The organism is Streptomyces sp. NBC_00829 (assembly GCF_045161795.1).
In the GTDB taxonomy this organism is placed as follows: domain Bacteria; phylum Actinomycetota; class Actinomycetes; order Streptomycetales; family Streptomycetaceae; genus Streptomyces.
On the sequence record NZ_CP108867.1, the window covers coordinates 3,604,705 to 3,662,375 of the forward strand.

The following is a 57,671-nucleotide window of genomic DNA, read 5'->3' on the forward strand; positions in this document are numbered from 1 at the left end:
TGCGCCTGCGCGAACTGGGCGTCGGTGACGCCACGTGCGGCGAGGTTGACGCTCAGGGCTTCACGCTGGTCTGGGGTGAGGAAGGTGAACACCGGTCGGAACCTCCAAAGTTGAGGGCGTTTTCCAATTGATCTGATATCATTTTATCACTCACGACTACTCGCCGTCAAGTGTTGTTTACTCCGGGTGGGGCGGGACTCCCACGCTCACGACCAGCCCGAAGCGCATCCCGGACGGCCCAGCGGGGGCCTTTCAGGGCTCCCTGGGCTTCCTGGCGCGCCACCCGGTCGCGGCGCGCACGCTGCTGCTCGAACCACTGGCGGTCGCTGTCGCGGGATCGGTCGGCCTTCGCCTGCTTCTCCTGGGCCGCCACGGCGGCCTGCCGACCGCGCGGATTGGTGCCGCAGCCTCGGCAGTTGGCACCGGGGGTGTCCGGGTGGGCGGTGCAGACCCCGCTCCTCGCGCCGGTGTCGTTCTCGGCGCACACTCCCCCGGTGTCGCCGGTCCCGCTGCGGCCGTCATCGTCCGCCGGGGGTAGGGGGTTGTTTCTCTGGTGGTTATCTGACGGTTCCCCGGCCAGATTGGCCGGTTCCTCCGTCGCATCTGGCCGGTGGTCAATCTGACCGGTGGCCGTGTTGGCCGCCTGCTCTGTCCGTTTTTCGACTGGTTCCGAATCGTCAGGTTCCGAGGCATCGGAGGGAGCATCGTCTTCGTCCGTCGGCACTTCGGGCACCGGCGGAGTCGGCGGGACGGCGGCAGGCGGAGGCACCGCGGGGCGGGGGCTGTGGATCGTGTAGCGGTTGCTGGTGCGGCGCCCTTCTGCGAAGCGGGCACGGCTGATGATGAAGCCGTGCTGCTCCAACCAGTCCAGGTGTCGTCGTACGGTGCGCTCGCCCTGGCTGGTCTTGTCCGCGAGGGTCTCCTGCCCGGGGAAGCAGGACCAGGCTTCGTCCGCGTAGTCACAGAGTGCCAACAGGACGAGCTTCGCACCCGGATTGGGGATCTTCTGCTTGAACGCCCAGGCCACGGCCTCGATGCTCAACTCTGCTCCTCCTCCTTCTTCCATGACGCCCGCCAGCGGGTGACCGTGCGCGACTCCACGCCGACGCGCGCGGCGATCTGGTGGGCCGAGTAGCCCTCGCGCGTCATCAGGCGGGCTGCCATCTCCTGCTCGCCTTCGCTGAGTTCGGGCAGCGGGAGTTCCCCGTTGACCACACGCTCGACCGCCATGAAGTCCACGCCGCCCTCGCTGGTGGCCGTGGTGCTGACGTAGACGTGGCGGGGTTGGCGGCTGGGATCGGTGCCGACGAGCGTGAACGCGGCGGCAACGCTGTGCGGGCGGGGTGCGTAGGTGGCGCTCATCGCCGCTCAGTCCTCGTCGTCGAGGTCGCGGCCGTGGTCAGGGTCGTACTCGGCTTCCGCCGCCTCACGCTCCGCGTCGGCGAGGTGCGGGTCGAGGTCAAGCGCCGCGACCTCGATCAGTCCGGCGAAGTCGCCCCATGGCCTGCACGCCAACGTCACGGGACCGTCGGCCGTGTTGGTCATCTGGGTCGGGTCGCCCGGAGTGAGCTCGAGCACGAGATCACGCGCCCGGGAGTTGGCATCTTCGACATCGGAAAAGATGCCGTTCAGGTCCAGCTCCCGGTACCTGGCCTGTCCAGTACCGCGCTCGGCGACGACGACGTACAGCTGATCCGGCAGCGCCGGGCAGGCGTGCGGCGGTTCGGTGTAGTCCGGGTCATCGCTGTGCGCCCCGCCGTGGCCGGCCGGGCGGGCGCACGAGATGTCGTCGACGAACAGCGGGATACCGCAGGGTCCGAGCGGCTGCCCGTCGCTCTGCAGTACGGCGAGGGCGCGGCCGTACTCGCCGTTCCGCAGGAGACGCGTCGCCTCGGCAGTGATCTCCTCCAGGGTGGCGGCGAGGGCGCGGGCCTGGTCGCGGTCCTCGAGTGTTCTGTCCACGCGGCGGCGCCAACCGGATGCCTGGTCCTGCAGCTCGGTGACGATCAGCAGGATGTCGTTCATGAGCGAGTCGGCGATGTCGTGCGCGTAGCCCGCGTGGTTCATGCGCGGCCAGTTGGCGACCAACCGCTCTTCGAGTCGCGTTCGGATGCGATCGGCGGTCAGCAGCCTGGGCGGCTCCGCCTCAGAGAGGTCGAGGGGCAGCGGTGGGCCGTCGAGAATCGCCGCCAATCGCAGCTTCAGTTCGAGGGCGTCGTCACCTTCGTGCGCGGCGAGCGTGTTCATCGCTTCCGCGATGCGGGAGAGGGTGTCACCCGGCGGCCGGGCTGGGGCAGCGGTGTCGTACAGCGGCAGAACGGCGAGGACAGCGCCGGCCGCGCGGTAGTGCGGTGCGGCTTCCGTGGGCTCGAGTTCGGTGACGGGCCGGTCGTCGTACACCTGGGACAGGATGTCCGCGAGGCGCTCGCGCAGGGTGGGTGTGGACATGGGGATCCCCTCCATGGGATGGCGCTGAAGTGGTGTGCGAGATCGCCGAGCACCGGGGCCGGCAGGCGTTGGCCCCGGTGACAGGCGAGGTGGGTCAGGTCGCCTCGGGGATGCGCGAGACGCCGATGGTGCGCGAGGTGCGGCCGCCGGACTTCATGGGGATGTCGAGGTCGAGGCCCTCAAGGATGCGGATCATTGCGGCGGGGTCAGGCTCGGGCGGGCGGGGGTTGCCGCCGGACCAGGAGAGCTTGAAGTCGCCGTACTCGCCGGGGTCGGCCGCGTCCAGCGTCTTGCGGGCCTTGGCCTTGCGCTTCTTGGCGGCGCTCTCGATCGCGGCGGCGTCCGCGTAGGCGCGCAGGGTCTCGGTGATGCCGTCGGTGTCCTCGGCGAGGATGGTCTGCGGGGCGCGGTCGTCGGAGAGCTGGTCGAGGTTCCAGCAGGAGCTCTTGAAGGGGCAGTTGTCGCAGATGATCGACAGGCCGGGTCCGTCGAGGTCGCGCGGCATGGCCTCGGGCTCGGTACTCTCCAGGACGTCCTCGGCCCAGGCGAGTGCCTGCTTGGTGATGTCCTCGTCGTACATGCGCTGGTGAACGACGACCTGCCCGTACTCCCGGCCGACGTAGCGCAGCCGGACCGCGTCGACCGGCAGGGGCTGGCCGGTGGGCAGATCTGGGTGTTCCGCCAGCCCGCCGGTACGCAACAGGTGTGCGTACAAGTGCACTTGGAACCACTCGTGCTGGCTGGGGCCCTGACGGACGACAACGTCCAGAGCCCGGGTGGACTTGGTCTTGACGTCTTCGACGACGCCGGGCGTATCTCCGTCCGGGGCCCAGTAGGCGTCGGCATGGCCAAGGATGACGCCGTTGGTGAGCTCAAGCTCGGTGTGGGCACCGTACTGCTCGGCGAGCACCCGGAGGATGCCCTCGTGGAGCCAGGTGCCGAGGATCGCGGCGTGCATGTTGTCGTCGAGGTCGGTCGGCCAGGTGCCGTGGACTTCGTAGGCGGCGCGGCGTCTGCACAGGCCGATCGAGGACGGGCCGAGGAGTCGTTGCCGGGAGCGGGGTCGGGCGCGGTCGTCGCGGTGGGCGCCTTTCCACAGGTCGGGGACGGTGATCGTGCCGGGGGCGATGGACATGGTGTTCTCGCACTCTGGTGGGCCGCCCGGTGGGGCGGCGGGCGGCTACTTCGCGGTCCTGGCGGTGCTGCTGGCCGACTTGGTGCGTGACGGCGTACGGGCGGTCGTTTTCTTCGCGGTGCTCTTCTTCGCGGGTGTGCGCGTACGGGAGACCGAAGATCGGCGTCCGCCGGGGGTGGCAGCCTCCGGTGTTTCCACCGGTTCGGTGCCCACGGTGAACGACTCGGCGAGTTCCTGGAGTTGTTCGGGGCTGGCGTCCTGGAAGGAGACGCCGAAGTCGTCGAAGCAGCGTTCGTTGACCGCGTCGAAGCCGATGCCGAGCCGCTTCGCGACGTCACGGACGGTGCCGCGCGCCTCTTCCACTACGCCCTGCGGATCGACGGGTACGGCGGTCTCGGCTTCCTCCGCCTGCCCGCTGCGCTGGTCCTGCTTCTCCGGTGTGGCGGCCGGTTCGACGACTTCGGCGTCCACGACGGCGGACTCCGAGGCGGCCGGCGTCTCCGGCCGCTGGGCGGGCGGCTTTTCGCGGGGAGTACGCAGCTGGACCGCAGCGGCCTGGACGCGCTCGCCGGACTCGGCCGCATCCGCGGCGTGCATCTCCTCGTCCACGTGCAGCCCGGAAAGGTCGGCCGGGCAGGCGCGGCGCAGGGCGAGGGCTTCTGCGACCTTGCTGAGCTGGCTGGCCGGCATCTGCGGCCACAGCCCGCCGAGCTTGTATTCCTGGGATTCGTAGTCCCAGACCTTCGGCGCGTACTCGCGCCAGTGTGCGACGGCCGGGAATCGGGAGTCTCCGCGCCACAGGACGGCCCGGCACGCGGACGGGGGTTCGTCGCGCAGCCATACGGTGTGCTCACCGCCCTCGGCGTCGTACCAGACGAAGTCCTCGTACGCGATGGGCTGTCCGGCGTGGTCGGCGGCGCGGCGGGCGATGAGCCGGTACCCGTCGATGCCGGTCTGGATGGTCCAGCGGATCTCCCCGCGGGACTTGCGTTTGATCATGTAGATCTGGCGGCCGAACGGATCGAGCCCGGACGCCTTGCAGTAGTGGAAGAAGATCCCCAGCTGCGCCGGACTGGCTTCCGCCAGGTCCGGGAACGCCGCGCGCAGCGCGCGCAACTGCTGGTCCTCGAACGCCTTCTGGTCCTCGCGGATCGCGAGCCAGGTGACCGGAGCTTCGGCCACATCCCCTCCAAGCAACCTGTTCCCCTTATAGGACGCTCAACCGTCTCAACATAAGTTGAGGACAAATTGAGGCTGATATAAATCTATTTCACTTGATCAATACCGTCAAGTTCAGACTGTCGCACCTCGGGGTCGCCATCACGCAGGCGACGCAGCTCGAACACGTCGCGCCACTCCGGGTGACTCGCGCGCAGCAAGCGCGCGTAGCGCGAGGTGAAGTTGTTGTTCAGCGGGAACGGTTCGCCATCCGCAGCTTCCGGCGCCAGCCATCGCAACTGCTCGAACAGCGCCTTGACACCGATACGCCCACCGCCCGCCGCGACCCACCGAGCCGTGAGCCGCGCCAGCGCCTGGTACACCCAGGGATGCTCGGCATGGAAGTCTTCAAACCGCTCGTCCAGCGTTGGCTCCGCAACCTCGACGTCACGCTCCCACTCCCGCTCCCCAAGTTCCAGCGGGAGCTCCGCCTGTCGGTACACACTCCACCCCCAGGACACCGATGCACCGTCTGCACATACGTCAGGCTCTCACCTTAGAGGTAGGAGCCTCAGATTGCGCGGCTGGGATGTCGGCAAGACAGTCTGAGCGCGCGACACCAGTGTCCGAGCCGCTCACTACGATGCCGTGCCACACACAGCTGCGTACGGGAGTTGTCATGGAACTGACCTGGGCCGACACCAATGGCGGGCCGTTGGTCCTGGTCCCGGAGGCCGCCAAGTCCTGCTGGACCGGCGTCACTGGCGCCTACGACGACGCCGACGAACTCGACGACTACGACCGAGCCTGCGCGGTGGACGAATACCCTGGACGTCGTATCGCTCAGCGGCGGAGGTACAGCCCTCGTCCTGGGCGAAGAACCCGCAGTGACCGCCTGGCTTCCTCAAGAGCGGCTACTTGTCCGATGGTTGTGGGCCGAGCCCGGCACCCCAGTCGAGTCCGTCGTACGGGAGGCGGCTGCCATCACCGCGTGGGAGCCCGGTCCCCGCCTGCGTGTGCCAGGCCCTCTCTTGATGTTCGACTCGGCGTTCTCCGGCGACGAGGCGGGCCCGTACATGACGGTGGTCACCGTCGACCTGCCGCCCGGCAGCTACGAGACCTCCACAGCCGACGTGCAGCCCGACGAGTGCACATGCTTCCGGCTGCACCGGTTCGCCCTCGTCGAGCCGATCGAACCCCGTCCCTGACCTGCGGCTACTGCGGCTAGCGCTTGGGACGCACGGTCAGCGAGAAGCCATCCTCCAGCAGATCCGCCGCGAATGCCGCAACGTCCTCCGCGGAATGCTCGCCCGGCCGGAACGTCCGCGCATCCGGCAGCGGCGGCGGGGTCGGCTTCGGATCGATCGACGGCTTGCGGCCGCGGGGCTTGATCTGCTCGCGCTCCCCCGCCCGGATCCGGTCGATGCCTTCCTGCACGGTGACCCGCCCGCGCTGCTCAGCGTCCTCACGCACGGTGTCCAGCAGCCACAGCGGAGAGCCGGAGATCACTGCGTCCTCGGGCACGAGGCTCTTGCGGACCCGCCACTGGTAGACGTCCATGTACTTCTTGCCGAAGACCCAGGGGATCTCCTTCAGCCCGACGATGTCCGGCAGCTCCGACGCGTCGGCGACCTCATACCCGCCGACGATGCTGGCCTTGTAGTCCTTCAGCCGCTGCGGTGAGTACTCACGTGTCCCGTCCTCGGCGAGCCCGAGCACGGTCGGCAGCAGCCAGTACGGGTTCCCGGAGATAACGGCGTCCGGCTCTCCCAGCACGCTGCGTGTCTTCCAGAGCTGGGAGGTCTGCCGTTCCACTCCGTAGAGGAACGCGATCTCGCCGTGCCCCAGGAGATAGGGGAACCGCTTCTTCGCCACAACGCCTCCGTGCCCGCATAACCATAGAACGAACTTGACACATCAAGCATAGTTGATGCCAGTCGGGCAACGATTCGCCAGCGGGCCCGCACGGGACGTGAGCCCCTCCCGAATACCTGGGGAAGGGCCCACCGCCGGGCATCAGGGCGTGTCCGTTCCAGCATGATCACCAGGACGGCGGCGACAGCAGTACCGGCTCTTGCTGTTCTTCACGGGCCAGCGCAGAACGTGCCTATGTGCCCACGCGTTCAGCCTTCATCGGCCACGCTCCATGTGGATCAACTCGCTCGCACGAGGCGGTGTTCGATTGCGCACCTGTGGCGGCGCAGCGGACGGCCTCCACCGGAGTGGGGCGCCGCCGGAGAGGTTCAGCCGCTTCCCGGATCCGTCAGTCATTGCCGCTCACCCGGTGGGGTAATGCTCCTTTGTAGTCAGTCCGTTGCCGTCAGCGGCCCATCGCAGACCAGATAGCGACGCAGAGAGCCGCGAGGCCCGTCAGCGTGCTGATGGTGGGCAGAGGCCAGCGACTGCGTTCAAGTGTGGCGACTCGGGCATCCAGTTCTTCGATGTCCTTGTCGATCTGGTCAGATCGCTGTACCAGGAGAGCGAGTTGGCCGTCGATACGCGCCAGCCCGACTTCGAGGGCGCGGCGGAGTTCGGCGAGCTCCAGGGCGACCTCTCCGTCGGGCAAGGCTCTTCTCCTGTCAGCTGATGGTGGTGGAGGCCGGATCGCTCTTGGCCGGGAGCCACGACGCTGTGCCGGGCCGGCCGAGCAGGGAACCGACTGCACCCTTCACCACGGCGAGGCCCGCCGGGATCGCGGCGATGCCCGCCGACTCGAGCGCGGACACGGTGATGACGTTGGTCGTCCCGGCTGCGAGGAGGAGGCCGAGGAACGACTCGAGGTACGTGAGGACGGCGCGCTCGGTGATATCGGCGAGCAGCTTTGGGGTGTTGTTGATGGCGACCATGGACTGGGTCCTCTCGAAGCGTGGATCAGGACTTGGGGACGCGGAGCTTGGCCCAGCTGGTCGGACCTGGGGTGCCGTCGGCGTCGTTGCCGGAGTAGCCGAGCTTGTGCTGCCAAGCCGCGTAGGAGCGGCGATCGGCCTCGGTCCAGCGCGGGCCGGGGCCCTCGCTGTACTTGCCGCACCCTTCCGCGACGAGCCGCTTGCCCATTTCGGTGATCAGGGCCGAGCGGCGGCCGGTGCGGAAGTAGTCGGTGCCAGGGAACGGGGCGTAATCCGGCTTGTGTTCCGTGGGCTTGGGGCTTGTCGGCTTGCCGTCGAGGAGCCTTGCGACGGCGGTGCGGAAGCCGTCCATAGCGATGCCCGCGGGGTCCGGCTTTCCGGGCTGCCACTCCTTGTGGGCGATGACCGAGCGTGCGCTCCAACTGTGTGCGCGGCACAGGGCGGCGCTGATCTTGTGCATGGAGTCGAGCTGGGCCTCAGGCCACTCCTGACCGCCGCCGGTGTTGATGCATTCGAAGCCGTAGAAGTGGGGGTTGCCGTCGGCGTCGGCCTCTTTGTCCAGCGGCAGGTCCTTCTCTGCGATGACGGCCTTCAGGACGTCGCCGTCACCCGCCCCGGCATGGTTGGCGCGGCCATAGCCGACGAGGTGCACCGTGCCGGAGCGGTCGATCACCCCGTGGCACAGTGGCCCGGGCAGTGAGGTGTAGCCGGAGCGGCAGAGCTCCACCATGCTGGCCTCTGTGGAGTACGGGCCGGTGTGGTGGATCATGACCCCGTGGATCGGACCCCAGGCACCCTTGTGGTTGCGGTTGTGGGTACGCCAACTGCCGTGCTCGACGACGCGGACGCCGGACTTCTTCAGGATGGCGAGGAACTGGTCTGCAGAGAGTGGCTGGGCCACTTCGGGACTCTTTCTCCCCCACGCCTCCATTTACGTCTTCCGACCAGGAACCATCTGGCGGTCCCCCGGCAATGCAGTCGCATTGAAGCGCTGAAGCAAGTCGCCAGAGAGGAGGGTCGCCCGGGCGGGCGGAGCCTAATGCATGGCGCGTCGCTGTGTCCGGCGTTGGAGATGACTGGGCCGACAGGGCCGTGGCCTCTGGGATCGTCATTGGCAAGCAGAGGCCGCACCATGCAAGTAGATAGAGACTGACAGATGCCGAACTCAGTTGCTCGTGAGGGACGGTGCCCCCAGGAAGTCACTTCCGCGGCGCCGACCGCAGTTCTACGACCGCTCCCCGGGGCTGCGATGCCACGCGAGGAAGCCCTGCGGGAGTACCAGGACTTCAATGCCAAGCGCCGCAGCCATATTTCGGCGGCCTTGTGGCCGTTCTGGGCTCCGGACCCGGAGCAGTTCTATCGGTGGCGAGTCCAACTTGAGTGTGGCTGCGTCACCGAAGTCCTGACAAGCGGCAGTGAAAAACTGCCAGCCGAGGGTCAGGGGTACGATCCCGTTCACAAGGGACGGCTTCCGGCAGGGCAGGTGCGCTGCTCACATGACGACCCGCCGCCCGCACCGTACCGGAACATTGTCGAGTGGGGAGAGCGCAGAGAAGTCTCCTTTCCCGCGGACCCCATCGAACCACCTGACTGGGCATCCGCGGAAAGCTGGGCTGTGATCCGCCGCGATGAGCCGCACACCTCGGCGTTCTGGACCGTGACGCTGTCCTGCGGGCATCTCACCGAGGTCGTAGCCCCAGACCTCCAGTGGAAGCCGACAGACGGTGCTGAAAGGGTCATCGCCAAGCGGCTGTCGAAGATGAAGGCAGACTTCGAGGACTTCTGGGCGTCGGACCCGGAGGGCCAAGATGAGCACCAACGCGAGCACACGAGGCGGATGCTCGAGGACGGCTGGCCGGATCCGAGGCCCGAGCGGCAGTGTCCTACCTGCCTCTGGGCCAGGTGGATCGTGGCTTACCAGCGTGTCGGTTGGCTCGTCCCACGGAAGCCGGAACCGAAGCAACCGAAAACGCCGAAACCTCCATCTCGTGCGAGCCTGCAGCGTCGCCTCCGCCAGGCTGAGGTAGAAGCCAAGCAGCTGCGGGAGCAGCTATCTGAGCTCGATGAAGAGACCGCCTCAGAGAAGAACAGCCGACGAACAATGGACCGTGGCCGCAGTGTGCTACAGGACCCGGCTGCCCCCTACGTGCCATCGATCAACCGCTCGGCGAGATACGGGGAGAACGTGCCCGCGGGGATCCCCTCGCCGATGCCGCCGGAGCCGTCCGAGTCGCCCGGGACCTTGATCCAGAGCAAGTAGTCGGCACCTGCGACGCCGATCGAGGAGGGGACGCCGAGGCGGCGGCCGGCTGGGTTGCACCAGTCGACGTGCTGTCCGTCTGCGTTCATCGCGCCATTGCCGTTCCGGGAGGTGTCCACCACGAACCCCGCCCCCGGAACGCCGAGACGGCCGAGCTCGGCGGTGATCTGGTCGGCATACGTGCAGCAGATGTCGACCGCGTCGAAGTTGGCGACGTTCACCGCGAAACCGCGGGCGTGAGCAACGCTCGCGTCCTTCAGGAGGGTGGCCATCTGGGCCGGGCGGATCCAGGTGGCGTTTCCGCCGTCAAGATAGACCGTGGTGGCAGGCAGAGTGCCCAGCGTCTGCGCGGCGTATGCGACCAGGCCGACGCGCTCGGTACGGGCCGCGTCACTGGGGAGGTTGCCGAGCTGGGCGAGGGAGTCCGGCTCGACGATGACGAGCGCGGGGCGGTCGGCCATGCCTGCGGCCACTGACTCGATCCACGTTCGGTACGCCTCCGGTGAGGGTGCGCCACCGGAGCTCTGGCCGCCGTTGTCGCGGTTGTACATGTTGTAGAGCGTGATGATCGGTAGCTGGCCCTTGGCAGCCGCCGCCACCATGTACGCATCGATGTCGGTCTTGACGTCCTTGTTCCAGTCGCCGAACCAGCGGGCTCCGGGGCGCCGTACCAGGGCGCGCTCGATCTTGTTGGCGCGCAGGTCGTCACGGTTGGCGGCCAGCCACTTCGCCGCATTGGAATCCGGGTCGACGTAGAAGCCTTCGTCGATCGTGGAGCACGTCAGCCGGATTTCGGTGAGATAGACGGTCACGGCGGTGGACTGGCCGAACTGGAAGGAGATCTGCCCGGTCGACGTGTCCAGCGGGCACCTGAAGGGGAACGTGAAGCAAGTGTCCGCGTTGCCCAGCGTCACGGTCTTGTCGATCGCCGAGGTCCAGGGATCGGCGCCGAGCCCGACCTGCACCCGCAGCGTGGTGCCGGCCTGGCTTGCCCGGGCTGTGAAGGACAGGGTGTAGCGGCATCCGGGGCTCAGTATCAGGTTGTCCTGGCCGACCCCTGCGTCCCACAGGTTGACCGCGTCAGTCGTGGCGGTGGCCTCCAGGCCAGTGCCAGAAGCAGCCACGGCGACGTACGCCGGATCGCCGGTCCACCAGCCGGTCGTGCCGTTGCTGAAGGTCCCGTTGACGATCAGGTCCCCGTAGCGCTCGGGCACTACAACTCCCCTCGATGAGCAGTCATTTGGTGTACGTGACGCGGAGCTTGGGCGGGTAGGTCTGGCCCACACCGCGGGCGCGCCCGTAGGAGATGCGGTCGCTGGAATTAGGATCCAGCGCGACTCCCCGCCACTTGGTCGAATCGAAGACGGCAGTGATATCCACCCACTTGCCCTGGTTGCGGGACCAAGAGATGCCCTTCGCCTCGGTGTCGCAGGAGAACTTGGCAGGCCGGGAGGCGTGTGAGTGCGCCCGGATCACGGCTGTGCCGCCGTTGGCGTAGTACCAGTGCTCGAAGTAGAGGTAGATCTCCGCCTTCTGGATCGTCGCTCCGGACAGGTCCGTAGCCAGCTGCGCGGGGAAGCCAACCAGGCTCGCTTGGACGCCGTTGTTCGAGCTGTAGTAGCCCTGCATGCAACTGTTGCCGTAGTAGCCGTTGTAGCCGGATCGATTCGCGTACGAGCCGGACCAGGAGGCGGAGTAGGTCTTCGTGTAGGTCGTCTTCGGCGGGGTGGTGGCGCCTCCGCCGTCGTTGTACTGACCGGTGGGCGGGAGGTACGGGCCGATGTCCTCGACATACATCAGGCCCGGATAGCTGGCGCCGCCGAACAGCCGTACGGTCTGCTCGCTGGGGCCGCCCTGGCATCGAAAGGTGACCAGCAGCCGGTGCTGTCCGGCACCGAAGTCGGACCCGGAGCGCACTGTCTCCATGCGGACGCGGCGGATGCCGTTGGTGGGCATTGGGTAGATAGCGGACTGAATCTGCTGGGAGGAGATCGTCGGTGTGCTCGCGCCGCCGTCCTTGAGAGCGAGGACGAGTTCGCCGCCCGCGACGGAGGGGGCGGCGTAGCAGTCCAGGACGACCCGGTACAGGCGGCTGGCGTCGGCCTCGAAGGCCAGCTCGGTGAAGCCGTAGTCGGTGGTGCCCGCGGTAATAGAGCTGGTCTGGTAGTCGACAGCTGCCAGACCACGGGCTTGCTGGCCGAGCAGCGCCGCCACCGGGTCACCGCCGACCGTCAGCTCGCCAGCCACGGCCAGGTCGGCGAACCCTGCGTTTCCCGCGGTGTCGATGGTCGCCACCGCCTGACCGCCGCTGCGCAGCGTCAGGTACTGCGGGGCGCCGGTGACGAGAGAGACCGCGGTCTCGCCCGTCTCGTCGTACAGCCGCAGCCCGTCCGGACCGACTTCCGCTCGGGCTCCGCCGACCACGCGGCCGAAGATGCTGTGAGCTTCGGCGTTGTCGAAGACCGCCCAGCCGCGCGTGGCCGCGGACGCCTCCAAGGCGAGCACCGCCTGGGTGGTGCCCTGCGGGGCGGCGACCTGTCCGGTGATGCGCTGCCACATGCCTGGCGCGGCACCACCCTTCTCCACTACGCCGTAGCCGAGCACGGTCCCGGCCGCGTTCTCCCAGCGGGCGAGGATCTTCACGGCCTGAGCCTCGAGATCGTCGGAGACCAGGACATCAACCGCGAGGTACAGCTGGGCGCCGGCGAGTACCGGCACCGTGGCGAGCGGCAGCGTGAAGTACGTCGCCATCTCAGCAAGGCAGTCCACCCGTACGCCGACCCCGGTACGGTTGCCGCGCGCCAGCGACCAGGGTGCTCCGGCCGCGGCGACGGCGCCCGCGATCACGACGCCCTCGAAGCCGGGGTCCGGTACTAGGTTGGTGCCCTGGCCGACCGCGATCCGGTCGGGAGTAATCGAGCCGACTGCCAGGTGCGGGGTGGCGATAGCACCGACCGCAATGTGCCCTTGCTGGATCACGCCGTTGCCCAAGTCGCCCGAGGCCGCGCGGCGTGCCGCGGTACGTGCTGCCTCCGAGGGGAGGCTGGGCGTGCCGGAGGTGTTCACCGCGACCAGGCGCACCCAGACGTCACCGTAGCGGTTCACGGCGAGGGTGACCAAAGAGCCGGACGCCGCCTCGATCGTCGCGGCAGGCCACATCGCGTCGGGCTGGGCATCCGCCGACGTCAGTAGGTGCACCTGCACCCGGGACAGGTCCAGGGGCGCGGCGTCCGCGTCGGCGAAGCGGCCGTCCCAGGTGATGCTCAGGCCGCCGAGGACCGGTTCCACCTGCGGGGCAGAGGGGATGGGCGGCCGGGGCCCGTTCACCGCGATCACACCGCTCGTGCCGTCCGGCTGCTGGCCGATCACGGCGCGCAGCGATCCGCCGGCGTCGTACACCTCGACCGCGCCGTCCTCGATGGAGGAGTAGGCGAGGCGGGAGGTGCGGGTCTGCTGGGCGAGGCGGCGCTCGAGATCGGCGATGCGGGCTGCGAGGCGCGCCAGGTCGTTGGCCATGGGCGTCAGCCCCCGTAGGTGAAGCGGTCGGCGCGGGCGAGGGTGAGGGTGATGCGTTCGGGGCTATCGCCCTGGGGTGGGCGCAGGGTCCAGCCGGTGATGCGGCACCAGCCGTCGAAGTCCGACCACTGGTCGTGCAGGGACACCCGTACGTCGTCGCCGATCTGCCAGCTGCCAACCCGGGCCGCTGGGTGGTCGATGATCTGGATCTCGGTGACCTCGCCGAGGATCTGGCGGGAGATGCGTTCGGTGCGGGCCCGGGCGGCGAGCCGGTCGTTGGACTTCTCGGCCGGAGCGTCGAGGACGTGCTCCAGACGCAGGCGCCCGTTGCGGATCGCGTCGATGGCGCGGCGGCGGCCGCGGCCCTCACCGGCGCCGAAGGCGATGACGACCTGGGCGTAGCTGTCGGCGTCGTACGTCACTGGGACCGTGGTGGCGACGTTGATGCCGGAGGCGAAGGAGATGTCGGTGCGGCGCGTACCGAGGCGGGGCCAGCCGAGCCGGATCCGCCCGAGCGGTCTGGCAGCGGAGGTGGACCAGTCGGTGGTCTCGGTCCACTCAGGGCCGCCCTCGATCTGCGTCATGTCGTCCACGACGTCGCCGAGAACCGGGGCCTCCCACCAATCGGTCCGGTACGGCTCAGCGGGGGTGCCGGCCTTTGCCCTGCTGACCGTGGAATCCACTGTCACGCCGAGCTCGCCATCGGGCTGGGACTGCGCGTAGGCCCAGACGTCGCGGATGACCTGGCAGGGGTCGGCGTAGGTGTACGGGCCCCGGCCGTTCAGATTGCCGTGCACATCGTGGCGGCGGTGCAGGTAGCTGCCCCATCCGGCGGCCTCGATCGGGTACGAGCTGCCCTGGGGCTCGGCGCGCCAGATCAGCCCGCCCCACAGCAGCGTGTGGTCGCGTTCGGCTGTCAGCACCGTATTGCCGGGGTCGAGCTGGGCCGGGAGCAGGTGGGCAAAGCGCGGTGCCAGGGTGGCGGCGAGGTCGCCCGCGGCGTTGAGCGTGAGGCCGAATTCCACGTCGGACAACGGGAGATCCACCGCGAGCAGGTCGCCGGTCAGCACGTGGCGGGTCTGGTAGCGGTAGGCCGGCATGGCTCACACCACGCCCTCGGTGAACTCGACGTCGCAGATGAACGTCGTGGCACCGTCAACCACCAAGTCCCCAGTCTCGGACTTGTACATGTACGTCTCGGTGTAGACAGGCACGCTCGTGCCGCGCAGCGCGGCAGGGACAGCGAGGGCGTCGGCGACGACGACGGTGTTGCGGCGGGTGCCCGTGCCCTGGTCGTCGTCGATGGCGATGTGCTGACCGGTCGTGCCGCCGAGGACGTTGCGCATCAGCGCGAAGACATCGGCTCTGCGAAGCGCCAGCCCGGTGATGGTCGTGACGATCTTGGCGCTGGTCGCCCAGGAAGGCACAGGAATGTTCCATCGAGCAGCAGTTGGCCAGACATGCCACTTGTTGTCGGAGTAGCCCAGGGTAGAGGCGGCGCTCGGGAAAGCGGTGTAGAGCCTGCGGTCCCGGCGTGGGTTCGCGATCTGGCGCAACTCCTTGATCATCGAGTTGGTGATGACCGAAGTGTTCGCCGGGATATCAATGCGGGCTAGCGGGATCGCGGTCATCCCGGACGGTGGCGCGGTTGCGGTGGCGGAGACGTTGGAGACAGCGTGGAAGAAGCCGATCTCGTCGGTTTCCGGGTTGCGGGTGCCCTCGTACTCCGGGTCTTCGACGCGGAGTACGAGGAGGTCGGAGCGGGCAGTTGCGCCGGTGGGGGCGATGGGCACGGTGGCGTCGCCGACGTTGTACTGGGTGTAGGAGCCCTGGCCCCACGCCGTGCCCCGGATCACCCCGGAGCCGTCGCCGACCCTCACGCCCGCGCCGGGGGTGGCCTGCTGGCTAACCTTGAGGTCGTTGCCTTCGGTGACGCCCTGGGAGCCGCGGGCGAGGTCGCGGACCATCATCCGGAAGGCGCGGGCGGCGTGCGTGCCGCCGTGGGTGAGCAGCGGCGGGTTGATCAGCGTCATACGGGTGCGTCCTCCGGTCACAGGGCGGCGTAGGCCGCGCGCCAGGTCACGGCCAGCCGGGTGGTGTTGGTGTAGTCGCGGGCGGTCCACCACAGCTCGCTGGTGCCGGGCGGGATGGTGAAGGTGTCGAGACGGGAGGCTGGGGAGAGGGCGGGGGCGAGGTTGCCGGTGCCGTTCTTCAAGGCCCAGCGGGTTCCGGGACGGGTCTCGATGTCGGCGTACTCCCCGGCCTTGAGAGAGGCAACAAGCTCGATCACGCGCCCCGATTCGACGTGCCGGATACGGGGGTTGGTGCACGGGCCGGTGATCCGAAGCGACGGCCAGGCCGGAAGATCGCCCTCGTTGGCCGCCCAGCCGCGTCGCTCGTCGGGGATGGCGACGCCGGTGGTCAGCGGCGCGATCAGGGGGGCGCGGAACCCACCGAGCCCGTCGGCAGAGAGCGCGAGGGTCACAGTGGAGGCGTCGTCGGCGTGGAAGCGTGGATCGAGGGCGGCAAACTCGACGTCCAAGGGGATCCAGCCGTGCAGGGTGCTGGTGGTGCTGGTGGCCTCGACGCGGCGCAGCCGTCCGTACAGGCGGCGGGTCGTCCGGCCGGGCCATCGCAGCCGCAGCGCGGCATCGGCGCCCGGCGATTTGCGTACCGTCGGGTCGTTCGCGGTGCGCTGCAATTGGGCCAGGAGATCGAGGGCGCGCGCCGGATTGGCCGGTGTCCGGATCCCTGCTTCGATGCGGATGGTGCGCGGCCCGTACAGGTCGACGCCCGCGAACGCCCCGTCATCCACAGGGTTTTCCACATCCTGGGACCGGAGATCGGGCGCGCCGAGTCCTTCTACTTCGCCCACCAGAATGTCCGTTCCGGGCCCGAGGAGAACTCCCGCCAGCTCAATCTGCCACTCGTCGAGTTCAGCCATCACAACCGCCCTCCCCGCTGGGCGCTGCGCAGACGGCGCATCACTTCGGCGCCGATCTGGTGCGGGGTGGCGGAAGTGGCCGAGACGGTGACCGGCATGGTGCCGATGAGCGGCTGCTGCTCGCGGACCACCACGACCTGCACGGCGCCCGCGGGGTGGGCATCGACCGTGCGCACCGGCGCTGACTCCTGTGCGGACGGGGAAAGTTGGAGGCCAAAGCGACCCGCGACATCGCCGAGGACAGTGGTCGCCGAGGCGCGCTTGCTCGCGGCGAGCGGGATGAACGCCTCACCGCCGGTGCCGGCCTCCGCGAACTTGATCAGCGCCGTCGGTGAGGAGTAGATGCCGGGCTCCCACACACCACCGTTCGCGTACGCCTGACCCTTGGTCGCTTTCGCAAGGTCGGCGAGGAACTGGTGCGCGCGCGAGCCGAGGACGGACTTGATGCGGGACTGACCGAGGGAAGCCACCTCGGTGATCCGGTCTTCCTCAAGGCCAGTCGTGTCGGCGACTTTGTGGATACCGGTGGTGCCGGTCTTGATCGCGCCGATGATGGTGAGCAGGTCGGCCAGGTCCTCGGCGGCCAGGGTCTTGGCGGCGGCCTTCGCGGCGTCATTGGCCTGCTTCGCTTTCTTGTTGTCCTTCACGGCTTCGGCGGCGAGTTGCTCGGCGTCCGCGTCGCCCTGCTCGGCGAGCATCGCGGCGAGATCGCCATAGCCGAGGGCAGCGAGGCGGGCGAGGTTCTTCTCGAAGCCAGCCCGGTCCTTCGCAGCGTCCTTGAGCTGTGTGGTGAATTCGCTGAGGGAGGCGCGGGCGCTGGCGGCGAGTTTGTCCAGCTCCTTGGCCATCTGCCGTACGTAACTGCTGGAGCCGGATGCCATCTTGCGGGTCAGCGCGATGCCGTCCTCGCCCATGTCGGCTAGCGCGTCGGCCACATCCTGGCCGGCGCGGCGGGCGACGGTGCCGAGGTCCTTGCGCCACTGGACTGCCACCCTGTTCGACGCCTTGAGCTTCTTGGTGAAGGTGGCGAGGTTGAAACGGCCTTTGCTGTCAGTGGCTTCCGATGCGATCCCCGAGAGCGTGTAAAGACTCGGCGGGGTGTAGTCGAACCCGGACAGCCCGCCGTTCGCGTACCAGGTGACGTCGCCGCCGAAGCGGGTGACGACCTCCTCGATGATCGCCTTGCTGTGCCCGCGCTTGCCTGCGGCGAGCGGTACGTACGCCTCTCCCCCGGTCTCCGGTTCGCCCCAGATACGCCAGGACCCGGCTGGGGCGATCTGCGCGACGTGATGCTCACGCCGTGTGCCCCGTACGCCTCCGTTCGCGTAGTAATCGACGACCGCACCGTCGGCGCGGGCCTGGATCGCGTCGGGGATGCCGTTGGCATCCGTGTCCCAGGAGGTCGGCTTGAGGAAGACGCCGACGCCGACGTTGCGGCCGGTGATGTTGTTGATCGCGCTCTGGATGCTGCCGAGCGCGTCGATCGGGGCCTGGGTGGGGACGGTGATCTCGGCCTTGCCCTTCGGCAGGGTCTTGACCTTGAACCCGAGCTGTTCCAGCGCGGTGCGCGCGGCCGCGGTCGGGGCGTAGACGGTGACGGTCTTCGCGCCGGGGGTCGCGCGCAGCTCTTCCTGGACCGACCGGAGGGAGGTGACGGCGGCCGCGGTCGCCGCACTGACCTTCACGTTCTTGCCGTCCGGTACAGCGGCGAGCTGATCGATCAGTGTCTTCAGGGCCGCGCGGGCTCCCTTGGTGGGCGCCGTGATCTTGATCTGGCGAGTGCCGGCAACGGTCTCAAGGGTGAAGCCGAGGTCCTTGAGGCTCTTCTGTGCCTCCTCGCTTACATCGTCCACCCGGATCGTGGCGGCCTTCGGAAACCGGTCGAACTCCGCTTGGACTGCGAGGAGTTGCGCGAGGGTGGAGTCCATGCCTTCGGTCTCCAGCAGCAGCGATACTTTCGACGGCATGAGTCCGAGACTGTCCGCTACCCCCTCGGCTTCCTTGCGGGTCAGCCCGTAGCCCTGGGCGGCCTTGATGGCCGCCTCGCGGGCCTTGTCCATCTGCTCACGCGCAGCGGCCAGGGATTCGGGGAGCGTCTTGCTGTTCTGCTGGGCGAGCGCGTATGCGGATACAGAGGCGTCCGCGGCGGCATCGCTGAGCGAGGTGAGCGACTGGTAGAGCTGCTGGCCGTTGCGGGTGGCGGTGTTCAGCGAGCCGTTGTTGCCGACCAGGGCTTTGCCGAAGCCGTCTGCCTTGTCGATCCCGTCGGCCAGGGCCTCGTTCACGTCGAGGATCGCGTTGTTCACGCGTGCTTCGGCGGCCTGCAGGGAGATGCTGCCGCCGGAGAGCAGGTCGAGGGCGGTCTTGAGGGCGCGGGTGCGTGTGTCGGCGTCCGCGGTCTTGTCGGCGAGGGCCCCGACGGCGGTTTTGAGCCGGTCGTACGCGCTCGCGCCATTCTTTGTGGCACTGTCGACGTCGGCGAGGCGCTTGGCGTTCTTTGCCGACGCGGCCATCTCGTCCTTGACCTCGCCGAGAGCGTCGGCGGCATGCTTGGCCTTCAGACCGGTGTCGGTGTACGTCTTCGCCGCGCCGCCCTGCGTGGCGATCCACTGGACGTTGGCCTCGGCGGTGGCGTTCAGCTCCGTCTGGAGCTCTTCCAGCGAACGGCCCTGGCCCAGGTAGACGTCGGTAAGTTCGGTCATGGAGACACCGGCCCGCTCCATGACCTCGACAAGTCTCGCCTTGCCGTCGCGGACCTTTGTGTCCAGCAGCATCTGGGCGGCGGCCCGCCGCACGTTGTCATCGATGACCCCGCCGGACTCGCGCAGCGCATCGGTCAGCGTGCTCACCCGCTGCTGGTGCTCAGCCGCCGCACGGGCGGCCTTCTGTTGCTGGGAAGCCAGAAGCCCAAGCCCGAGGGTGACTCCGACCAGCGCGGCACCCCACGGGCCGCCCATGAACCCGACCAGCCCGGACATCGCTCCGCGCACTCCCACACCGGCTGCGCGGGCCATGCCGGTGAGCGTTCCGGTGAAGCCAGCCGCCGGGCCTTGCGCGCTGCGGAAGGCGGCGCCCATCTGACCGACGATCGGGACACGGGCCTGGAGTACGGAGAAGGCCGCGCCGAGCCGCCCGATCGACGTGCCGGTCGACGCAGCCAGGGCCTGTTGAACACGCATTTGAGCGCCGAGGCTCTGCCACGCTCCGGTCAGCCGTCCACCCACGGTGGAGGCGAGCCCTCCCAGGGCGGGAGCGACCCGTCGGGCGAGGAACATTGCGGCGATCGCCGTCTGCACCGGACCCGGCAGGGCACCGAAGGCACGCACCAGCGTCCCGACGCTCTCGCCCACCGGAACCAGAACGGCGGACAGCCCGGCGACGGCAGACAATGCGAAGTTCGTGGTCGTGACGAGGATGTCCAGAGCGTTGGCCGCGCCACCGGACTCGCCTCCCAGCACGCCGAGAGCATGAGCAACTGGCTCCGCGCCGTCGGTGGCGTTTCCCAGTACGTCACCAAGCGCGCGGGCCGCATTGATCAGCAGGTTCAGGCCGGAGGCGAGAGCGTGCTCGCCAAGCGCCTCGAGCGGGCCGAGAAGTTGTTCCGCCTCGTCGATCAGCCCGCCGAGACCGCTGCGTGCCCGGTCCTTTAGCTCGGGCCCGTACAGCGTAGCCAGGTCACGCCCGTACTCGATCGCCGCAACCAGGTACGGCGTCGCACCGGACAGGCCGTGCGTCATCAGCCGGGTCACGTACTCCAGGCCCGGTGCCATCGCGCCGTACAGCGCGAGCCCGGTCTGCTTGGCCTGCTTCTCCAGCAGCGTCATCGCGCCGGACAGTCCCTGACCGCGGGCGGCGGTGATCTGCGCGGCCGCGCCGGATTCCCGTACGGCCAGCGACAGCGCGTCGAAGGAGTCGGTGCCCTGGTGCGCCATGGCGATCGCGCCGGACATGGCGGGCTTGCCGAAGCCGAGCTTCACCGCCTGGGTGAAGTCCTTCTGCGTCATCTCGTGTTGGGCGCGGGAGAGTTCCGCGATGACATAACGCAGGCCCTTGAAGCGGCCCTCGGCGGTCCACGCTTCGATGCCGAGGGCTTCGAAGCCGTCCTTCATCTGCTTGGTGGGGGCGGCGAGGTTGGCCATCATGCCGCGCAGCGCGGTGCCGGCGGTCTGGCCGAGGATGCCGGCCTTGCCGAGCATGCCGACGCCCGCAGCCGCGTCCTCCATGCTCACGCCCAGTCCTGCGGCAACCGGCCCGGCGTAGCGCATGGCGTAGTAGATGTCGATGATGCCGCCGGAGGCGTTGTTGGCAGTGGCGGCGAGGATGTCGGCGGCTCGCCCGGCCTGATCGGCGCCGAGGCCGAACTGATCCATGATGTCGCCGAGGTACTTCGCGGAGTCGGCTGCATTCACCCCGGCCGCGGAGGCGAGTTGGAGCGAGGCGCGCACCGCGCTGATCGCCTGGTCGGTACGGAAGCCCGCCTTCGCCAGCTCCACCATCGCCTCAGCCGCGTCGGCCGCAGTGGTGGTCGGCAGGTTGAGGTCCATGCCGAGCTGGTTGGCCATCCATGCGGCGCGCTGCATCTGCCCAGCTGTGGCACCGGTCACGGCGGAGAAGATGTTCATCTGCCGCTGGTAGCGATTGCCCTCCTCCAGCAGCTGCCCGGTGCCCAGGACCAGTGCCCCGCCGGCGAGAAGCCGGGACAACGCGGCGACTTGCTGCCCAACGCCCTTGAGTGACCGCTCGGCGCCGCTTGCCTCAGCGCTCGCACGGCGGAGACTGCCTCCCGCTTGGCCGCCGCGGGTGCCGAGCGCACCGAGTCGGGTTGCCGCCGTGTGGGCTCGATCGCCGAGCGCGTCGATCCGCTGGGCTGTGCGGCGGCTGGACGCGTCCAGCTGGGCCAGACGCCGGTCGAGGTCGCGGGTGCGGTGCCCGAGATCCGTTGCCGCTTGGGATGCAGAGCGGAGCCCGGAGATCAGGCTGTTGGCCTGCGCAGTCAGCTGGACGGTCAGGTTGTACGTCGGCACCCGCCCTCTTCACCTCCCTCTACGTGTCGTCGTCGCGGTGCAGGTGCTCGTACGCCTGCTGGGGCAGGAGCGTGACCTTGATGCCGTAGCCGGCCCGGCCCTCGGGCACCCGGTCGCGTTCCTGGGCGATCAGCTCGCAGCCGGGGCAGCGCACGGTGTCGGTGACGTACGCGTGCTTGTCGTGCTGCCACTCGCCCATGCGGGTGCGGCAGTCCGGGCAGATGCTGCGCTGCCACTCCTGCCAGGCCAGGGCCTTGGCCCGGTCCAGCTCGCTCCAGTGGCCGTCGCCGCCGAGGAACTGAGAGTGCGGGATGCCGTACTGCTCGCACAGCGCCAGCTCAGACCTCAGTCGCGGGTCGGCCGTCAGCCTTTTCCCAGCTCCGTACGGGACTCCTGCTGCACCTGCCAGGCGGCCTCCCAAAGAGCGTTCGCATCCGGCGCCGACCACGAGTCGAGGAGTTCGCGGGCCTCGCCCTCGCTCATTCCGTCGACGCTGGAGGCTGTGATCAGGGCGGCGGGGAAGGTGTCGGCATTGAATGCAGCGCCGTCGGCGGCCTGTTGGTCGGTCGGTGGGTGGGCGTTGATCAGCTCTTCGAGGACCGGGCGAGGCAGCGCCCGGAAGGACAGGTAGACCGAAGCCGCATTGAGCGCTTCGGCCGCGATCTCGCGACGCTCGGCGGCCTGCGTCGCCCGGGCGGCAAACACCGCGTTGTCCGGGTCGCTGTCGGTGAGGAGCTGGGCACGGTCGGCGGCGCGCTTGGCTTCGTCGTACTCTGTGCGCCGCGCTGCGTCGTCGCAGATCTGCAGAACGCGCTCTGGCAGGGAGCGGCGGCGCAGCCGCTCCAACTTCTGCTCCCAGGACAGGGGGCTCTTCGTTGCCATCAGCTGCCCCCACCCGAAGCAGCAGGCACCGCGGCATCCAGCGCCGGGGGTGAAGTGATCGAGAAGATCGCCTGGAACTTCGCGGCCTCGTTGCCTGCGTTGTACTGCGCGGCGCGGGAGGCGACCTGAACCGGGAAGCTGTCAAGGGCCTTCGAGCCGGGGATGTCGCCCTTGCGCAGGAACACTACGAAGCCGATGGCGCCCTTGGGTAGCAGCGTCTCGATGGTGTCGCTGAGCTGGTCCTCGTAGAAGGTGATCGAGGAGTTGTCGGCCTTGTCGTTGCCGGGGATGGAGGACGAGAACGTCGACGCCATGTCGGGCGTCTCGATCGACTCGTTCGTCAGAGACCAGCCGTCGACATCACTCATCGCCTCGGTCAGGTCGGTGGCGTTCGGGGCGGTGAGTTCCACGCGTGTGGGGATGTTGTTGGTGGCGGCGACTTTCTTCAACCAGTAGATCTTGGTGATGCCGCGCCGCATGAAGCGCTGCTGAGCCACGGGCACTCCGAAGGAGAGAATCTCGCCGGGCTCATCAGCCGGGCGTCCGCGTGGCTCTGCGGTGAGTCTGTAGATCAGGCTGCGGGTGTCACGGTGATCGTGAACCGCTGCACGTAGGAAACGATACTGCCCTGCGAGCCGTCAACCGGATCTCCGTCGGCGTCGTACGTCAACTCCCAGTCGATCACCCGCATTCCGGGAAGCACGAGGTCTCGCACACGGTCGAAGACCGTCGCGCGTACGCGATCGCCCAGCCACTGCACCTGGTCTGCCCGCTCACCGACGCTGGTCGCCTGGTACGCCCACGTCGCATCGGCCTGCCAGTCAGCGAACGACGGACCAGAGAACTCGCCCGGCAGACTATCGAGAATCAGATACGGGAAGGTGGCCGGCTGCCCGTCCGCCGCGAGGGGCAGTACCCCCAAGCCGCACGGCCGCCCGGTTCCGTCGGCAAGGGCTACGACAAGCGCCCGCGTCAGCGGAAGCCGCGGCGGGCTCACCGCGGCAGCACCCCCTTGCGCAGAGCATCCAGGAACCCGGACTGGGTCTGCCGGAACGCGGGCTCGATGTGCGGGAACGGAGGCTGCCGGTACTGACGCCCCAGCCTGTCGACGCCTACGAAGCCGTACTCCAGCCGCCGCTGCTGCGGCGCATCGGTAAACACAACCCCGCTCACCTGCCCACCGCCCACGGTCACCTTCACGTCCCAAGAGGCCCGGTATCGCCCGGTGATCACATTCGGTCCAGGCCGCCCCGAGGAGTTCCTCTGGATCCGCACCCGTAGCAGCATCGCGTGATGCCTAGTGATCGTCCGCGTGCGGGCACGTAGGGCGGGGCCCATCCTCGCCAGGGCTGCCGATAGCGCAATCGGGTCCCGGAACGCCACGGCGTCCGGGTGAGCATTGGAATGCGGATTCGCTGTCATCAGTCCGCTACCTGGAGCCGCACGATCCGTACCACGGCGAAGGTCCCGACGCTGGCATCGGCTACCCGGAAGCGACGTCCGACGAGCTGGGCATCTCGTGTCGAACCGTGGACTGTGATCACGTCGTCGTCGCGCGTCCGCGGAGCGTCGAGGGGCAGGAGGGCCTGATAAGAGGAGACCGCCGGAAGCAGTGCGACCGAGCCATCCAGGGGGGTCGTGATCGCGGGCTGGCCAAGCGGCACGATGGCACCAGGCCCTGCCCAGACGAGCTCGGTGTCCGACTCGGCCGGCCTCAGCTCGCCGGTGATCACATCGAGCACGTCGTCCGAACTGCCACCCGTGTCCCGCCATACCTGCAGTTGGTCGTCGAGCATCGCTTCCGCAACCCGACGCACGCCTGAGAGGTCAAGACCCACGGGCCCACTCCGCAAGCTGCCGCAGCACGGCCGCAGTCCCACCGCCGGGTACAGCTTCCAGGTCCGCCCTGGCAAGCGCCGCCCGCTCAACCTCGACCGGGTCCAAGGCTTCGAGGAACGCCACGGCCGCGGGGCCGGGGTCCGGCTCCACACCAATCTGCGCACTGGCCAGGAGATCAAGCTCGGCCGGCCACGTCTTCGTCGGGGTGAGGTGCAGCAGCACCCGAGGCAGCTCACCTGGGTCGGCGTGCACGTCAACAGCGGCCACATAGTCGCTCACGTCGTGTCCGTCCACAGTGAGCAGGTACGAGCGGCCGTCGAAGGTCATCTGGAACCGGTTCGGTGTCGTCACCGGCGGAGCCTAAACCCAGTGCGCGCCGTTCGGCGGGGGATCGACGATCGCCACCGATCCCCGTCACGCCCTGAACGCGATTTCCTCAATCGCCGAGCGCTCGTACCCCCTTAGCTCGATCATTACCTCATCCCCTTACAGACCTGAAGAATCCGCACCCGCTACGATCCAACAAGCCCTTATATATGGGAGGTTGGGGAGAACTATGTCTACTCCGGAGAAGAGGCAAAGCACGCAGCAGAGCAGCACAACGATGGGGAACATCGCGCTTTCCCTCGTCGGCATGGGGGCTCCGATGCTTATCGCTGCGATCTGGGTCGGTGGCAGCGTCGGCTACCCCGGCCTCTTCATGTTCTTGGCGGGTCTGTTCATCTTTGGCTTGTCCCCAGAAGGACGGGCAGCGGAAGCGGCGCGCAAGGGCAGGTCGACAGGAGGAAGGGCGAAGGGCTCTATCCCCAGCGACGCACGCAAACTCCTCGAACTGCGGCTGACGGAAGTCCTGGCATCAGCTCCTGGGCAGGAGGACATGAGTGTCGTGGGTGCTCGCGCCACCGTGGAGTCTTCCGGAGCCATCGTTCACCGCGCCACAGTCACTCGCATAGCGGCTGGGGCTGCACTGGCGGGCCCCGTCGGCGCGCTCGTGGCCGGCCTCGCCGCGAAGAAGAAGATCGACGATCGGCACATCTTCGTCGTCATCGAGAATCCTGAGGGCGCGCAGCTCCTTCTTGCCGCCGACAAAAAGCGTGAGACAGAAGTGCGCCGTTGGGCCACGCGGTTCAACACCTGGGCCGGCGACCTCGACTCCACCGGCGCGTCCTAGACGCCTTGCCAGGGCGAGGCGGTTGTGCCCTCAGCCTCGCCGCTCGTTCAACACGTCGCCGATCAAGTCCCGGACCTCTTGAGCACAGCCCCACGACAAGGTCACTCCGGCCCCGCCGTGCCCGTAGTTGTGGACCACAGGAACTCCGTCGGCGCGGCGAGTCGACTCGACCCGCACCTCGGGCCGTGTCGGCCGAGCACCCACGCGATGCTCGACGATCCGCGCATCTGCCAGGCGGGGATCGATCACGGCACACCGCTCGACGATGCCCTTCGCCGCAGCCTCGTCCTTCGTCAGGCTGCCGTCACCATCGATGGCGGTACCGCCCAGGACGACCGTGGTGCCGTGCGGGTAGAAGCACACGAGGTCGGGTGACATCCCGGTGTCCTCGGAGAAGAACTCCGTGATGCCCGGGTTCTCCACGACAACGTGCTGTCCGCGGATCGGACGTACGGAGAGATCGTCGGCCAACTCCCCCGCGCCCAGCCCGGCACAGTTCACGACGGCGATTGCGCTTTCGAACTCGCTCAGAGCCTGCACTCTGTGTGTCTCGATCTCACCGCCGAGTTCGAGGAAACGACGGCGCAAGTAGTCGAGGTAAACCGGCATGTCGACAAGCGGAACCGTGAAGCGGTGACCGGAGACGAAGCCGGGAAGCAAGGCGGCGGGGTCGCACGTCCGGAATTCTGGGAGCAGTTCGCTCCATGGCGGTACCTCGACCGGATGGCGGGATGCCTCCACGCCACTCATCATTCGGACACCGGTCTCGGCACTCTCAGCAAGCTGCTGGAACACGGCGAGCGACACGAGGCTCCACGCCCGTACCTTTGCCCAGGGCTCGACGAGGTACGGCCCCCACATGGCACCGGCGGCGAGTGAAGTGCGGCCGGGAATCTCCTCAGCCACTACTCGTACTGGTAGTCCTGCCCTCAGGAGTTCCACCCCGGTGGTGAGACCGGAGACACCTGCCCCTACAACGACGATCGGCGCGTTCGCTGTCATGATCCGACGGTAGCCGTTACGGTGCGCGTCGGGCTCCCATGTTTCGCGATGCGTTCTTCCAGGTCCGGGAGGAAGTCTCGAACATAGGGGTTCCGCTGCCTTCTGCGCAGGTCGCTGGCCAGCTGACGCAGGAGAGCCGTGCTTCGCGGGGATCGCACGGTTTCCAGGCGGGCGGCCGCGGTCTCTCCCACCTCACAGGACCGCTCCAGTTCCCCCGATGCGCTGTAGCCCAAGGCAAGCCAGGCCCCCTCGAACATCGCCCGTCGCTGACTCGGATCGCCCTTCTGTACTGCGTAAGCGCCCGTCTCCAGCAAGTCCTGTCCTTGCCGTATGAACCGCCGTCCGAGGCTCCGGTTCTCTTGCTCCAAGTTCGACCGGCCGAGGTTGATGAGCGCATAACCAGCCTGACACTCCAGGTGGTTGGGGGTGAGGAAGTACATCCAACGCGGCTCCATCTGGGAGCCGGTCCTGTTCTCTATGAGGTTTCGGGCGGCGGCGCTCGTTCGCTCGAAGTCGGAGTTGCGGCCGGCGGCGGCGTATCCGAAGGCGAGGCGGGAGAGAACCGACGCCTGTACCGATGCCGTGCTGCCATCGCTCGCGCGGCGCGCCGCCTCCCCCAGAGCAATCGCATCGGCAGGATGTCGGCGCGATGCGGCTTGGAACGACATGTCGGCGAGGATATGTGCGCAGAGCGCTCGGTCGTTGACCTGGTGCGCTGCGCGCAGGGCTGTGACGAAGTACCGCTGCGCCAGACCGTGGTCGGCGGAGTCGAATGCCATCCATCCGGCGAGTTGCCCGATCTCAGCCAGCGCGCGGATCAGTCTTGCGGTGACGGCATCCGTGTGCCCGCCCTCGTGGATCAGTAGCCCAACCGATCGGAACTGCGCCCCGACATAAGGGAGATGGCGAGCACCACCGTGCTCGTCGTCGAGCTGCTGGAGCAAGGGCACGTTCTGCTCGACCTGGGATACCAGTGGGTCCGTGGAGGTGTCCTCGCTGAGCCTGGGGCTCAATGCCCCTCGGCCTGCAATGCCGTCCAGGTACTGAGTGACAACTGCAAGGAGACCCGAACCCGAGACCGCCAGGAAGCGGCGCCGATCGACTAGTCCGCCGAGCACCCAATCCTCCAAGAGGTGCGCGAGCCCCTGGGGATTCCAGGTGTACGCCATATTCGCATCCGCGGGTACGAACGCGACAGAGTCGGATGCTCTGCCCTGCCACAGCTCTTCGACGGACACGACGCGGCGCAGTTCCTGGGAGAGGACGTACGCCGTCATGGTGGGCAGGGGAGCCCGCGGCACTCGGCCGGCGTCACGCCAGTGATACGGAGCCGACTCGGCGACAGTACCCGTCCCGAAAACGTGGTTGATCTTGCGAGCCAGCACCTTGGGGCTCCAGTCCAGCTCCCCCAAGCAGCCGGCCAACGCATCGTTCGGGCCCTTGGCCGCTGTCGCCATGCGGCGTACCTCCGTACGTCTGATCACCAGGCTCACCAGACCCTTGCCCTTTGTCATTCCCGGTTCCACCGGGTTGCAGAACTCGGCTTGAAGTTGACCGTGTTGACCGTTCTTTCGCCTCCCCCAGGCGCCCGGTCTCCTGTGTCCTGGTTAGGCGATCACCGCAGTCCAGATGGCCCCCGGAAGTCCGGCCAGATCGGCGGCTCTGCCCCGTTTCCCCCTCAGGGGCGGAGCCGCTTTCCTACCCCTTTCGGAGGCGTATGTCATGCCAACGCTCGTCGCTCGTTCCGGCCTCGTGGGCGCTGAGGGCGAAATGTCTCGGCGACTGAACCGCCTGCTGACGGTGAGCGAACTTCTCCGCAGGCCATCAGCCTGTCGCCCGACGTACCTCCCCAAATCTCGACCGAGTTCCACGCGCGACGCAACCGCCGTGTGGAACAAGAGAGGCCACGATGCACAGCACCAGAGAACATGACTCGGAGCAGTCCGATTGGGCACAGCGCCAGATCGCCTACTACCGCGCACGGGCCACCGAGTACGACACCGCGTATGCAGACCGGATGCAGCTGCCGCAGCTCGCTAAGGTCCTCGACACTCTGCCTGTGACCGGCCACGTCCTGGAGTTGGCGTGCGGTACAGGGCAGTGGACCAGGCTGCTCTCCAACCGCGCGAGCAGCCTGACAGCGCTGGACGCCGCACCGGAGATGTTGGATGTCGCCCGCGGCCGAATGCGGGGCACGACTACCCGATTCATCGAGGCGGACGTCTTCAGCTGGGAGCCGGACCGCCAGTACGACACCGTCTTCTTCGCCTTCTGGATCAGCCACGTGCCGCCGGCTGAGATGGAAGCGTTCTGGGATCTACTGAGGTGGGCGCTTGCCCCAGGTGGCTGCGTGGTCTTCCTCGACGACTCCCACGCCAAGGCGGAGATCGAAGAGCTGGTGGTCGAAGCTCAGCTACCCACCGTGCGCCGCAGGCTCTCCGACGGATCTCAGCACCTCACAGTCAAGGTGCTCCACGACGCTGCCGGTCTCACCAAGCAGCTGAACAACCTGGGATGGGAAGCCCACATCGAGCAGGTCGATCCGTACCACTTCGGCGGCATCGCGCGTCCCAGGGAGCGCGAGTGACCGAGATCGACGGATATCCCGCGCGACCAAGCGTTCGCGCCGGCGAAGTAATCCGGCTGCATATCGCCACATCGGCGCCCCGGTTCCACGTCGACTTCTACCGCTGGGGAGCAGCTCCCCGACACAGGGGACATGTCGAGTGGCCCGGACGAGCAGCTGCCCCGCGCCGGTTCGACACGGACTGGCAGTGGCCTGTGTACGAGTTCCTCGTACCGCACGACTGGAAGTCCGGGGTGTACTTCGCGGTCTTGAGCGTGGAGCCGACGTCTGGCACACCAGCCCTGGACTCGCGGGAGGCCAGGATGCTCCTGGTCGTCACACCGGCTGCTCCCTCGGGCCAAAGAGTCCTCTACAAGATTCCGTCCTTCACCTACCACGCGTACAACACGACAGGCGGAGGCAGCCTCTACAGCGCCTCCCGAGTGACCCTGCGCCGCCCCGGGGGCGGTGTCGGAGGCCCGGTCAAGGGCCTGCCCGACCCGTACGACACCTCATCCCCCCGCCAGACGTTCGCGCACTGGGACGCGCCCTTCATCTCGTGGATGGAGAAGAACGGGGTCGAGGGCGACTACTGCACCGACCTGGACCTCCACGAAGGCCGCCACCTGGGCGACGGATACCGCCTTCTGGTCTCCGCGGGACATGACGAGTACTGGAGCCCTGAGACGCGCCGGAACGTCACCGCGTTCCGGGACGCGGGTGGCAACATCGCCAACTTCGGTGCCAATACCTGCTGGTGGCGGGTGAGGGTCGCCCTGGACGGCGGCGGACTGGACTGTGCGAAGTTCCCTCCCGGAGCCCCCGCCGGGACTGATCCGGACAGCTCCTACGGCTGCCCGGACCGCTGGTGGGAGGAAGAGCCTGAGAACACTCTGCTCGGCGTGAGCTACCGAGGCGGCGGTGGTCACTGGGACGGTCCGCGAGCACCGCTCGGTTTCACCGTCACGGACGCGGACCACTGGGTGTTCTCAGGAACCGGCCTGAAGACCGGCGACGTACTCGGTCGCGACCGTGCCCTGGTCGGATACGAGTGCGACGGCGCCGCCTATGAGATCGACGCGCGGGGACGCCCCCGCCCGACGGGCCAGGACGGAACACCGAAGGACTTCGAAATCCTCGGCATCGCCCCACTGCCGTCCGACTGGAACTTCGCGGCACGGGAGCCGATGACCAGCCGCCGCGCGGCCACCCTCGGCCTCTACACCACGACCGGCACAGTCTTCACCGCCGCCACCACCGACTGGCCTCGCCTGCTTGCCACTGACCTCCAGGTCGAGGCCATCACCCGCAACGTCATCACCCGACTCTCCTGACGAAAGGATCGTCGTGTCAGAGTACGTACAGCCGCTCAACGTGATCATCGGCGTCAACGGCATCGGTATGGGGCACTCCGTCAGACAGAGCGTGATTGCCCAGTACCTCCGCGACCGTGGGCACCAAGTGCGGATCGTCACCAACGGCTCCGCCCGGGTCGAATACTTCCGGGACCTCGGCTTCCTCGCATGGGACGGGTGGATGCCGACCCTCATTGCCCGCGGTGACCGCATACATGGCAGCGACGCCGTACGAGCAAACATCCGGCAGGCGCCCGCGGGCATCGCCCAACACCTGCGGCTGCGCCAGATTATCCGGCGCACCGGTGTCCCGGACGTGTTCATCACCGACTACGAGCCCAACACCCCACGCCTCGCCTACCACTTCGGCAAACCGCTGATCTCCGTCGACCAGCAGAGCAAATACCGGCACCTCGACCTGCCGACCGTCGGCCGATACGCCCGCACCGCCGACGAGCAGCGACTGCGCTACTTCACGCCCCGCGCCAACCGGTCCTTCATCTGCTCCTACGTCCCCCTGGAGGCCGACGACAGCACACTGGAGTTCATCGCTCCCGTCGTTCCCGACCTGGTCCGCTCCACGCCGGTCACCACCGAGCCCGTCGCTACGGCCTACTTCTCGCGCTACTTCGACCACGGACCGGAGGAGTCCGTCCGTACCCTGGCCGAGGTCTTCCGTCAGTACGTTCCCGAGCGTGCGCTGCGTATCTACGCGCACTCCGACGAGATCGAGAACCTGCGTCAGTACGCCGAGGGAAAGATAGAGATCTGTGCCTTCGACCGCGAAGCATTCATCGTCGACATGGCGCGATCCGAGGCAGTCTTCTCCAATGCCGGCTTCAACCTCATCAGCGAAGCGTTCGTCCTCGGCAAGCCGGTCCACCTGGTGCCACTGCCCACGTACGACCAGCACTGGTGCGCCCAGGTCGTCCACGAGGCGGAACTCGGCACCTCAGCACCGCGCATTGACCGTGGAGCGATACTCGACTTCCTCAACCGCAGCCGGGAACTTCGCAACAACGTCGTACGCCACCGGGACCAGCACCTCACGTCGGACCCCCGGGAGCGGATCGTCTCCTACCTCGAGAGCTTGCCCGCGGCGAGTGGGCGGCTCCTCTTCCCGTCCGCCCGGTAGGCGGTCATGGAGATCGCGCCGCCCAATACGACAATGGACACTGCGGTGGCCGTGGTCGCAATCGTCGCCTGCTACCGCTTCGCCATCTCACCCGCCGTACGAGCCCTCGCACAGCAGCCAAGGGTTCTGCGACGAGCTGCGATTACCGCCATCGCGCCCGCCGCGTTCCTCGCGGTCCGCCCACTTCCCGAGCCCGGCCCTTTCCGCTGGTTCACCCTCTTCATGGTCGCGCTACTCACATGGCAAGGCACCACCAGCGACTACGACGTGACCCAGCCCATCAGGCCACAGCTCCGCGACAAGCGGCTGCTGCTGCTCCTCGCGGTCGCCGCATGCTTGTGGACGCCAGCCCTGCTGCCGTGGCTCGCCGTGTACTGCGGCAAGCTGCGTGGCTGGAAGCACCACGCGATGATGCCCCTGCGCCTGCTCAAGGCACATCTCGCCTGGTTCCTCGCCGCGATAATCCTCGGCCCCAGAATCTCCGCGTCGGCATTGCTACTGGTGATGGGCTGCGTCTCGCTTTCGCACTACGTCAAACCTGCCTGGAGTAAGGCCCGCCTGGGGCCGCGTCCATGGTCGTGGGCCTGGCACAACCGTACCCATTACCTCATCGCCGCCGCATACTCCTGGGGCTGGGCGCGGTTCCTGCCCGCCAAGACCATGGCCCGCGTACTGCGCGGGGTACAGGTCGTCGACCGTCCAGTCAACTTCCTCACGATGGCCGTCGAGACTGCCGGACTGATCGCCTTCCTCGACCGTCGGCTCCTGGTCGCGGTCCTAGTTGCAACCGTCCTCTTCAACGTGGCCGTTGCGCTCGCCTCAGGGATCCTCTTCTGGGAGAACATCAGCACCAACACGGCCCTGGCGATCACTGTGGCGCTGCTTCGGGATACGGACTACGGCGCGGTATTCGGCTGGCCCGCCGCTTTGATCGCGCTAGTGGTGCTCCTGCTCAGCGCCGCTGACCTGCTGTGGCAGCCCTGGCACCTGGGCTGGTGGGACTCCCCCTTCACCGCCCGCATGCGCTGGCAGGTAGAGACCGTCTCCGGCACGAAACTGGGTCTCTACAACGACTTCATGTGCCCGTACGAGCGCGAGTTCGGCCGCGTCCTGGGCTACTTCCTCACCGCGGAGCCCATCCTTCACGGCCACCTCGGGATCGTATGGGACCGACAGCTACGTGATCGTCTCGTCCAAGCGGACGGCAACCGCGACGAACTGCGCGCCCTCAAGCAGACCTACGGCCAGGTGCAGGCGGACGAGGAGCAGGCGCGCGACCACATCGCGTTCCTGACTTCGATGTTCACCCGCCTTAACACCGGCACCCCGAAGGGCCCCTTGCCTCGATCATTGCGCCGCCTCAAGGCCCCCGGCGGCCAGCTCTACCTATGGGGCGATCTGCCTCCCTACCGCGGCGAGGAGCAGGTCCGCCGCATCACCATCCGCTACCAGGAACGCTGCTACCGCCCGGCCACCGGCGACCTCGTCCTGCTCACCGATCACACCGTGCGGGAGATCGAACTCCTTGCACCCACCCCTGACCGCTGGAGTACCCCATGCGCAAGGTCTTCATCGACTGCGGCACCAACCTCGGAATCGTGCTGAACCGCTTCATCGACGAACTCCCGGACCACGACTTCTACGCCTTCGAGCCCAACAAGGACCTCCATCCGTCCATCCGCCGGGAAGTCGCACGGGCCGCCCACTCTCCCCACGTCGAGATCTCCCGCAGCGCGGTATGGACCCACGACGGAACGATCGACCTCTTCCTCGGCCACCACGAGAGCTCCACCGTGATGCCGGGCAAGCGCGTGCCGCCAATGTACGACCAGCAGATCGACTACAGCGCGCCCGTCGCCGTGCCGGCCACCGACTTCAGCGCCTGGATACGCCGCACTGTCACCCCTCATGATCACGTCGTCGTCAAGATGGACATCGAGGGCGCCGAATACCCCGTCCTGAACAAGCTTCTCGCCGACGGAACGCTGAGTCTCATCTCCGTCCTCTACATCGAGTGGCACTACGACCGCTTCCCCGCCATGAAGCAAGCCGACCACGACCAGCTCGTCGGCGCCGTATCCGCGTGCGTCGACGTACGCGACTGGGACTGAGGCGAGGAAGGGGTACGAGCCATGCACTCGAAGTACATCTACTTGATCAAGCACGGTGAGACCGAGGAGAACCTCCAGGGCATTCACCAGGGCCGGACCGTCGGCGGCCGACTCAGTGAGCGAGGGAGCAACGATGTCCGCAACGTCGCTACCAGCCTTGCCGCAGCCAGGATCACCGTGGACCAGATGCTGGTCAGCCCGATGTCACGCTGTCATGAGTCCGCCGCGCTGCTGGCTGCCGCGCTCGCCCCGGCTGACATACGCGTCGACGAGCGACTGGCCGCCAAGAACAGCGGCCATCTCGGGGGCCGGCCACGGGAGTTCGCACAGATCGAGGCTTCTCGCCACGGTGTGCCCATCCACCAACTCCGCACACCGGAAGGCGAGTCATCCGAGGACGTCCAGGCCCGCTACGTACGCGCGTGGGACGAAGTCGCCTCCAGTCCGTATCGGACTACCGTTCTAGTCGGCCACGGAGGGGGGATCGCCTGCCTACTGCTGTGGCTCACGCAGAACAGCTTCGACCGGTACCTCGCGTACGTACCCGGCTCCGCGGGCGTCACCTGGATCGAAGTGGACGAGGGCACCCCTCGGATCCGGCTGATGAACGTGCCGCCCACAGAGCTACCCGGTCACCTCGCGGCCCGTACCGCCCAATGAGGACGGGGGAGGTACGGGTGCGGCGGTTACGGTCAGGCGGTCTCGGCGCCACCGAAGCGGTCACGGTAGGACTCCAGGTCCTCCTCCGTGATCTTCGCGAAGAGCACCGGCGGCACGGTAAAGGCGGCACCGGCCGGGACCATGTCCAGGGCCTTTGCCTGCTCGGCGGTCACCCAAGTCGCGGTGTCACCCTCCAGCGCGAAGGCTCCGCGCATGGCGGCGGCCGACGCAGGGATGAACGGCTCGGAGACGACTGCGTACAGGTGGATGAGGTTCATCGCCGTACGCAAGGTCAGAGCGGCGCCGTCCGGGTCGGTCTTGATCTCCAGCCAGGGGGCCTTCTCCTCCAGATAGGAGTTGCCCGCGGACCACAGGGCGCGCAGTGCCGCTGCGGCCTTGCGGCACTGGAGGGCCTCCATGTGTTCCTCGTACTCGGCGAGCAGCCGAGCGATTTCCTCGCCCAGCTTCGCCTCCGCCTCACCGGCCGTGTGGCCCGCCGGGACGGCATCGCCGAACCGCTTCCGCGAGAAGGACAGGACGCGGTTGACGAAGTTGCCGAGGGTGTCGGCCAGGTCTTTGTTGACCGTCGCGGAGAAGTGCTCCCAGGTGAACGAGGAGTCATCAGACTCGGGAGCGTTGGCGATCAGGAAGTAGCGCCAGTAGTCGGCGGGCAGCAGCTCCAGGGCGGCGTCCGTGAAGACTCCGCGCTTCTGGGAGGTGGAGAACTTGCCGCCGTAGTACGTCAGCCAGTTGAAGCCCTTGACGAAGTCGACCTTCTTCCACGGCTCACGGACTCCCAGTTCGGTGGCCGGGAACATCACGGTGTGGAAGGGGACGTTGTCCTTCGCCATGAACTGGGTATAGCGGACGGTGTCGTCGGCCTCGTACCACCACGACTTCCAGTCCCGGGTCTCACTGTCTGGGGCGGCGTCCGCCCACTCCTTCGTCGCGCCGATGTAAGCGATCGGGGCGTCGAACCAGACGTAGAAGACCTTGCCCTCGGCCGCGAGTTCCGGCCAGGTGTCGTCCGGGACGGGGACACCCCAGTCCAGGTCCCGAGTGATCGCCCGGTCGTGGAGACCTTCAGTCAGCCACTTGCGAGCGATGGACGTGGACAGGTGCGGCCACTGCGCACTGACGGAGCTGATCCACTCCTCGACCTCGTGCTGGAGCTTGGACTGGAGCAGGAAGAGGTGCTTGGTCTCCCGGACCTCCAACTCCGTGGAGCCGCTGATCGCAGAGCGCGGGTTGATCAGGTCGGTCGGGTCGAGCACTCGGGTGCAGTTCTCACACTGGTCGCCGCGGGCCTTGTCGTAGCCGCAGTGTGGGCAGGTGCCCTCGACGTACCGGTCCGGCAGGAAGCGGCCGTCGACGGGCGAGTACACCTGGCGGATCGCCCGCTCCTCGATGAACCCGTTCTCGTTCAACTTCCGCGCGAAGTGCTGGGTGATCTCGACGTTCTGCTGCGCCGAGCTGCGCCCGAAGTAGTCGAAGGCCAGCTCGAAACCGTCGTAAACGGCCTTCTGTACGTCGTGGGCCTGAGCACAGAACTCGGCGACCGACAGCCCGGCCTCCTTGGCGGCCAGCTCGGCAGGCGTGCCGTGCTCGTCAGTGGCACAGATGTAGAGGACGTCGTGGCCGCGCTGGCGGAGGTACCGGGAGTACACATCCGCCGGAAGCATCGACCCGACCATGTTGCCCAGGTGCTTGATCCCGTTGATGTAGGGAAGCGCGCTGGTGACCAGGTGTCGAGCCATCCTCGGATGCTCCATTTCGTACGTACGGCGCCGGTGACAGTGCCACGGCGGGCCCAAGTCGGGAGGTTGCAGTCGACGCGACCACTCAGGCCGCATGGGGATATCACGCACGGTGACGGATCGAGGCTGCAAGCTGCCGCCATCGTATCGAATCCGGGCAACGCCCTTCCCACAGGTTTTCAGGGGCGCCGGGGCGGGGCTGAAAAGGCGCTCGACCGTCCGAGACAGGCGGCCAAGCGAGTCTCGTACGGCCGAGGCACTCCCCATCTTAGCCTTGATCCACCGATCCGGCATCTGTGGATAACTCTTCTTGAAACGAGGAAGTGCCTCGTGACCTGCGATGATGGGAGTTCTTCAGGCTTCCAGCACGCGCGATCAGCAAGGCACTTCCGAGATGCAAGTTTCCCATACGCCGGCGGCGGTCTCCGCTGTGTTCGATGATCCGAATCTGATCGCGCAGGTTGGGCTGGTCCCGGTGCTGCGGCTGGCCGAGCGGTGCGGGCTGTCGCGACTGGTGACGGAGAAGGTGAAGCTGACCGGGGCGAGGAACGGGGCGGGTGCGGCGGCGGACGCCAAGGTCACCAGCATCGTCGCGGGCATGGCAGCGGGCGCGGACAGTATCGATGACCTGGCGATGTTGCGTCACGGGGCGATGCCGGCGGTGTTCGGAGGTATTCGCGCCCCGTCCACGCTGGGCACGTTCCTGCGTGCGTTCACCCACGGACACGCTCTGCAACTCCACGCCGTGCACCGCAGGTTCCTCGCCGCACTCGCCGCGCGCACCCCGCTGCTGCCGGGTGCGGGTGGTGAGGTGGCGTTCGTCGACGTCGACTCCACCCACAGGCGGGTCTACGGCCGGGCGAAACAGGGCGCCGAGTACGGCCGGTTCAAGGGCATCCGCACCCTGCACCCGCTCCTCGCCACGGTCTGCACCCCCCGGTCGAGGCCGGTGATCGCCGCAGTGCGGATGCGACGCGGCAAAGCAGCAGACTCCCGGGGCGCCCCGAAATTCGTGAGCGAGGCCCTGGCCACCGCCGCCGAGGCCGGCTGCACCGGGACCCGTATCCTGCGGGCCGACTCGCAGTTCTACAACGCCGGGGTCATCGCCGCCTGCCGCCGGGCAGGCGCCCACTTCTCGGTCACCACCGGGATGAACCCCTCCATCAAACGGGCCGTTCTCGGCATCCCCCACGACGCCTGGCAGCACATCAGTTACCCGACCGCGGTCCCCGACCCCGAGACCGGTGAACTCATCTCGGACGCCGAAGTCGCCGAGATACCCGAGTACACCGCGTTCACCGGCCGCAAGAAGGCAGATCGGGTCACCGCCCGGCTGATCGTGCGCCGGGTCCGTGACCTGGCCAAACCCGCCGTCGTGGGCGAGCAGGACGAGCTGTTTCCCGTCTGGCGCTACCACCCCTTCTTCACCGACCAGCCCGCCGCAACGCTGCGGGCCGAGCGGGAACACCGCCACCATGCCGTGGTCGAGCAGGTCATCGCGGACAGCAAGGCCTCGGCCCTGGCCCATCTGCCGTCCGGGCACTTCCACGCCAACGCGGCCTGGCTCACCCTGTGGGCGATGACCTACAACCTGCTGCGGGCCGCTGGTTCCCTGGCCTCTGCGTTCCACGCCAAGGCCACCACCGCTACTCTCCGCGCCCACCTGGTCCAGGTTCCGGCCCGCATCGCCCGCTCAGCGCGACGCGTCACTCTGCACCTGCCCCACAACTGGCCCTGGCAGCACGCCTGGACACACCTCTTCACCACCGTCCACGGCCCACCCGGCTGACCCGAACAGCCCCTGCCCACCCCGCCCACCAGGGCCCAACCGGAACCGAACCCGTGGAAAAGCTGGGCAGACCAGCAGATGCCGCCTGCCCACACCCAGCCACCAGCCCAAAGCGGACACAGAAATCGATCAGAAGATCACTCTCGAACCACCTCGGTGGATCAAGGCTTAGGGCCACCGCATCGCCAAAGATCCGCATGCACTGCCTTCACACGATTCCAATGAGGTGGACAGCATGATCGAAGATTCCGAGTCCTCGCAGCTCCGCGTGGTCGTCGTGGGCCAGGGATACGTGGGGCTGCCGCTCGCGGTCAGGGCCGCCGAAGTGGGACACCTTGTCGTGGGTCTCGATGTTGACGTGCAGCGGGTGAAGCGCCTCATGCTCGGAGAGTCGTACGTGGGGGACATCCCGGACACACGGCTTGCCCCGCTCCTCCCAACCGGCGCCTACCGCCCGACCATCGACAGCTCCGACTGCGCGGACTTCGACATCGCAATCGTCACCGTTCCGACGCCGCTGCGCGACGGCGTGCCGGACCTGTCTCATGTAGAGGATGCGGCCCGGATGCTCGGCCGCCACCTTAGGCGGGGAGCGACGGTCGTCCTGGAGTCCACCACGTATCCAGGCACCACTGAGGAGCTCTTCGGTCCGCTACTTGAGCGCGCATCCGGTCTGATCGCCGGCGTCGACTTCCACCTCGGCTACAGCCCCGAACGCATCGACCCCGGCAATCCGAGCTGGACGCTGGAGAACACCCCGAAGGTCATCTCCGGCATCGACACCGCTTCCACGGAAGCAGTCCACCGCTTCTACGCGTCCCTCGTCGACACGATCGTGCCGGTCGCAAGCTGCAAGGAGGCCGAACTGACGAAGCTGCTGGAGAACACCTTCCGGCACGTGAACATCGCCCTCGCCAACGAGCTCGCGATCTTCGCCCACGAACTGGACATCGACGTCTGGGCAGCCATCGACGCTGCATCCACCAAGCCGTTCGGGTTCATGCGCTTTACCCCGGGCCCCGGCGTAGGCGGCCACTGCCTGCCCATCGATCCGTCGTATCTGTCCTGGCGCGTTCAACGCGCCCTTGGGCGCAACTTCCGCTTCGTCGAGCTGGCGAACGACGTGAACAACCACATGCCCGACTACGTGGTCCGCCGCCTCGCCGACGGTCTCAACGAGCGGAAGAAGCCCCTCAACGGATCCCGGATTCTGCTGCTCGGTCTCGCCTACAAGGCCAACACCGGAGACGCCAGGGAAACCCCGGCAGCGCGGATCGCCGAACTGCTCACCGGCATGGGCGCCGAGGTCCAGGCGGCCGACCCTCACGTGGTCGACGACGCTCACCCCCGTGCCGCCAATCTCGTAACCGTTCAGCGCGTCGACGTGACCCCCGAGCGTCTCGCCGCGGCCGACGCCGTCGTCCTGCTCGCCGATCACGACGCCTTCGACTACCCAGCGATCACCGCACACGCTCCATACATCCTCGACTGCCGCCGCCGACTCGTCGGCGCACACGTCGACTCTCTCTGAAGGGAAGCCACGTGAACATCGTGATCACCGGCGGCGCCGGATTCGTCGGCAGCAACCTCGCTCGGTCCCTGACTGAGCGCCCCGAGATCACCCAGATCCGAGTGATCGACAACCTCTCCACCGGCTCCAAGGAAAACCTTCTGGGCCTCGAGGTCCGCTTCTTCGAAGGCGACATCCAGAACGCCGCTCTACTGGATCAGGCGTTCCACGGCGCGGACGCGATCGTCCACCTGGCTGCCCTGCCATCCGTACCACGCTCCGTAAGAGACCCCCTGGCCAGCCATCACGCCAACGCGACCGGCACCCTCCAGGTCCTCGAAGCCGCCCGCCGCGCCAGCAATCTGCACGTAATTGCTGCGTCCTCGTCCTCGGTCTACGGAGCGAACCCGTGCCTCCCAAAGCATGAAGACCTAGCTGCCGCCCCGATGAGCCCGTACGCGGTCACCAAGCTCGCCACCGAGGCGTACCTGGGCGCGTACCACCACAGCTACGGCCTCCCGGTCCTGCCGTTCCGCTTCTTCAATGTCTACGGCCCCGGCCAGCGCCCCGACCACGCTTACGCCGCCGTCATCCCGAAATGGATCAGCGCCGTGCTGGCTGGCCAGCCTGTCACCGTGCACGGCGACGGCACTCAGACGAGAGACTTCACTTATGTGGGCACCGTCTGCAGCATCCTCGCCGACGCCCTCCTGCGCCGGGTTGTCGAACCCCAACCGGTGAACCTGGCCTTCGGCGTCCGTCTGTCCCTACTGGACCTGATTCCAGCGATCGAGGTCGCCACTGGGCTGCGCGCTCAGAGGGAGCACACAGTCAGTCGTGTGGGGGATGTCCCCCACTCCCAGGCCGACGACACACGCCTGCGAGCCCTCTTTCCGACGGTGAAGCCCGTGCCGATGCACGAGGGCATATCGGCAACCGTGGACTGGCTTGGCGCCGGTGGGTGAAGTACGCCACGCGTCCGTCCAGCGAGTCCGGCCCACTGGCGCGAGGGATGGGCGCCAAGGGGGAGTTGTCCTCCACCTCGATGCCCACGATTCCGCTCTGGGCGGTGAGGGTCAGCGTGATGTGCTCGGCCACCATCTGACCGTTCGCGTCCGCGGGGCGCTCGGTGCCGCCTGGCGTACCGCCGTGGCGCTCGGCGTTCGTGGTGAGTTCGCTGACGATCAGGACCGTACGGTCCATCAGGTCTTCAAGCCCCCAGGCCGACAGCGTCTCCCGCGTGAAGGTCCGTGCCGCCCCGGGTGACCTGCCGTCCGAGACCATGGTGAGACTCACCCGGTACTCGGTGGACTCGATGACGGACTCCAGGCTCCAGATGGGCATCATCTCGGCCTCCTCATAGCGTCCGCCGGAGTCCGTCAAGGACTCGGCGGCAGGTCTCGGTGGAGGCGACGAGGCTGCGGAGGTGCGCGTCGACCGACGTTCTCGGACCTCCTTCTCTGGCCTGGGCCGACTCGGAGACATTGCCCTGCCCGCCCGGCAGCATCCGGTCTCCAGAGCCGTACGTCTGATTGCGTTCACCGAATTCCTGCCGGGGGCAGCCAGTTGGTGGTTTCGTTGACCCTGAGCGAACCGTGAATCACGGTGGGTTGGTATCGCCGACCGGTCGGCGATGCCGTCAAACGCGTCAGAGATCATCTTGTGGAAAGGGGCGCACGATGAGGCGCGAGCGGAACGAGAAACTGGCCGCTGCGATCGCGGAAACCGGCTGGTCGCAGCCGAAGGTCGCCGCTGCCTGGTACGGGTTGCGGCGGAGGTGGGCGCCGACGAGCTGCTCGGCACCAGCCGCTCGCACATCGCGATGTGGGGAACGGAACCCTCCGGGCGGGCGCCCCCTATCTTGCGAAACGTTGTCCCGTCGGCTCCAACGCCCCATCACTCCCGCCGAGATCGGCCTCCCCTCGCCGAACTCGGGTGCGGTCATGGCTTCCGAATGGCACGTCGATACGGTGAGCGCGTTGGTGGATCTGGGGAGAAGCAACGTGGACCTGGAACGACGCCGAGTGCTGGCCGGCACGGCCTCCTCGGTGACCGGACTCGCCCTGCCTGGACAGACGTGGTGGGACGAGGCCCCGAGCGTGCCCGATCGCCCCCGCTTCGACGAACCGGAGAATCGGGACTGCCGAGATCAAAGCGGTGAAGGAGATGACCGAGTTCTCCTCGAAGCGCGACCAATGCCAAGGCGGAGTGGACGGCCGGACAGCCCTTTACCAGTACATCTACGACGACGTCGCGACGTACGTCGGCGGTGTCTTCGCCAGTGATGAGACGCGCTGCCGCCTCTTCACCACCGCTGCCGAGCTGGTGTACGTCGCTGGCTGGATGAGCTTCGACGCGTCGCACCACGAGGCCGCCCGGCGGTACTTCACCCTGGCGGAACCTTCGTACACCGCAACCACCGGCGCCCCGCCCGCATCGCGACGTCGTTCCCGCGCCTGCTCGGCATGGACGGGCGCGACCTCCGCGTGACGGACCTCGACGCCGTCGACGGCACACCGATCATCGACTTCGTGGCCGTGTTCAAGGAGATGCTCCCTCGCGGCCCTGTCACACAGCCCTCGTGGCCGACCGAGATGCTCCAGGACTACTGGCGGGATGCGTACGAGCGCTGAGCCAGTGCCGATGGAGGGCTGCTCCCCCAACCTCTGCGCCAGCCGTCTCCCGCAGATCGAGGACTCGGGTCGGGTTGTCTGAGCTCTCGGTCTCCAAGCGTGCAGTCCACCGGGCGATCTACTGACGATCGGGCGAACGCCCTCCGCACCGGACCGTTCGCAACTACTCTGCGACCGTCCCAAATCCCCGCACGTGCGAGGACGCCATGCAGCAGACCTGGAACAGCGAACGCCGTCTCACCGCGATCGGACGAGCTGCACTCTCCGTCCCCGCTCGCCAGGCCCTCGCAGACAGACAGCTCGTCCCGGAACGGACGATCCTCGACTACGGCTGCGGGCGAGGCGGCGACGTGCGGTCACTCGATCGACTGGACTGCCGGATCACGGGTTGGGATCCGTACTACCGGCCAGAGACGAAACTGGAGCAGGCCGACGTCGTTCTCCTTACCTACGTCCTCAACGTCATCGAGGATCCCGCGGAGCGCCGCCGCAGCCTGCTGCAGGCATGGGAGTTGGCCAACACCGTCCTCGTCGCTTCAGCGCGTCTTACGTGGGAGAGGTCCAAGGTCCGCGGCCAGGAGTTCGGGGATGGCCTGATCACCAGTCGGCAGACATTCCAGCACCTCTTCGGAGCCAGCGAGCTACGCGACTACGTCGAAGAAGTCACTGGCACCCGCTGCGTCTCCGTGGCCCCCGGCATCGTCTACGCCTTCAAGGACGACGCGGCACGGCTCAGCTACCTCGCTCACCGCATCGTCCCGGATGCCCAATGGCTGGCTTCCGAGGACACGACCTCGGCCATCACTGCCGTCGTTGATCACGTTGAGCAACGGGGACGCCATCCTCGCGTCGAGGAGATGCCGCGTCCGGTAGCCGAGCTCCTGGCCCACTTGAAGCCGAACGAGCTCAAGCGGCTGATTCGGGACTCCGCCGACCCCGACAAGATCTCCGAAGGCGCCAAGCGCACGACACTCAACACCCTCCTCTTCCTCGCCGTCGAGTTGTTCAACGGGCGCGGCCCCTTCAGCAGCGTCCCGTTCAGCGTCCAACTGGACATCCGGGCCTTCTTCTCTTCATACAAGGAAGCCTGCCAACGCTCCGACCGGCTCCTCCTCAAGCTCCGCGACGACACCTACATCCGCGGCGCCATGAACGCCTCAGCCGTCGGCAAGCTGACCCCCACGGCCTTGTACGTGCATCGGCGCGCCGTCGACCACATGCCGACGGTGCTTCGTCTCTATGAACACTGCGCCTCGATCGCAGCCGGCCGACCGCAGGAGTGGACGATCGTCAAGCTCGAGCACCAGGGCCGTGCCGCGAGTTGGCTCGACTATCCGGAGTTCGACAAGGACCCGCACCCACGGATCCTGTCCTCTTACCACGTCGATCTGCAGACCCTGGCGACCTCGCACATGTCGTACGCGAACTCGACGAACCGCCCGCTACTTCATCGCAAGCACGAGTTCCTCGCTCCGGATGATCCGGACGCGCCGCGCTACCGTCGCCTCACCGAGTCAGAGCTGAAGGCTGGCCTGTACGAGCACCCACATCTCATCGGCACCGAGAACGGCTGGGAAACCGAGCTCGTCCGCTGTGGCCGTGAACTGCGCGGCCATCGGCTGGTGCACCGCACGGAAGGCTGACCATCGACTGCTTCAACTTGCCTCGGGCTGCATATGCGCAATGGTCTCTGCCAGCTCCTCCGGGCCGAAGTCCGCGACCTGGCCCGGGAACCAGGAAAACCGCAGCCCGTTTGTCGCCACATCCTCGGGCAGCCCCATCGCCATGAGGACATGGCTTGGGGTGTATGAGGCGCTCGTGCATGCCGACCCGGTTGCGATGGCGACCTGGTTCTTGAGCCTGACGATCAGCGCTTCGGCGTTGAGCCCATCAAAGGTCACATTCAGGATGTGCGGCACTGCATGCTCAGCATCGCCATTGATATGGAAGCGCGTCTTGCCGAGCGCGGTGAGCAACCGCTCCCGCATCTCCCGGGCCGCGCGCTCCCAGCGGGGCTGTCCCTCCTGGAAGATCTTCGCAGCTTCGAAGAGGCCCATGATGTGCGGCACAGGCAGCGTTCCAGGTCGGAGCTTCCGCTCCTGGCCACCACCGAACATGATCGGCTCAAGTGGAACCTTGTCCCAGCCGCGGCGACGGACGACCAGCGCCCCCACGCCCTTAGGCGCTCCGATCTTGTGTCCACTAATGCTGATCAGGTCGATGGGTGCCTTCAAATCATCGGGGACCTTGCCGTACCCCTGGGCGGCATCAACGTGCAGGAACGTCGAAGTCTTGCGCAGCACGTTGGCCAGCTCGGCCACCGGCTGAATGACACCGGTCTCATTGTTCACGTGCATGAGCGACACCAGCAGAGTGTCATCTCTCAGCTTCTCGAGTACGGACTCTTTCGAGATGCGCCCGCTAGGGCCAGGCTTCAGGAAATCGACCTCGAAACCCTTCTCCTGGAGGTGCAGCAAGGGCTCGATAACGGCTTTATGCTCGATGGCGGAAGTGATGATGTGCCGTCGACCCGTCTTCTCCCCGTGCGCCGCGAGCCCGAGGAGCGCGATGTTGTTGGACTCGGTCGCACCGCTCGTGAAGATCAACTCTTCGGTCTTGGCTCCGACCGTCCTCGCGATGAACTCACGCGCCTCATGGACCCCCTTCTTCGCACGTGCTCCGTACTCGTGGGTGCGACTGCCGGCGTTGCCGAAGTCTTCCGTCATCCAGCGAAGCACCACGTCCGCAACCCGGGGCTCCACCCGCGTCGTTGCCGCCACATCCAGATACGCCACCACAGCATTCACCTAACCTTGCCCCGGTCTCAGACCAACGCGTACGTTAAACCGTTAACGTACATCTCCTTCAGCCCGACTGGGCGGCACGTAGCCCACTACACGTCAACACGCGCAGTACGAGATGTCATCCCTCGGGGTCCCTCGCCCCGGCATGTCCACGCGCGCCCTAGCAAGTTCGGTACGTCATCTCCGATCCACCTACGCGTCAGAAGCTCAGTGAAGTACGTCAACTGAGTGACGTACTTACGTTAGAGTTGCGTCGTGGAGACCCAAGCAGCGACCAGAGTCGTCGCGCCCAGGACATCGGAAGGGTTCGAGTACACCTTCCCTGCCATCCGCGGGATCCAGGCGGGACGGGAGTTCTACGTCTCGATGTGCCCTATGCGACTGATCCCCAAGATCTTCATCTTCGACGAGGACGAGCTGACGCCCGAACTGCGAGCTCAACGCGTCCTGAACAAGGGGCGCCTGCCCGCCCTTGCTAAGTACATCCTGGACAACCCGGATGATTACGTATTCAGTGCGCTGACAGCATCGGTCGACGGCGACATGACCTTCGACAGTCACGCCGCCGAAGGCCCGGGCATGCGGACCGGGCAGCTCCACATTCCCATGGACGCCCGCTTCTTGATCAACGACGGCCAGCACCGTCGCGCCGCCATCGAGCAGGCACTCAAGGAGAATCCCGACCTCGGCGACGAGACGATCGCCGTCGTCTTCTTCCATGACGCCGGCCTCGCGCGGTCCCAGCAGATGTTCGCCGATCTGAACCGCCATGCGGTCCGCCCCGCACGCTCCATCGGCGTGCTGTACGACCACCGTGACGAAGAAGCCAAGGCCGCTCGCCTCCTCTCCACCCGGTGTCCCGTCTTCAAGGGATACGTGGAGATGGAGAAGAGCAATCTCTCCGCGCGCTCCGCGAAGATGTTCACGTTGAGTGCGCTGTATTACGGTACCCAGGCGCTCTTCCAGGGGCTGGAAGTGAAGCCGGACGAGGCCGCCAAGCTTGCCCAGTCATACTGGGAGACAATCGACCAAACAATCCCAGAATGGTCAATGGTGCGAAACAGGGAGCTACCCGCACAAGAAATGCGCCGCGACTACATTCACAGTCACGGCATCGCACTACATGCACTGGGAAGAATTGGGAACTCCCTGTTCCGTGAATCCACCGCTGTCACCAAATGGAAGAAGAGACTCGGCCCGCTGGAAAAGGTGGACTGGTCCCGCTCGAATGCCGATTGGGAAGGACGCGCAATCGTCGGAGGGCGCGTGTCCAAGAGCCATCAGAACGTAACATTGACCGTGAATTATCTGCGTCACCACCTCGGCCTCCCTCTCAGCCCGGAAGAGCAGCGAGTGGAAGACGCATATTTGCGAGGCGACGCATGACAATCCCGCTGAATATCCCCATCACACCAGTACGCCGCAAGCCCTTTGACGGCCGCTCGCTCAGTGAAGTCACGGCTGAGCTGACTGCAGAAGTGCGCGAGCTGTACACCGCCGATGAAGTGCCCTGGGTGATCGGCTACAGCGGCGGCAAGGACTCCACCGCCGTATTGCAGCTGGTCTGGGCAGCGCTCAAGGATCTGCCAGCAGAGCAGCGGACCAAGCCGGTCCACGTCATCAGTACGGACACCCTGGTCGAGAACCCGGTCGTCGCAGCATGGGTATCCACCTCCCTGAAGACCATGGCCAAGGCGGCCGAGGAACAGAGCCTCCCGATCGAACCCCACCGGTTGACCCCCGATATCAAGGACACCTTCTGGGTAAACCTGATCGGCCGCGGTTACCCTGCCCCCCGCCCCAAGTTCCGTTGGTGCACCGAGCGCCTGAAGATCAAGCCGTCGAACTCCTTCATCCGCAACGTGGTTGCAGCCCACGGCGAGGCCATCCTGGTCCTCGGCATTCGAAAGGCCGAAAGCCAGGCGCGAGCGCGAGCGATGGAGAAGCACGAGAAGCGTCGCGTACGCGACCGCCTCTCCCCTAACGCGAACCTTCCCAACTCCCTTGTCTACAGCCCAGTCGAAGACTGGACCAACGATGATGTCTGGGAATTCCTGATGCAGGTCCCCAACCCCTGGGGCTACAACAATCACGACCTTCTCTCCATGTACCAGGGCGCTTCGGCGGACGGCGAGTGCCCGCTTGTCGTCGACTCGACCACTCCCTCCTGCGGATCCAGCCGGTTCGGCTGCTGGACATGCACGCTGGTTGAGCAGGACAAGTCCATGTCCGCCATGATTCAGAACGATGACGAGAAGGAGTGGATGCTTCCGCTCCTTGAGTTGCGCGACAAGCTCGACGCGCCCTTCGGCTACATCACCGACAAGAACGATCCAGAGCTTCCCGCAGGTAAGAAGGTCCCTTACCCCCGTACGGACAAGCCTGCCCGTGACTTCCGCCGTATGAGCGGCAAGGTCATGCTGTTCAACGACGGTGCCATCCACGGTCCGTACCTGCAGGAGCGCCGGGAAGAGTGGATCCGAGATCTACTCTCCGCGCAGACTTGGATCCGGACGAACGAGCAGACACCGGAGCATGTCCGCGGCATCGAGCTGATCACCCTCGATGAGCTCCACGAGATCCGCCGCATCTGGGTCTTCGACAAGCATGAGGTCGAAGATTCCCTGCCGCGCATCTACAAGGAGACGACGGGCGAGGACTTCCCGGGCGGCCCGCTTGACGAGCAGTTGGTCATGGGCGCCGATGAGATGGAGCTTCTCAAGGACCTCTGTGAAGGTGACGACCTTCACTACACCATGGTCCGCGAACTGCTCTCCGTTGAACGCAAGTACCGCACGATGACCCGCCGCGCCGGACTCTTCCAGGCCCTGGAAGACGCCGTGCAGAAGGGCTACTACGAAGACCACGACGACGCAGTCGACTTCGCGCAGCGCAAGCAGAAGCTCCACGACGACGTCAAGAAGAACCTGACCCTCGACGAAGAGAACCGCCTCGATGCTCCTGCGTAAGATCACCCTTGAGGAATTTGGGGCCTACCGCGGCAAACAGTCTCTCGACCTCACACCGAAGAGGAACAAGCCGATTATCTTGATCGGTGGCCTCAACGGGTGTGGCAAGACGACATTGCTCGACGCCATCCAACTCGTCCTCTACGGAGCCCGAGCCCGATGCAGTGGCCGTGCGAACAAGCCCTACGAGATGTTCCTGCGAGAGTGCATCAACCGGCAAGCGGATCCCGCACGCGGTTCATCGATCACGCTCGAGTTCACCGTCGCAGTGGACGGCCGTGAGCACCACTACCGGGTCATCCGTAGCTGGCACACGAGCGGGAAGAGCGTTAAGGAGTTCTTGACTGTCTTCGTCGATGAGCAGTATGAAGAGAAACTGAAGGCTGGCCGTGGTGTGAGGCCGGAGGGCAAGTTCAGTCGACTCCTCAGCGAGGGCTGGGCAGACCATGTAGAGGACCTTCTCCCGCTGGAGATCGCCTCCCTGTCGTTCTTCGACGGCGAGAAGATCGAGTCCCTTGCCGATCCTGAGCGCGCCGCCTCCGTCATCGAGTCGGCGGTACACGCGCTGCTCGGCGTGAGCACCGTGCAGCAGCTCCGTACTGACCTCGTCGCACTCCAGCGCCGGCAGAAGCTGTCCGACGAGGAGCAGCACCTTTTGGACAACATCAACACGTTGGAGCATGAACGTGCTGCCGTGTTGGAGACGTACGAGGCCACTCATCAAGCTCTGGGCCAACGACGTACGGACCTTGGCAAGGTAGAGCGGAAACTTGAGACTCTGGAGCGGGCTTTCGAGAAGGAGGGCGGCAGCCTCTTCGAAAGGCGCGTCGAACTGGAGACGGAACGCAAGCAGGTCGCAGGACAGCTCGCTGAACTCCGCGCCGCACTCGCGCAGGTAGCTGCTGGCCCTCTGCCACTCCTGATGCTGACCGATCAGCTCAAGAAGGTCAGGAAGCAGGCTCAGCAGGAACAGGTTGCGGCCGAGGCAAGCCAGGTGCTCGACGTCCTGGCTGAACGCGACGAGTGGCTCCTTGAACTTCTGCCCGCCGCGACACGCAAGAAGATCATAGAGACACTCGAAGCGGACCGAGCCGAGCGATCAAAGTTGGCCGACCTGAAGGTAAACTTCAACCTTCCAAGGGACGCGCTCTCCCAGCTTGCCGTCCTGGACGAAGTCCTCGTGCGGGATAAGGCACATGCAACAGACCTGCTGAACCAGGCCACCGAGGTCGCCGAGCACCTGGCCCAGCTCGACCGCCAGCTCGGCGCTGTTCCTGCGCAGAGCAAGGTGGAGGCACTCCAACTCGCCCGCGAGGAACAGCTTCAGGAAGTCGCGACTCACAAGGCCACGTACGAACGTCACGCGGAACAGCTCACCGAGCTGAAGCGACGCCGTGCATACGTCACAGAGACGCTCGCACGTGCCCACCACGAGTTCGTACGAACCAAGGTCAAGGCCGAGGAAGTCGAGCGGATCAAGACCTACTCGGAGAAAGCGCGCGACACCCTGGAACGGTTCCGTGTCGCCCTGCTCGAACGGCACACCAGCCGCCTCGAAGTCGCCATGCTCCAGAGCTTCAAGCAGCTGATGCGGAAGCAGGCGCTGGTCCATGACATCCGCATCGAGACCGATAAGTTCACGCTGACCTTGAGCGATGCCAACGGCGACTCCATCGATCCCGGACGTCTCAGCGCCGGTGAACGCCAACTCCTCGCGGTCTCGTTGCTGTGGGGCTTGATGAAGGTCGCGGGCAACCGCCTGCCCAGCGTCATCGACACCCCGCTCGGCCGCCTCGACAGCCGGCACCGCGAGCACCTCGTCGACCGATACTTCCCCAACGCCAGCCGCCAGGTACTCCTCCTCTCGACCGACGAGGAGATCGACGAGTACCTGCTGGGACGCTTGAAGAAGTCCGTCGCCCGCACGTACACCCTCGTCCACGACGACACCGAGTTCACCACGAGCGTCGTCGAGGGCTACTGGTGGAATTCAGGAGTACCCAGTGTCGCTTGATAACGTCCGCCTCTCGCAGGCGGCCCGTGACCGTCTGATCCGCCTCAAGCGCACCACGGACATCCCTCAGTGGAACGTCCTGTGCCGCTGGGCTCTGGCGCTCTCGCTGAGGGACGCCTCCACACCTCTGGTGAAGGACATCGTCACAGACTCCAACGTCGAGATGACATGGAAGACCTTCGCCGGCCAGCACGGTGACCTCTATCTGGCCCTGCTCAAGCAGCGTTGCATCGCCGACGGTGAAGAGCCCACCGACGAGAACGTCGCGAAGACGCTGACGGTTCACCTGCACCGTGGCATCGGGCACCTCGGTGGGCACAAGGAGCTGACCTTCATCGAGGGGCTAGTGGGTTCGGTCGCCGCCGCAGACTGACGCGAGGCACTTACGCCGAAGGGGCGGAGAGGGAACGGGTTGGCTTCCGTTCTCTCACCGCCCCTGTGCCTACTCGCCGAGATTCCAGTCCAGGGACGTGGCCTTCACCAATTCGGAGATGTCACTCTGGTGCTCGTCCGGAGCCGTCAGCGTGTCCATCACTAGGTTGCTGATGATCGATACGTAGTCCTGCCCGCCGCTCGCGTTGACCTCACCCTGGATGTAGTTAAGGCCGCCGTTCGCGTACTCCTCGAAGATCTTCACCCGCTCAGGCTGCCGCTCGTCGGAGAGGATCTTCGGGTCGTCCGGGATCTCGGCCACCGCGACCATGTCGATGAGGACGTCGCCGTACTGACGCCCCTCCATGATCGAAAGGCGAATGGGCTCGCCCGCCTTCTCGAAGGGCTCGCGCTTACTCTTGTTCCGCCCTAGCAGCGCCGCGAACATCAGCACGTCGACCATCGCGCTGAACGGCCCCTCCTTGCCGGAAAGAGCACCGATCAGCGGCTCGTGCTCCGTCGGCCTGCGGAGTCGATCCTCGCGCGCCATCAGACGGTCACCTCTTCCAGGATGGTGTGTTCAAACTCCCCGTGCGAGACGTTGGGGACTGCCCTGTTGTTGATCTCGATCGTCTCTTCGACACCGATGTTGGGCGTCACGCTGCGGAGTACGTACATTCGCGTCGCCGAACCCTGAAGGTTGTCCATCACCTTGCCGCGTGCCTGCGAGTTCGAGAGCATTACGACAATCTGGGAGGTGAGTTTAGGCAGCGCCTGGGCAATCTCCTCCTGGTACGTAAGGTCCAGGCTACCGAAGGGCGCATCCATGACGACGGGATAGATGCCACCCTCGCCGAGGACCTCGTCGCTGCTCTTGGACTTGCGCTGGTGGATCTTCTTGGCGACCTCGGACACTGCGCCCACGAACGACAGACCGAGCACTTGGTTCTCGCCCGTGCTGCGGATGGCGATACCGGCCGAGGACTTCAGCAACAGGTCGAAGGAGTCCGTGAGTTCGGGCTCATAGGACTTCCGGAAGATCCGCGTGAAAACTTCCTTGAGCTTCGCGTCGAGCTGCTCACGGACCTCTTCCGTCTTCAATTCCAGCGCCTCGCGGAAGGTCTCCAGCACCTCGTTCACCAGGTTGACCTGGCGTTGCACCTTGCGTGAAGCAGCATCTGCCGTTTCCGCACCGCGGAAGAGACGCTTCACCTTCTCAATCTCGGCATCGAAGTGGGCGATCGACTTCTCAAGTCGTCTATGTTCGGCGAGCCCCTCAACGCGCTTTTCGTCGTACTCCTTGCGCTTCTGCTCGAGACGCTGAACATCCTGTTCGTTTACGCCTTCGAGCTGCCGAGCGATGTCGCTCTTCTCCTCTTCCAGGCGTTTGATCTCGTCTTGGCAGCTCTGGATCTCGATGGCTGCCTGCCTCAGGTTCTCGAGGAGCTTCTGCCGTTCGTCACCCAGGTGCAACATCTGGCCGCTGACGTACATCCAGCGTGCTTCGACGTCAGCCAGACCCGCGTTGTAACGGCGCTTGTCCAACTCGATGTAAGCGAGACTCCCTTCCGGAACGGGAGTTCCACACATGCACTCCCCCTCCTGAAGGAGCCCTTCGATGAAGTCCCGCTGAATCCCGGCCGGCAGTTCACGCCGCTTCCGCATGGCTTCGGCCAGGTCGACCACCTGCTGGTCGACGCCAGAGGTAAAAGCAAGGAAGCCTCCCTTGGACAGAATCTCGCGCTTGCTCGCATACCTCTCCTTGAGCTGTTCGCTCTTCTGCCCGATCTGCCACTCGAGCTTCTTGCGAGCGTTCTGCAACGGCTTGGACACTTCGTGGCTTCGCAGCGAGCGTTCCAGGTCGAGGATCTCGCGCTCGTAGCTGGCGGTGTCTTTGGAGATCTTCAGCGCCGCCTTGCGCGCGTCCGCCTGTTGCTGTTCAAGGTCCTCCTGCTGATCCCTGAGCTGCTGGAGGCGGCTGTCGCCTCCCTTGGAGATTTCCTTCGCCAACCGTTTTGCCGCTGCGGGGAGATGCTCAGAGATCGCACGCTCCATCGGCTCCAGGTCCATCAGTGTCTTGATGGCTTGCTTAACCTCGCCATTGTTCTCCTCGCCCGTGAACATCTTCTCCATTCGCTCGCCATTAAAGAAGAAGAACCGGCGAAGCCCTTCGGGCAAGATCTTCTCGATACGATCCTGCCCGTTCGCGACAGTCTTGCTCTCACCATTCTTGATCTCAGTGAGAGTAAGCGCAGCCGAGACTGCGGCCTGCTCCTCCGAGTTCTTGACCGCCGCCACCTCCCTGCGAGCCTGAAAGAAGAGTCCAGCGTGCTCGAATTTGAGCTCTACCGAGGCACTGACGGGTGCCCCCATCCTCGTTTCTGACCACTTCTCGTCGTGGATCACGCGATGCTGCTGCTCGACATCGTCCGAGAACTTTCCATACAACACCCACGCGAAAGCATTCAGGAGCGTTGTCTTACCGGCCCCGTTGTTGCCGAAGATGAGAACCGCCGGCTTGCCCTCGTCGACGCCGAGGTCGAGTACCTGGCGTCCGTAGAACGCCCGGAAATTGTCAAGCGTGAGCTTGAGGAGCTTCACTTGATGAGTCCCTTCACTGCAGCCACTATCTCGTCGACGACCCGTGTCGAGTTCCTGATGTGCAGGTTCTCCCGCTCCAACTCGATCACACGTTTGGCGAGCTTGACGCCGTCCGGCGACAGCTGTTCCATTACCTGCTGAGCAGTCTTCTTCTCACTCACGACAACTCCTGGATTCCCATCACACTTTCAGATGTCTTGCAGGTCGTAACGCAGTCGCAGCGGACGGAGGATATCGAGGGTTTCCGCCTCGTTCTCCGCGAGGTACGCAAATTCGGTAACACGAGCCAGCTCGCGAGCGACCATCTTCCGCTCGCTCTCCGGCTGTAGATCGGATGCCTCTTCCGGCGGGACCACAATGAAGTCCACGATGTCCGCCATAGCCTTTCCGGGCGCCTGACGGAGCACACGTCCTCGACGCTGGATGAACTGCCGCGGGTTGGAAGAACTGGCAAGCAGGTACGCCGTCCGGGCCGCGGGGACATCGACACCCTCGTCGAGGCACCGCATCGACACAATTGCCTGCAGCTCCCGATCGGCGAAGCGTTGGAGCACCTTCCGGCGTTCTGGGCGCTTAGTCTCCGCGGTGTACCGGGCTGCTGGCATGTGCAGCCGGTTGCCGACGAGGTCCAGCACTTGATCCAGCTGGGAGAGCTCCTCGGGCGCTCCGTCCTCATAAGACAGCGGGTGCCGGCCCTCGGCACAGTAGAGGAGCTGGTACCAGTCCTCGCCCCGCTTCTCGATCTCCCGCCTCAACGCCGGCAGCTTGGCCCGCGCATGCCCCAACAGGTTCGATCGCTTTCGGAGCAAGGCGCCGAGGGGACTGTCTTCGTCCACCCTGTCCGAACCCTGCTGCGATGCGAAGATCCTGGCGATCTTCGTAGTGATCTCCACGTACATCTCGGTCTCTTCCGAGTCGAGCTCGACGACTACCGGTGTGTACGTGTAGCGACACAGCGCGCCCAGTTTGATGGCGTCGCCGATGCCCATTTCAAAAACAATCTTCCCGAAGTAACTCGTGAGCGCGTCGGTGCCTTCATCGTCGAACCAGCGCTCAGGAGTGGCGGACAAACCGAGCCTGAACTCTGCGTTCTCGGGAAGCTTTGTCCTGATGTGCCTCGCACCAAGGTTGTGAGCCTCATCCGCAATGAGCAGGAGCCGGCCCTTGTAGCGGTTGAGGACGCTTTGGAAGGCAGCGTCTCCGAAAGTCTTGTTGGTCGTGATGATCACGCCACCACGGGCGGCCTTCAGCGCGAGCGCATCCAGGAGGTGGGACGCACGGCCAAACCAGGCTGCTTTTGATTCGTAGGCCATGATCGGAGTGACGCCGAACCACTCAATGTCCTTGGCCCACTGGTCCACCAAGTGCTGATATGGAGCGATCACCACGGTGAGAAGTGGCTCGCCCCGTTGGTGCAGCACCTTGGTCATCTGTGCGGCAGCCGACAGCGCCGTGAGTGTCTTCCCCGTCCCCGTGGCCATCCGGAGGAGACCACGTCCCTTCTCGTTGAACCAGTTCCCTACGGCCTGCTTCTGATAGTCACGGACCTTGAGCCCTGCGGGGATCGTCAACATGCCAGCGGTATCCGCCGGCACAACCACGATCGGAGCCCCGCCGCTGGGAACGTCTGCCGCTTCGCCTGCTTCTTCCCCCGCCAGAGCGATCCGCTCGATGACCTTCTTTGCAGTCTCAGTGAAGGGTGTAACGCGCAATATCGACGTTCTGTCCTCCCACAGGTCCTCGAAGTCCCTGCTGATCCGCAATGCCCGCACCCGGTCCCACTCGTCCCAGCTCCGGAACACCTCGATGGACTCGAAGTTCCCGACCAGCCCGGACAGCGTCTCGTTGGCGCTCCCCTTGAACGCCACGAGGTCCTCACCGTCGCGGAAGACCCCGATCTTCTCGTGGTACATACCGACCCGGTTACCTGACGCGACGTACGCCAGCTTGATGTCCAGCCGACCCTCGGCCACGAGCTGCCCCAGCTTCCCGAGCCCTCGCGCCGCGCGGGGATCTCCCGCAGCCCGCTCCAGGTCTCGGACAGCCGCCTTCTCCATCACGGCTCGCAGCTCGTACCCAGCCTCAATCTCCGCGATGTCCTCCGCGATCAGGTACGGCGATGCCACGATGCGCATCTGTCCGCCGCGCCGAATGAACTCGTCGATCCCCCTGCCGATGACAGCGAGGACGGAGGCCGTGAAGTAGCCCACTGCACGGTCATACTTCTCAGCCTGCCGTAGCGCAGGGACATAGAAATCTTCGACCACATCGCAGCGGTCACTGCGATATTCACCCTCGACTCCTGCGGAGCGAAGCCCTTGAGACTCAATCATCAGAAGTCCAGCCCCAAATCTCTCACCAAATCAACGGCGGAGGGATTACTGTGCCTTTCGCCTTCACCCCGCTCGCCCGTCGGTCGCTGGTCATCAAGATCGACGATGCGGCGAACAGTCCCGTTACGTGAAGTGAACGGCGGGCTGGAGACTACCTGCCGCAGGGTGATCTCCTTGATCGAGAACTGGGTTGTGAGCTTATCTACGAGTTCTGCGGTCGCAATCTCACCGCCAGCCAGGTCAACCTCTTCAGAGACGAGATCCTTGATCGACCGATAAGGGCGCATTCCCCAGTCCGCCAACGCCCAGGCATCCATATCGCATCGCACGAAACGATCGTCCGCTGCAATCTGCACGCGTAGCGAGTTCGTTTTCACGTCTCCCTCCATATTTTCCGCTAGACGCTGCAGAGAGAGAGGACATTGCGCGCTCTGCAAAGCCTTTAGCGCCCTCTCTTTCAAGGTCGCATAACCCGAAGCGTGAACAGAATCAGGCTCTTTAGGGGCTCCCTCATGAATCACCCATCCAGCCTCGCTCTGCGGATCTGCCGTGGCGGCAAGTAGCTGCTCTATCAGGTCGCCAATGTGGCCTTCGAGCTCGCTTGACCGTAGCAGCAGAGAACCGAGCGTCTCTTCTGGAAAGGACACTCTAGCGAGCTTCGAGAGCGCCATCATGACGTCTACGACCGATTGTCCATGCCCAGTTTCTTGAATGCGAGAAGCAGGCATTTCGAGCCGATCATTTTCCTGAACCAGGACTCCCTCAGGGGTTCGCAGCGCCACCTCGAAAGCTTCGAGTATTGAAGCAGGGATGCGACCTCGGTCGCCAATCTCATAGCCTTGCGAACGAGCCCAACTGCGAATTATTGAATTCATATTTCCGGAAGCCTGCAGTGGCATGGCGCTCGGAATTGAACCACCCGAAACTGCCGCCGCCGAAAGCGAACCGGCTGCGGCTCCACGCACCTCGGGTGAGGTGAGGCTCGTCGGCTGCAACGCCCGGCTCTGTCCCACTGGATCCAAGCGCGAGCCCAACCCACTGCTTTTATCCATGGTGTTGCAATATTCAAGCCATGCCTCAAGATCTTCGGCATGCAGTTGGACTCGCTGCGCGCGCAGCATCCGGTCTGCTGTCTTCAGCGTCATCACTTCGCCCTGCTCGAGATCCAAGATCCTGAGCGTCTCGCTTTGCAACCAGGGCAACGTCCGCATCGAGAACCATCCATCCTGGCTTCTCCACCATTTCCTCATACCGTGAAGAAGCGCAAGCGCGTCGAACTCCTCACCTGGGAGATCGCTGCCCAACCAGGCGTGACGTGCGAGCAAGGTTTCCTTGCGGACGGGAAACTTGATTGATTCCTCGAATGCGCTGACCACATAGCGCAGCGACCCCTCTGCTGCGGAATCAAACTCGTCAAGAATCTTGTCGGGAGTATCGACCATCCGGGTACGCAAAGCCCGCTCCCGCACGGAAGGCTCCCCGAGCCACCGAAGGTCACCTTCCGAGTGAATCGTTCGCAGGAAGTACTTGTCACTGCTATCGAGCTGGTCGAACCAATCGGTCAACGGCGTCGCCAAATCGATCCGAGTCGCTCCGCTCACTCCCAATGCCGACACCCGAATAAGTGTCGTCATCAGTTCAGTGACTACTGAACACGAAAGCCCGAGGGACGACTCGATTTGAGCGGGACTCATTTCCCTTAAGCCGCGGGATCCGCCAACCGCCGACAGAATCGCTTCTGTCAACCACTCCTGGCCAGAGAGGAAGGTCGGCAGTACGTCGCCGCCCTGCAGCGAAGGCACGAGCGTCGCTATCGGCCGGTGCCTCAGCACCTCATCCGCGACTGTGAGCAATCCCAGCGCGTCAAACAGATCATCCAGGTAGGGGCGCCACTGCGCCGTCTCTCGGGGGGACTCATCGAACTTGAGGCAAGGGTCGGCGAGCCCTTGCAGCTCATCGCGGTCACGCTCTGAGATCTCGGCAATCCACGGGTACAGGTCTCCCCACGTCCCGCCGGTCATTGACGCCCCCTGTACAGACATTCTTTCTTTAACCTCGCGATAGTGCCGGATCATGCAACTTCGCACAGCTTAGGGACAGGATGATAGGGCCGGAAGACGGATGGCCCTTGGCTCTTCCAGGTCGAATGGCCTTCGCAGGTCTCCTCCCCTGCAATGGGAGAGGAGTCTCGCGATCCGCGGAGCGCATCATCTGGGCTCCACACCAGGTCTCCTGGCTACAGCACGTCCTTGATCTTGCTCATGAACAGCTGTGTGAAGTCGCCCCAATGCTTTCGCAGTTCTCCATACTGGTCATCGGGGGTCTCGTGCTGTGTCTCTGCCTTCGCGTAGGAAACAATCAAGAGAGTGATTGCTTCCAGCGCACGTTTCGCGGTGGCAGAGGCGTCCCCGTCCGTTCCTGCACCCGATGGCTGTCCAGCAAGCTCCTTGAGCGGCTGGTACATCTCCCGGTAGAAAGCGTGCCGCTCATTGAGCCGGATGATGCTCTGGTCTCCGAGGTGCGTGATCTCGAAAAGCTGGCCACCAGGGAAGTCGACCGTTTCGATGACGAACGGGAGGTCCTTGATGTTCTCGAAGTACGCCTCTTTCTCCTCTGCGGTTTGCGCATGGCCGGCGTCCTTCGCCAAGTGAGAGTAGGCGATGTCCCTTTCAGCCCGGGTGGGAACCCTCTTGATCTGAGACTTCCTCATCGTCCGGTTGGCGTCCTTCACAGCCTGAGCCAGGGGCGAGTGTTCTCCAGACCGTTCCGCCTTTTCCCGCTTCTGCTCGCCCCAGATGCGCTGAATCTCCAAACGCGCCCCAGGGATTACCCGATAG

The 57,671-nt window shown here is 65.9% G+C and carries 51 protein-coding genes and 2 pseudogenes (2 of these 53 only partly in view); 19 read left to right on the top strand and 34 right to left on the bottom strand.

The window, feature by feature from the left end; translation table 11 throughout:
- The 7 genes from OG293_RS15550 to OG293_RS15580 form a co-directional block, all read right to left on the bottom strand.
- Positions 1–92: the start of a hypothetical protein gene (locus OG293_RS15550; protein ID WP_405999385.1), read on the bottom strand. 181 nt of this gene lie to the left of the window's left edge; 92 of the gene's 273 nt are visible here — the first part of the coding sequence; it begins with the start codon at positions 90–92; its stop codon lies off the left edge, out of view.
- A 74-nt stretch (positions 93–166) separates the two neighbouring features.
- Complete coding sequence (locus tag OG293_RS15555; RefSeq protein WP_405999386.1) at positions 167–1,042, bottom strand: helix-turn-helix domain-containing protein; 876 nt, start codon at positions 1,040–1,042, stop codon at positions 167–169.
- Positions 1,039–1,362, bottom strand: coding sequence for a helix-turn-helix domain-containing protein (locus OG293_RS15560; protein WP_405999387.1), 324 nt, complete (start codon positions 1,360–1,362; stop codon positions 1,039–1,041). Before OG293_RS15560 ends, OG293_RS15555 begins: the two co-directional genes overlap by 4 nt.
- Positions 1,363–1,368: 6 nt before the next feature.
- Positions 1,369–2,448 carry a hypothetical protein gene (locus tag OG293_RS15565; RefSeq protein WP_405999388.1) on the bottom strand — a complete coding sequence of 360 codons (1,080 nt, stop codon included), beginning with the start codon at positions 2,446–2,448 and terminating at the stop codon, positions 1,369–1,371.
- A 94-nt stretch (positions 2,449–2,542) separates the two neighbouring features.
- The gene (locus tag OG293_RS15570) at positions 2,543–3,583 is read right to left on the bottom strand and encodes a PD-(D/E)XK nuclease family protein (protein ID WP_405999389.1); all 1,041 of its coding nucleotides are present in this window, start codon (positions 3,581–3,583) and stop codon (positions 2,543–2,545) included.
- A 45-nt stretch (positions 3,584–3,628) separates the two neighbouring features.
- On the bottom strand, positions 3,629–4,765 hold the full coding sequence (bet, locus tag OG293_RS15575; RefSeq protein WP_405999390.1) for a phage recombination protein Bet: 1,137 nt from the start codon (positions 4,763–4,765) through the stop codon (positions 3,629–3,631).
- Between the two features lie 83 nt (positions 4,766–4,848).
- On the bottom strand, positions 4,849–5,244 hold the full coding sequence (locus OG293_RS15580) for a hypothetical protein (RefSeq protein ID WP_405999391.1): 396 nt from the start codon (positions 5,242–5,244) through the stop codon (positions 4,849–4,851).
- 20 nt (positions 5,245–5,264) lie between these two features.
- Between OG293_RS15580 and OG293_RS15585 the strand changes: the two are divergent.
- Both OG293_RS15585 and OG293_RS15590 read left to right on the top strand, forming a co-directional pair.
- Positions 5,265–5,561: pseudogene (locus OG293_RS15585) on the top strand (Imm21 family immunity protein); the annotation flags it as partial.
- Positions 5,446–5,949 carry an Imm21 family immunity protein gene (locus OG293_RS15590; protein WP_405999392.1) on the top strand — a complete coding sequence of 168 codons (504 nt, stop codon included), beginning with the start codon at positions 5,446–5,448 and terminating at the stop codon, positions 5,947–5,949. The pseudogene OG293_RS15585 and the gene OG293_RS15590, both read left to right, overlap by 116 nt.
- A gap of 16 nt (positions 5,950–5,965) precedes the next feature.
- On the opposite strand, the gene OG293_RS15595 is transcribed toward OG293_RS15590, so the two are convergent.
- The 17 genes from OG293_RS15595 to OG293_RS15675 form a co-directional block, all read right to left on the bottom strand.
- A complete protein-coding gene (locus OG293_RS15595) occupies positions 5,966–6,616 on the bottom strand; it encodes a hypothetical protein (protein ID WP_405999393.1) in 651 nt (216 codons plus the stop codon).
- A gap of 445 nt (positions 6,617–7,061) precedes the next feature.
- Entirely contained in the window at positions 7,062–7,307 is a 246-nt protein-coding gene (locus OG293_RS15600) for a hypothetical protein (RefSeq protein ID WP_405999394.1), read from the bottom strand.
- Positions 7,308–7,320: 13 nt separating this feature from the next.
- Positions 7,321–7,587: a hypothetical protein gene (locus OG293_RS15605; RefSeq protein ID WP_405999395.1), complete on the bottom strand. Its 267-nt coding sequence runs from the start codon at positions 7,585–7,587 to the stop codon at positions 7,321–7,323.
- A 25-nt stretch (positions 7,588–7,612) separates the two neighbouring features.
- Positions 7,613–8,488 carry a peptidoglycan-binding protein gene (locus OG293_RS15610; RefSeq protein WP_405999396.1) on the bottom strand — a complete coding sequence of 292 codons (876 nt, stop codon included), beginning with the start codon at positions 8,486–8,488 and terminating at the stop codon, positions 7,613–7,615.
- Between the two features lie 1,241 nt (positions 8,489–9,729).
- The gene (locus OG293_RS15615) at positions 9,730–11,061 is read right to left on the bottom strand and encodes a glycoside hydrolase family 6 protein (RefSeq protein ID WP_405999397.1); all 1,332 of its coding nucleotides are present in this window, start codon (positions 11,059–11,061) and stop codon (positions 9,730–9,732) included.
- A 22-nt stretch (positions 11,062–11,083) separates the two neighbouring features.
- Positions 11,084–13,363: a hypothetical protein gene (locus OG293_RS15620; protein ID WP_405999398.1), complete on the bottom strand. Its 2,280-nt coding sequence runs from the start codon at positions 13,361–13,363 to the stop codon at positions 11,084–11,086.
- Positions 13,364–13,368: 5 nt separating this feature from the next.
- Positions 13,369–14,463, bottom strand: a complete 1,095-nt coding sequence (locus OG293_RS15625) for a hypothetical protein (RefSeq protein ID WP_405999399.1) — start codon at positions 14,461–14,463, stop codon at positions 13,369–13,371.
- Between the two features lie 3 nt (positions 14,464–14,466).
- On the bottom strand, positions 14,467–15,396 hold the full coding sequence (locus tag OG293_RS15630; RefSeq protein WP_405999400.1) for a hypothetical protein: 930 nt from the start codon (positions 15,394–15,396) through the stop codon (positions 14,467–14,469).
- Positions 15,397–15,413: 17 nt separating this feature from the next.
- Positions 15,414–16,307, bottom strand: a complete 894-nt coding sequence (locus OG293_RS15635) for a hypothetical protein (protein WP_405999401.1) — start codon at positions 16,305–16,307, stop codon at positions 15,414–15,416.
- Positions 16,307–21,331 carry a phage tail tape measure protein gene (locus OG293_RS15640; protein ID WP_405999402.1) on the bottom strand — a complete coding sequence of 1,675 codons (5,025 nt, stop codon included), beginning with the start codon at positions 21,329–21,331 and terminating at the stop codon, positions 16,307–16,309. The genes OG293_RS15635 and OG293_RS15640 overlap by 1 nt, the downstream gene beginning before the upstream one ends.
- A gap of 19 nt (positions 21,332–21,350) precedes the next feature.
- The gene (locus tag OG293_RS15645) at positions 21,351–21,752 is read right to left on the bottom strand and encodes a hypothetical protein (RefSeq protein ID WP_405999403.1); all 402 of its coding nucleotides are present in this window, start codon (positions 21,750–21,752) and stop codon (positions 21,351–21,353) included.
- On the bottom strand, positions 21,695–22,213 hold the full coding sequence (locus OG293_RS15650; RefSeq protein WP_405999404.1) for a hypothetical protein: 519 nt from the start codon (positions 22,211–22,213) through the stop codon (positions 21,695–21,697). Before OG293_RS15650 ends, OG293_RS15645 begins: the two co-directional genes overlap by 58 nt.
- Complete coding sequence (locus OG293_RS15655) at positions 22,213–22,710, bottom strand: hypothetical protein (RefSeq protein WP_405999405.1); 498 nt, start codon at positions 22,708–22,710, stop codon at positions 22,213–22,215. Before OG293_RS15655 ends, OG293_RS15650 begins: the two co-directional genes overlap by 1 nt.
- A gap of 74 nt (positions 22,711–22,784) precedes the next feature.
- Positions 22,785–23,210 (bottom strand): hypothetical protein, encoded by a 426-nt coding sequence (locus tag OG293_RS15660; RefSeq protein WP_405999406.1) that lies wholly within the window; start codon positions 23,208–23,210, stop codon positions 22,785–22,787.
- Positions 23,207–23,386 (bottom strand): hypothetical protein, encoded by a 180-nt coding sequence (locus OG293_RS15665; RefSeq protein ID WP_405999407.1) that lies wholly within the window; start codon positions 23,384–23,386, stop codon positions 23,207–23,209. The genes OG293_RS15660 and OG293_RS15665 overlap by 4 nt, the downstream gene beginning before the upstream one ends.
- A gap of 248 nt (positions 23,387–23,634) precedes the next feature.
- Positions 23,635–24,030 (bottom strand): DUF6093 family protein, encoded by a 396-nt coding sequence (locus OG293_RS15670; protein ID WP_405999408.1) that lies wholly within the window; start codon positions 24,028–24,030, stop codon positions 23,635–23,637.
- Between the two features lie 10 nt (positions 24,031–24,040).
- A complete protein-coding gene (locus OG293_RS15675) occupies positions 24,041–24,403 on the bottom strand; it encodes a hypothetical protein (RefSeq protein ID WP_405999409.1) in 363 nt (120 codons plus the stop codon).
- Positions 24,404–24,656: 253 nt separating this feature from the next.
- Between OG293_RS15675 and OG293_RS15680 the strand changes: the two genes are divergently transcribed.
- Positions 24,657–25,223: a hypothetical protein gene (locus OG293_RS15680; protein ID WP_405999410.1), complete on the top strand. Its 567-nt coding sequence runs from the start codon at positions 24,657–24,659 to the stop codon at positions 25,221–25,223.
- Positions 25,224–25,253: 30 nt separating this feature from the next.
- Here the strand turns inward: OG293_RS15680 and OG293_RS15685 are convergent, their stop codons facing one another.
- Both OG293_RS15685 and OG293_RS15690 read right to left on the bottom strand, forming a co-directional pair.
- Entirely contained in the window at positions 25,254–26,225 is a 972-nt protein-coding gene (locus tag OG293_RS15685) for an FAD-dependent oxidoreductase (RefSeq protein WP_405999411.1), read from the bottom strand.
- Positions 26,222–27,682, bottom strand: coding sequence for a carph-isopro domain-containing protein (locus tag OG293_RS15690; RefSeq protein WP_405999412.1), 1,461 nt, complete (start codon positions 27,680–27,682; stop codon positions 26,222–26,224). The genes OG293_RS15685 and OG293_RS15690 overlap by 4 nt, the downstream gene beginning before the upstream one ends.
- 452 nt (positions 27,683–28,134) lie before the next feature.
- On the opposite strand from OG293_RS15690, the gene OG293_RS15695 reads away from it, so the two are divergent.
- The 6 genes from OG293_RS15695 to OG293_RS15720 are packed head-to-tail and all read left to right on the top strand — an operon-like array spanning position 28,135 to position 34,052.
- Positions 28,135–28,812, top strand: coding sequence for a class I SAM-dependent methyltransferase (locus OG293_RS15695; protein WP_405999413.1), 678 nt, complete (start codon positions 28,135–28,137; stop codon positions 28,810–28,812).
- A complete protein-coding gene (locus OG293_RS15700; protein WP_405999414.1) occupies positions 28,809–30,125 on the top strand; it encodes a N,N-dimethylformamidase beta subunit family domain-containing protein in 1,317 nt (438 codons plus the stop codon). The genes OG293_RS15695 and OG293_RS15700 overlap by 4 nt, the downstream gene beginning before the upstream one ends.
- A 13-nt stretch (positions 30,126–30,138) precedes the next feature.
- A complete protein-coding gene (locus OG293_RS15705; RefSeq protein WP_405999415.1) occupies positions 30,139–31,281 on the top strand; it encodes a glycosyltransferase family protein in 1,143 nt (380 codons plus the stop codon).
- Between the two features lie 45 nt (positions 31,282–31,326).
- The gene (locus tag OG293_RS15710; protein ID WP_405999416.1) at positions 31,327–32,886 is read left to right on the top strand and encodes a hypothetical protein; all 1,560 of its coding nucleotides are present in this window, start codon (positions 31,327–31,329) and stop codon (positions 32,884–32,886) included.
- Positions 32,838–33,392 (top strand): FkbM family methyltransferase, encoded by a 555-nt coding sequence (locus OG293_RS15715; RefSeq protein WP_405999417.1) that lies wholly within the window; start codon positions 32,838–32,840, stop codon positions 33,390–33,392. Before OG293_RS15710 ends, OG293_RS15715 begins: the two co-directional genes overlap by 49 nt.
- Before the next feature lie 21 nt (positions 33,393–33,413).
- Positions 33,414–34,052: a histidine phosphatase family protein gene (locus OG293_RS15720; protein WP_405999418.1), complete on the top strand. Its 639-nt coding sequence runs from the start codon at positions 33,414–33,416 to the stop codon at positions 34,050–34,052.
- A 32-nt stretch (positions 34,053–34,084) separates the two neighbouring features.
- On the opposite strand, the gene metG is transcribed toward OG293_RS15720, so the two are convergent.
- Positions 34,085–35,809, bottom strand: coding sequence for a methionine--tRNA ligase (metG, locus tag OG293_RS15725; protein ID WP_405999419.1), 1,725 nt, complete (start codon positions 35,807–35,809; stop codon positions 34,085–34,087).
- A gap of 394 nt (positions 35,810–36,203) precedes the next feature.
- Between metG and OG293_RS15730 the strand changes: the two genes are divergently transcribed.
- The 6 genes and pseudogenes from OG293_RS15730 to OG293_RS15755 all read left to right on the top strand — a co-directional run bounded on the left by OG293_RS15730 (position 36,204) and on the right by OG293_RS15755 (position 43,384).
- On the top strand, positions 36,204–37,598 hold the full coding sequence (locus tag OG293_RS15730; protein WP_405999420.1) for an IS1380 family transposase: 1,395 nt from the start codon (positions 36,204–36,206) through the stop codon (positions 37,596–37,598).
- Positions 37,599–37,833: 235 nt separating this feature from the next.
- The gene (locus tag OG293_RS15735; RefSeq protein WP_405999421.1) at positions 37,834–39,129 is read left to right on the top strand and encodes a nucleotide sugar dehydrogenase; all 1,296 of its coding nucleotides are present in this window, start codon (positions 37,834–37,836) and stop codon (positions 39,127–39,129) included.
- Between the two features lie 11 nt (positions 39,130–39,140).
- Positions 39,141–40,073 (top strand): NAD-dependent epimerase/dehydratase family protein, encoded by a 933-nt coding sequence (locus OG293_RS15740; RefSeq protein ID WP_405999422.1) that lies wholly within the window; start codon positions 39,141–39,143, stop codon positions 40,071–40,073.
- 275 nt (positions 40,074–40,348) lie between these two features.
- Positions 40,349–40,471 (top strand): hypothetical protein, encoded by a 123-nt coding sequence (locus OG293_RS15745; protein ID WP_405999423.1) that lies wholly within the window; start codon positions 40,349–40,351, stop codon positions 40,469–40,471.
- 982 nt (positions 40,472–41,453) lie between these two features.
- Positions 41,454–41,741, top strand: a pseudogene (locus OG293_RS15750) (TrmO family methyltransferase); the annotation flags it as partial.
- A 206-nt stretch (positions 41,742–41,947) separates the two neighbouring features.
- Entirely contained in the window at positions 41,948–43,384 is a 1,437-nt protein-coding gene (locus OG293_RS15755) for a DNA phosphorothioation-associated putative methyltransferase (RefSeq protein WP_405999424.1), read from the top strand.
- Between the two features lie 12 nt (positions 43,385–43,396).
- Here the strand turns inward: OG293_RS15755 and dndA are convergent, their stop codons facing one another.
- On the bottom strand, positions 43,397–44,548 hold the full coding sequence (gene dndA / locus OG293_RS15760) for a cysteine desulfurase DndA (RefSeq protein WP_405999425.1): 1,152 nt from the start codon (positions 44,546–44,548) through the stop codon (positions 43,397–43,399).
- A 252-nt stretch (positions 44,549–44,800) separates the two neighbouring features.
- On the opposite strand from dndA, the gene dndB reads away from it, so the two are divergent.
- From dndB to dndE, 4 genes are read left to right on the top strand one after another with little or no spacing between them, the layout of a single operon-like run.
- A complete protein-coding gene (dndB, locus tag OG293_RS15765) occupies positions 44,801–45,931 on the top strand; it encodes a DNA sulfur modification protein DndB (RefSeq protein WP_384010072.1) in 1,131 nt (376 codons plus the stop codon).
- The gene (gene dndC, locus OG293_RS15770) at positions 45,928–47,514 is read left to right on the top strand and encodes a DNA phosphorothioation system sulfurtransferase DndC (RefSeq protein WP_405999426.1); all 1,587 of its coding nucleotides are present in this window, start codon (positions 45,928–45,930) and stop codon (positions 47,512–47,514) included. Before dndB ends, dndC begins: the two co-directional genes overlap by 4 nt.
- A complete protein-coding gene (dndD, locus tag OG293_RS15775) occupies positions 47,501–49,528 on the top strand; it encodes a DNA sulfur modification protein DndD (protein ID WP_405999427.1) in 2,028 nt (675 codons plus the stop codon). The genes dndC and dndD overlap by 14 nt, the downstream gene beginning before the upstream one ends.
- Positions 49,518–49,901, top strand: a complete 384-nt coding sequence (dndE, locus tag OG293_RS15780) for a DNA sulfur modification protein DndE (protein ID WP_405999428.1) — start codon at positions 49,518–49,520, stop codon at positions 49,899–49,901. Before dndD ends, dndE begins: the two co-directional genes overlap by 11 nt.
- 69 nt (positions 49,902–49,970) lie before the next feature.
- On the opposite strand, the gene OG293_RS15785 is transcribed toward dndE, so the two are convergent.
- From OG293_RS15785 to OG293_RS15810, 6 genes are all read right to left on the bottom strand, one after another.
- On the bottom strand, positions 49,971–50,450 hold the full coding sequence (locus OG293_RS15785) for a DNA phosphorothioation-associated protein 4 (protein ID WP_384452898.1): 480 nt from the start codon (positions 50,448–50,450) through the stop codon (positions 49,971–49,973).
- The gene (locus tag OG293_RS15790; protein ID WP_405999429.1) at positions 50,450–52,501 is read right to left on the bottom strand and encodes an AAA family ATPase; all 2,052 of its coding nucleotides are present in this window, start codon (positions 52,499–52,501) and stop codon (positions 50,450–50,452) included. The genes OG293_RS15785 and OG293_RS15790 overlap by 1 nt, the downstream gene beginning before the upstream one ends.
- On the bottom strand, positions 52,498–52,662 hold the full coding sequence (locus tag OG293_RS15795; protein ID WP_240116967.1) for a hypothetical protein: 165 nt from the start codon (positions 52,660–52,662) through the stop codon (positions 52,498–52,500). Before OG293_RS15795 ends, OG293_RS15790 begins: the two co-directional genes overlap by 4 nt.
- 27 nt (positions 52,663–52,689) lie before the next feature.
- Positions 52,690–54,711, bottom strand: a complete 2,022-nt coding sequence (locus OG293_RS15800) for a DNA phosphorothioation system restriction enzyme (protein WP_405999430.1) — start codon at positions 54,709–54,711, stop codon at positions 52,690–52,692.
- 122 nt (positions 54,712–54,833) lie between these two features.
- Positions 54,834–56,855: a histone-like nucleoid-structuring protein Lsr2 gene (locus tag OG293_RS15805; RefSeq protein WP_405999431.1), complete on the bottom strand. Its 2,022-nt coding sequence runs from the start codon at positions 56,853–56,855 to the stop codon at positions 54,834–54,836.
- 215 nt (positions 56,856–57,070) lie between these two features.
- Positions 57,071–57,671 carry the end of an ATP-binding protein gene (locus OG293_RS15810; RefSeq protein ID WP_405999432.1) on the bottom strand. Its footprint extends 1,136 nt past the window's final position, so only the last 601 of its 1,737 coding nucleotides appear in the window; its start codon lies beyond the right edge, outside the window; its stop codon occupies positions 57,071–57,073.

Excerpts from the sequence above, each read along its gene's own strand:
- OG293_RS15560 (WP_405999387.1), bottom strand. The coding sequence starts at position 1,362 with ATGAGCGCCACCTACGCACCCCGCCCGCACAGCGTTGCCGCCGCGTTC.
- OG293_RS15565 (WP_405999388.1), bottom strand. The coding sequence starts at position 2,448 with ATGTCCACACCCACCCTGCGCGAGCGCCTCGCGGACATCCTGTCCCAG.
- OG293_RS15570 (WP_405999389.1), bottom strand. The coding sequence starts at position 3,583 with ATGTCCATCGCCCCCGGCACGATCACCGTCCCCGACCTGTGGAAAGGC.
- OG293_RS15590 (WP_405999392.1), top strand. The coding sequence starts at position 5,446 with ATGGCGGGCCGTTGGTCCTGGTCCCGGAGGCCGCCAAGTCCTGCTGGA.
- OG293_RS15605 (WP_405999395.1), bottom strand. The coding sequence starts at position 7,587 with ATGGTCGCCATCAACAACACCCCAAAGCTGCTCGCCGATATCACCGAG.
- OG293_RS15620 (WP_405999398.1), bottom strand. The coding sequence starts at position 13,363 with ATGGCCAACGACCTGGCGCGCCTCGCAGCCCGCATCGCCGATCTCGAG.
- OG293_RS15625 (WP_405999399.1), bottom strand. The coding sequence starts at position 14,463 with ATGCCGGCCTACCGCTACCAGACCCGCCACGTGCTGACCGGCGACCTG.
- OG293_RS15630 (WP_405999400.1), bottom strand. The coding sequence starts at position 15,396 with ATGACGCTGATCAACCCGCCGCTGCTCACCCACGGCGGCACGCACGCC.
- OG293_RS15635 (WP_405999401.1), bottom strand. The coding sequence starts at position 16,307 with ATGGCTGAACTCGACGAGTGGCAGATTGAGCTGGCGGGAGTTCTCCTC.
- OG293_RS15650 (WP_405999404.1), bottom strand. The coding sequence starts at position 22,213 with ATGGCAACGAAGAGCCCCCTGTCCTGGGAGCAGAAGTTGGAGCGGCTG.
- OG293_RS15680 (WP_405999410.1), top strand. The coding sequence starts at position 24,657 with ATGGGGAACATCGCGCTTTCCCTCGTCGGCATGGGGGCTCCGATGCTT.
- OG293_RS15685 (WP_405999411.1), bottom strand. The coding sequence starts at position 26,225 with ATGACAGCGAACGCGCCGATCGTCGTTGTAGGGGCAGGTGTCTCCGGT.
- OG293_RS15690 (WP_405999412.1), bottom strand. The coding sequence starts at position 27,682 with ATGGCGACAGCGGCCAAGGGCCCGAACGATGCGTTGGCCGGCTGCTTG.
- OG293_RS15695 (WP_405999413.1), top strand. The coding sequence starts at position 28,135 with ATGCACAGCACCAGAGAACATGACTCGGAGCAGTCCGATTGGGCACAG.
- OG293_RS15715 (WP_405999417.1), top strand. The coding sequence starts at position 32,838 with ATGCGCAAGGTCTTCATCGACTGCGGCACCAACCTCGGAATCGTGCTG.
- OG293_RS15720 (WP_405999418.1), top strand. The coding sequence starts at position 33,414 with ATGCACTCGAAGTACATCTACTTGATCAAGCACGGTGAGACCGAGGAG.
- metG (WP_405999419.1), bottom strand. The coding sequence starts at position 35,809 with ATGGCTCGACACCTGGTCACCAGCGCGCTTCCCTACATCAACGGGATC.
- OG293_RS15730 (WP_405999420.1), top strand. The coding sequence starts at position 36,204 with ATGCAAGTTTCCCATACGCCGGCGGCGGTCTCCGCTGTGTTCGATGAT.
- OG293_RS15735 (WP_405999421.1), top strand. The coding sequence starts at position 37,834 with ATGATCGAAGATTCCGAGTCCTCGCAGCTCCGCGTGGTCGTCGTGGGC.
- OG293_RS15755 (WP_405999424.1), top strand. The coding sequence starts at position 41,948 with ATGCAGCAGACCTGGAACAGCGAACGCCGTCTCACCGCGATCGGACGA.
- dndC (WP_405999426.1), top strand. The coding sequence starts at position 45,928 with ATGACAATCCCGCTGAATATCCCCATCACACCAGTACGCCGCAAGCCC.
- dndD (WP_405999427.1), top strand. The coding sequence starts at position 47,501 with ATGCTCCTGCGTAAGATCACCCTTGAGGAATTTGGGGCCTACCGCGGC.
- OG293_RS15785 (WP_384452898.1), bottom strand. The coding sequence starts at position 50,450 with ATGGCGCGCGAGGATCGACTCCGCAGGCCGACGGAGCACGAGCCGCTG.
- OG293_RS15805 (WP_405999431.1), bottom strand. The coding sequence starts at position 56,855 with ATGACCGGCGGGACGTGGGGAGACCTGTACCCGTGGATTGCCGAGATC.